This is a genomic window from Colwellia sp. BRX8-9, from assembly GCF_014077245.1.
Taxonomy (GTDB): Bacteria; Pseudomonadota; Gammaproteobacteria; order Enterobacterales; family Alteromonadaceae; genus Colwellia_A.
In genome coordinates this window covers 115343-173013 of record NZ_JACGVN010000008.1, presented here as the reverse complement: position 1 = coordinate 173013, position 57671 = coordinate 115343, and the positions used below count along the sequence as shown (strand labels likewise).

Here is a 57671-nt window from a genome sequence, read left to right as displayed (position 1 = left end):
AAGATTGGCCCGTTGAGCTTGTGGTAATTGCTTGTAAAAAGTTAATGCAAGAGCGCGCTGAAGTTTTAGGTTTACCACTCACATTTATTGATTATGATGTTTCGAAAGCCGCTAAACCTCAAAAAGCCGGGACACTAACGATATTGTCTGTCGATATGGCTGAGGCTTGTATTCCTGGTGAGCTTAATGCTGAAAATGGTAGTTATGTCATTGAAACATTAAGAATTGCCAGTGAAAAAAATATCTCTGGTGAAATCGATGCTATTGTCACTGGCCCCGTGCATAAAGGGTTAATTAATAAAGCGGGTATCGCTTTCAGTGGTCATACAGAATATTTTGCTAGCCAAGCTAACTGTGCCGATGTCGTGATGATGTTGGCGACAGAAGGCTTAAGAGTTGCATTAGTGACAACGCATATTCCTTTAGCTTATGTTTCTAAAGCGATCACCGCAGAACGTTTACAAAAAGTCACTCGTATTTTAAATACCGATCTTATTAATAAATTTGGTATTAAAGAGCCTAAAATCTACGTATGTGGCATAAACCCTCATGCGGGAGAAGATGGGCATCTAGGTCGAGAAGAAATCGATGTGATGATCCCAGCCTTAAATGTACTCAGAGATGAAGGCATCAAGCTTATTGGGCCATTACCTGCTGATACTATCTTCCAGGAGAAGTACTTAAGTGATGCTGATGCCATTTTAACTATGTATCACGATCAAGGCTTGCCAGTCTTGAAATATAAAGGCTTTGGCGCTTCGGTTAATATTACCTTAGGCTTACCTTTTGTTCGAACCTCGGTAGATCACGGTACCGCACTTGAATTAGCGGGTACCAACTTAGCTGACCCAGGAAGCTTTATTGAAGCAATCACCACAGCCATTAAATTAGCAAATAATCAATCATGAATAATAAAACTCATCTAGGCCACCAGGCCAAAAAACGCTTTGGACAAAACTTTTTACATGACGAAGGTGTGATCAGTAAAATTGTTGATGCTATCGACCCTGAGCCGGGAGAAAATCTTATCGAGATTGGTCCTGGATTAGGCGCATTAACCGAACCGGTTATTGACCGAGCGGGTGCCATTTCTGTTGTCGAACTTGATAGAGATCTTGCCCATCGTTTACGCCATCATCCTTTTATTGCTGATAAAATTACTATTTATGAAGCGGATGCCCTTAAATTTGATTTTAGTGAAATAGCGACCGCAGAACGACCTTTAAGAATTTTTGGCAACTTACCTTACAACATTTCTACGCCACTTATTTTTCATCTTTTAACGTTTAAAGATAGCGTGAAAGATATGCACTTTATGCTGCAAAAAGAAGTTGTTCAACGCATGGCTGCTAGTGAAAATTGTAAAGCCTACGGTAGGCTTTCAATCATGACGCAATATCAGTGTCAGGTTATCCCTGTTATGCAAATAGGCCCAGAAGCTTTTAAGCCAGCGCCTAAGGTTGATTCTGCTATCGTGAGATTAATCCCTCATGGTGAGATTAAAAATCCAGTAAAAGATATTAAATCGCTTAACCAAGTTTGTTTGGCGGCATTTAACCAACGTAGAAAAACGATACGCAATAGTTTTAAAAAATTGTTTACGGTTGAACAATTAGCGGCTTTAGGTATCGATGCAAGACTTCGTGCAGAGAACTTACCGATCACAGATTATATCAAACTGGCAAATTTCTTAACTGATAACCCGGTTGAGTTATGAAGGACGATTCAACATTAACTACAGTCGAATCGATTTCTATGGGATATGATATTTCGGTCAGTGTTAAAACTGAGTATATTGCCTCACAATTGATTGAAAACGAAAAGAACTATGTATTTAGTTATACGATTAGTATTGCCAATAATAGTAATAAACCGGTTAAATTATTGTCTCGTTATTGGTTGATTACCGATGGCGACAATAAGACCTCTACCGTTGCCGGTGAAGGTGTTATCGGTAAGCAGCCTATCATAGCGCCAGACAACACGTACACTTATACCAGCGGTTGTATCTTAAAAACCCCGGTCGGTACTATGCAGGGCCATTACCAAATGCTAAGTGATGATAATGACTTGCAACAAGTTGAGATACCTGTTTTTGGTTTAGCTCAGCCACACATTCTTAACTAACTGCGACGCTTCGTTTATGGCTATCTATTTTGTCGGAGATATTCAAGGCTGTTACCACGAACTACGCGCCTTACTAGACCAAGTTGCCTTTTCGCCTGAAACTGACCAGCTTTGGCTAGCGGGTGATCTGGTTGCTAGAGGTCCAGACTCCTTAAAAACGCTGAGATATATAAAAGCACTGGGTAATAGTGCTCGAGTGGTTTTAGGTAATCATGACCTGCACTTATTAGCTATTTATGGTGGCTTGAAAAAAGCAAAAGCTAGCGATTGTTTCGATGAATTATTAGCTGCTGCAGACGTTGATGAGTTAATGGATTGGCTTGCTAGTCAACCGCTTATCCAAAAGTTACCCAATGAAAATGTTTATATGAGTCATGCAGGTTTGCCACCCTTTTGGACACCTGCAGAAGCTATGGAACAAGCAAACGATGTTAATATCAAGCTAGCATCAGCGCTAAGAAATGATTGGTTAGCCATAATGTATGGTGAAGAACCTAATCTATGGTCTTTGGCAAAATCTGCTGATGAAAAATTTCGAGTGACCGTTAACTCACTGACCAGAATGCGTTATTGCCAACTCGATTATGGCTTAGAATTTTCATGTAAGCTTGCAGTTGAGCAAGCACCTGCCCATATAAAACCTTGGTTTGAGTTTACACAAAAACAAACAAATTATAGTTGGATATTTGGTCATTGGGCTTCATTAATGGGGCACTGTCCTGTTGACAATATTTATGCATTAGATACAGGGTGCGTCTGGGGCGGACATCTAACGTTATTACGATGGTCTGACAAGCAGTTGTTTACTGAGCCTTGCCACAGTGCAAAACAAAAATAAAAAAACTTATGATAAAGCAATAACTAAAGGTGAAAAATAGCTTAAGCTTGTTATAATAAAATTAATGGTTAAGTTTTTAACAATATTAACCGATAATCTAATCGACAATAATGACAAATAAGCTATGATTATTGGCTTTGAAAATATAGGCCTGCATTCAAGGAAGTAGCAATTAATTTAGTTTACACTCGTACTCAATACTATCTATTTACACGGTGACATTTATGAATTTAACGGTAGCAATGAAAATAATGGGTGGTTTTGCCATTATTGCAGTTTTACTAGTAATAACTAGTGCTATATCTTTATGGAATTTGAACATAATTAAAGGCTCTACTGTACAACAAAGTGAGTTAGCGATCCCGACATTAAAAGGGAGTAACAAGCTTGCTAATACCTTAACGCAAATAGGTAACCTTACTTTACGTGCTTACTATCAAACCGAATTAACGCCACTTAATAATAATCTTACGGCATATAATCAAGATAAAGATGACTTTTCTACTGAGCTGAAAAAATTAAAGCAAGTGGTGCGAAATGAAAACTCTTTATTAACTAATCTAGGTCAAGTCGATTCAGTTTATGCCGAACTCGAAAAAGAAATAGGATTGGTTTTTAGTAATAGGCAAGCCAGTATTAACCAAGCGCTTATTTTAAGAGAAAAAATAGCCAACCTTGAAGAAAAAGCTGATGATGCAGCTACGATGTTATTAGACCTTGCCGACCATGATTTAGCTGACACTAAGCTTCAGCGAGCGGTTAGCTTAGGTGAAAGTATTGAAACCTTACTTAATGGGCTAGTAAGCTCAGCACTTGAATATCGAGGTTTAATCGATAGGTCGTCAACAGATTTAGTGGGTAACCAAATATCCAATAGCTTTGTTGATGTAAATAAATCATTTACCGATATTATATCCGAGTTATCTAATCAAGGCGCCGAAGATGTAGCTGATGATTTGTCTGTTGCTTTGAGTGAATTAACTGAATTAATTAACTCTAACAATGATATTTTTTCTCACAAAGATAAACAACTGATTGCCCTTAAAGTCGCAACAGAAAACTTAGATGCTGCAGAACGCGACATTAAAAAAGCCAATGCTATTTTAGAAAAACAAGTCGATTTAGCGAATCAAACTGCGATGACGGCGGGTAAACTTGTTCAAGAAAAAGTGGCCGATGGTAATTCACAAACCATAGGTATTATGATTTTTTCAATTGTTGCCGCAATTGGTATTGCTTGGTTTACACTGCTTAGTATCACCCGACCACTGTCTTTGGTTAATAAAATGCTTAACATCGTTGCTTCTGGTGATTTATCTCATAAGTTAGATGAAACGGGTAAAGATGAATTTGCTGAATTATCACGTAACTGTAATTTATTAATTGATAGTTTGCGTACGCTTATTCAAGGTATTGTTAGTCGCTCTACACAACTAGCAACTGCCGCAGAAGAAACTTCAGCGGTAACCGCACAAGGTACCATTGCTATTGCAGAGCAACGTTCACAAGTTGAACAAGCCGCTTCTGCGACTACGCAAATGAGCAGTACTTCTCAAAGTGTACTATCTAGTGCTAATGATACACTAGGTGAAATAAAGCAAGCTGATGACGAAGCCAAGCGTATAAAAATTATTTCTGAACGTAATCGCCAAACTATCGGCTTACTTGCTGACGAAGTTGAAGAAGCAGCACAAGTTATCAATAAACTACAGCAAGACAGTGCTTCTATCGGTGGTATTCTTGATGTCATTCGCGGCATAGCTGAGCAAACTAACTTACTGGCATTAAACGCAGCTATTGAAGCCGCTCGTGCCGGAGAGCAAGGTCGTGGTTTTGCCGTAGTTGCTGATGAAGTAAGAACGCTAGCTAGTAGAACACAAGTATCTACACAAGAAATACAAAACATGATTGAGGTATTGCAAACCGGTGCTCAACGAGCTGTTGGCGTTATGGATACGGGTAAGAAGCAAGCCGCAAATTGTGTAGAGCAGAGCGAAGAAGCTGAGAAAGCGTTGCAAACTATTACTCATTCGGTTCACGAGGCATTTGATAAAAGTACTCAAATTGCCGCGGCTGCTGAAGAACAAAGTGTCGTCGCTCATGAGATTAGCGTTAATTTAGAATCTATTGTTGCCATTGCTGAACAAACAACGGCAGGTGCACAGCAAACGGCACAATCAAGTAATGAAGTCGCTAAGTTAGCTGAAGAATTACAACAGTCAGTGCAAGAGTTTAAGCTATAAGTGCTAATCGCTCTGCTGATAATGGTTAGCTAATGAATTAACTTGTATTAACGATTAAAAAGCCCCCGCTGAGGATAACTTCAGCGGGGGCTTTTTGTTGATTGTAGCTAACGGGGTAGTAACTTATTGAGATCAGCGTTTGAGTTTATAGCAGATGTTACCAACCAATAGATTTAAGCCAGCCATTTATTGACCTTAACAACGCTTTTTCAGGGTAATAGCCAATTTGATTATTGTGCAGTTCAGTTTGTCGATAATAGACTTTCATTTCTTTAACTGCTTGTGCTTTACGAATTTTAGCGGCAGAGGTCGCTAATTGCTGCTCTCTTGACAGATAGATATCTAAGAGAGGAAACTCACTGGTCGCCAGTACTTTAGCAAATGAGAGGCTTTGCTCTGTAGTATTCATATAACCACTAAGCATGACCATAGCACTTGGCGATTGTAGTTTACCGGTACTGTATAAATTGGCCAGTAATATGGCATGACTGCCTTTTGATACCACGACAAATATACCAGGATAATCTTTAGCTTTTTCCATCACCGCCGTCATTAGTTCGGTCAAATGTTCTTTGTGTGCCAGTAAGGTTTTATCATCGTCTTCGAGTTGAATCGATCGCTTTAATGCGCGAGAAGGGTAACCTAAAGGGATACTTGGTGGCTGAATAGCTATGGTTGTCCAACCTTGGCTAGGCAGTACTTTTTGTAGATAATTTAAAGCGTTGCTACTTTTTGCACTCATTCCCCAGTCAGGGAGCAATATCATTACCCCTTTTTGATTACTGGCGGTATTTTCATTGATAATGGTAATAAAGTCTTGAGCGCCAGCTAACATAGGCGTTATTTTTTCAGCCGTTAGGTAATGAGTCAGATCTTGTTCTTGTTGCAGTAGCGAATTAATAGGGGCGAAAATTTCTGGACGTTTATTAGGAGCTACTTTGCTGGCATCTCCGGATTCATCCGCTGTTTTTGTCGCCTCTTGCTGCTCTGGAACTTTTGGCTTTTCGGTTTTATTTTCTTCTTGGTATAACAATGCATAACTGTTAATAGTAACAAGGCTAAATAGACAGAAAATGATTAATGAAGCTAAAACACGTAAAGACATATGTTCCTTAAAATTATAGGCGGTGAGTACTTACCGAAAATTGTTTAATGGACGTATGATCAATTATCGGCAAATACTTTATTTTCTTAACCAGAAAAAATGCTTATCAAAGAAACGGGCAAGGAACTTTGAAAGTGAGTGTCTTTTCTATACATGGATGTGCGAGCTCTAACATTTGCGCATGCAATAATAACCGTGCACTTGCCGTAACCGCTGACTCATGTGAGTATAATCTGTCACCCAAAATAGGGTGGCCTAAAAATAACATATGGACACGTAGTTGATGAGAACGCCCTGTTATCGGGGTTAATTCAACTAAGGTACTTGGCACCGAGTTAGCATCAGTATCGCGTGATAATACTCGGTAATGGGTCAACGACTGTTTACCACGTTCATGGTCAACCATTTGTCGTGGACGATTTGGCCAGTCACAAATAAGCGGTTGATCGACCGAACCATTATCATCTTTCATATGACCATAGACACGGGCAATATAGCTTTTTTTCGTTTCGCGTTGCTGAAACATTCGACTAATTGCGACATGTGCAGGTTTATGTAACGCCATGATCAATATACCAGATGTTGCCATATCTAATCGATGAACTACCGTTGCGGTTGGCAGCACTTTATTCACTCGACTTTGTAAACAATCTTTATGAGCGGGTAAGCGACCTGACACGGTTAATAAACCACTTTGCTTGTTGAGCACCACAATATCATTATCGCGATAAATTATATCAAGGTAAGGCGACATAGGCGGGCAATAAACAAACTCTGGGTTTGGCGCCATAGGCACAACTTTTTGTTGTGCCTGCTGATCGTTTGGACTTTCGTGTTGGCTTGACATCGTTAGTTACTCACCACTATTAAACGTATCGCTTCAAATTTCAACTGTGCTTTACCTATGTAGTGGCTTAATTCACTTTGCTGTACTTTGATAAAGTCGAGCTCTTGCTGGCGAACACTTGGGTTGATAGTTTTTAGTGCTGTTAAGCGTTGAAATTCTGCATCTAGCGTTTTATGCATATTGGCTAGGGCTTTTTCTTGAATGCTCAAAACTTGGGGCTTAGCATGTGCTTCAGCTTTTGCTACTAACGGTGTTACTTGATCTTTCAAGGCTTTAACCAATTGTAGCGCTACTTGTTTTTTAACTGGTGCAAGCTGTTGATCTAGAACATTTTCACCCACTTTATCTGCCAAGTCAGTGCCATTCTTATCAACCAAAACACGTATGGGTGTCGTCGGTAAATAACGACCCAGCTGTAAGTGATTGGGAGCGGTTGCTTCGATAGTAAAAATACATTCAATAAAAAATGTTCCTGCCGGCAATGCTGGGTTTTTCAATAAACCTATGCTCGAGTTACCCGTTTGATCACTGAGCACTAAATCCATTGCGCCGCGCACCATAGGGTGGTCCCAAGTTAATAAGTGATAATCTTCACAAGCTAGCGCAGTATCTCGGTTAAAAGTAATGGTTGTACCATCATCAGGCAGGCAAGGGAAATTACCACAAAGCATGTGCTCACTGGGCTGTAAAGCGATGGCATTATCTGACTTGTCGTCTTGAGTGATACCAAAAACATCAAGTACTTGAAACATAAATTGTGGTAATTCAATTTGTTGGTCCAGTGCTGAAATTTCTTTAACTAGTTGGTGAGAGCGGCCTTGACCAGAAGAACGTAATTCTAGTAATTTATCCCGTCCTGACTCTAATTCCGCTTTAAGGGTTAAGTGCTCTTCATGGCTTTCATTGATTAACTTTTCTGCGGCTGTCGACTGCCACTGCGCCGTTAAGGCTAAATCAAACAGTTTATCACCAAACTTATCAAAAATTGCTCGGCCAGTGATACAAGTATGTTCAAAAGCGTTTAAACCATTTTGATACCAGTCAAAAAGTAATCCTTGTGCAGAGTCAGTAAAATAGGGGACATGCAAACGAATGGTTTGTGTTTGTCCAATACGGTCTAAACGACCAATACGCTGTTCTAAAAGATCAGGGTTGCTCGGTAAGTCAAATAACACTAGGTGATGGGCGAATTGGAAGTTTCGACCTTCACTGCCTATTTCAGAACAGAGTAAACATTGTGCACTGTCTTCGTCTTGGGCAAAATAAGCAGCGGCTTTGTCGCGTTCGAATATACTCAAACCTTCATGAAAGACCGCTGCACGAATACCTTCTTTTACGCGTAACGCCGCTTCTAAGTCAATCGCAGTTTGTGCATGCGCACAAATGACCAATAACTTTTCTTTTTTCAATGTTTGTAAAAGTTCGATTAAGTAGTCAACACGAGGGTCGATATCAGTCCAATTTTCATGGCTGTTTAACGAAAACAAAATTTCAGGCGTAAAAACTTGTTTAGCTTGAGCCAAGGTTTTTAAATTTTCACTAGTGTCCGATAATAAAAACTCATTGATTTGCTCTTGATAAGCCTCTGGTAAAGCTAAAGGCGTAGAATGCAATTCACGCTCAGGGAAACCTTTTATGGTATTTCTGCTGTTTCTAAAAAGAATACGGCCAGTGCCATGACGGTCGAGTAGTTGTGTTAGCACTTGTTCTCGTGATGCATCTTGCGCGAGTATTTCATTATCGCTGGGCAATGCTATATTGATGTTTATTAAATGTTGACTGATATCAGTTTCTTTTAATAGCTTAGTCAATGTTGCTTGTTGTGCTGGCGACAAAGCATCTTTAGCAACCAAAGCATTGGCGGCATTGGCGACTTCAGTATAATGGCTTTCTTCTTCTGTAAATTTTTGATAATCAAAGAAACGGTCAGGGTCAAGCAAGCGTAAACGTGCAAAGTGGCTTTCATGACCAAGTTGATCTGGTGTTGCTGTTAATAACAAAACCCCAGGGATAGTCTGGGCTAGTTGCTCAATACATAAATATTCAATGCTAGGGTTGTCTTGATGCCAATTTAAGTGGTGAGCTTCATCAACTACCATTAAATCCCAGTCCTCAGCAATGAGCTCTTCATACCACTCTGGATTTTTGGTAACAAAATCTAGATTAACCAAAACAAGTTGTTCAGTACTAAATGGATTTTCTTGTTCACCTGAGTTTTTTATTTCTTGGCAACGTTCACTATCAAAAATACTAAAATGTAAGTTAAAACGGCGTAACATTTCTACCAACCACTGATGCATAAGTGATTCAGGCACAATAATTAAAATACGTTGTGCACGACCGGTAACAAGCTGCTGGTGAATAATGAGGCCAGCTTCAATGGTTTTACCTAAACCAACTTCATCGGCAAGTAACACGCGAGGTGCAAATCTACAGCCAACTTCTTCAGCGATATAAAGTTGATGGGGAATTAAACTGACTCTGCCACCACTTAAACCCATTAATGGCGATTGCTGCTGAGTATGCTGGTGTTTTAAGCTATCTTTGCGTAAACGAAACCAGTCGAGACGGTCAACTTGACCATTAAGCAATCGATCGTGCGGTTTATTAAATTTGATAAAGTGGTCAATCATCACTTCTTTTAGTGACGTTTCTTCACCGGTATCTTGGCGCTTACCATGGTAAGTGAGTAAGTTGTCAATATCTTCAACCTCTTCAACGATAAGCATCCAGCCTTCGTGGCTAGGAATACTATCCCCTTGGTTGAAAATAACACGTGTTAATGGTGCATTTGCTATGGCATATTGGCGCGATTCACCGGTAGCGGTAAATAAAATAGAAACAAAACGGTGTTCAACCGTTAGTACCGTGCCTAATCCTTGATCCGACTCTCCGTCACTTATCCATCGTTGACCAGGGTAAAAAACCATATAAAAACTCCAAAAATTAAAACCTTGCACGATTTTTAAAAACTTGTGCAACAGAACACGCCAATACGGCATTAAAAAAGGGCGCTATAGTAACGTTAATCATAGTTAGGATCACCAAAAAATGCCGAGAATTTACAAAAGGCGGCAATAAAGTTTGTCTGAGGACAAATAATCTTTCGATGCCACTTGCCAGTGATAAATTTAGCTGGCAAAGTAAAGTTATCATTCACGTAATAAGGTGATCGGTAAAGGTATAGTTACTGTTTTTGATTTTTTAGTCGCAGTTGAAGACTAAGTGATTAAGCTTACTTAACGATTCTTCTGTGTCACGTTAACTTAGATAGGAGATCTTTGTATGAATGATGAAAAAATTCTTTACGTATTAGACACAAATATTTTATTACACGAACCTTTCGCTTTTCTCTCTTTTAAAGAGCACGACGTGGTCGTCCCCATGACTGTGCTTGAAGAATTAGACTCCATTAAAGACCGCCGCAAAGATGTTAGTCGAGATGCCCGTGTTGCGATACGTGCACTTGAAGATATGCTTGTCGATGCCACTCCTGAAGAAGTACTTGCGGGTGTTAAATTACCTCAAAATGATGACGAACATCCCAGTGGTTGTTTATCAATCTTTAATGATTATACCTTAGAGCAAAAAGCTGGCCGGTTATCTTTTAATGAAAATGACAATCGTATTATTAACGCGGCTTTATACCTACAGGAAAAAAAGGCGCCCAATAAAGTTGTCTTGGTCACTAAAGATATTAATATGCGCTTAAAAGCTAAAGGCGCAGGTTTGGCTTATGTTGAGGATTACCGTACAGATCAGCTTATCGATGATATTAAATTTTTAACGAAAGGCTATCACAAGTTTGAAGGTGACTTTTGGCAACATGTTAATGAGTGTGAAAGTGAAACTGAAGGCCGAAATACCACCCACTATGTTAAGCGTGATGTCCTTCCTAATACTTACATGAATGAATATCTTATTGATGATAGTGAGAACTTTGCCGGCAAAGTTACTGGTTGGGATGACGAAAAATTGTCGATAATGGATTTAAGCCGAGACCGTTTAATGGCAAAACAAGCGTGGGGGATCCATCCAAAAAACATTTACCAGGGGATGGCATTGGATGCTTTACTTGACCCAAGCATAGATTTAGTGATTCTTACTGGGCCAGCAGGTTGTGGGAAAACACTGCTAGCGCTGGCGTCAGCGCTTGAACAAGTAATAGAACGTGGCCTCTATGATAAAGTCATCGTTACGCGCAGTACTCCAGAAATTGCTGAGTCTATTGGCTTTTTACCCGGAACAGAAGAAGAAAAAATGGCGCCTTGGCTCGCGGCTATTACCGATTCATTAGAAGTGTTGCATAAACAAGATGAAAATATGAATGGTAGCCTTGATTACATAATGGAAAAAGCCAATATTCAGTTTAAGTCAGTGAATTTTATGCGCGGCAGAAGTATTCAAAACTCTTTGGTTTTGCTCGACGAATGTCAAAACTTAACGGCATCGCAATTAAAAACAATTATCACTCGTTGCGGTGAGGGTACTAAGCTGGTTTGTTCAGGTAATCTTGCTCAAATTGATAGTAATTATTTAACGGCGGTTACGTCAGGGCTAACCTATATTGTTGAACGTTTTAAAGACTTTTCAGGTAGCTCAACTATTAATCTAAATGGTGTGGTGAGAAGTCGATTAGCCTCTTTCGCCGAGGAAAACTTATAGGGTCAGCTGATTTTATAGGTAATATTTAAAGGCTCATTTTTGAGCCTTTAGTTTTGATAATTGACCGACTTAGCCGTGCGACTAGTTATCAAAGACTATTTTAAGTAAGATGTATTAATTGTTATAAATTAAAATTATCTGAATAAATATAAGGTTGCAACAGTGTTTGATAAGTCCTCCAAAGAACAGGTGTTTAGTCGTTACAATCGTTCTGTTTTGGCTGTGTTTATCGTAATAACATTGATTGCTATGTCGATAGCGTCTTACCGATATTTTATTGAGTTAGATTCATATCAGGCACGAGAACTTCGCACCTTAACTACACGTGCTAAGCAGTTAGAAAACACCTTGGTTTTGGGGTTAAAAAGTATTGCTGGCATTAAAAAATTTGCTAATTATCATCTTTCTTTCCCCGAAGAGTTACTTGCTACAACCCCGCCACTTGAACAAGACGGTAATGAATTCTATTTAAAGAAAAATAGCCGAGATTCTTTTGCTCATCGAAAAAATTACCGAGGAAGTATAACGGGTATCGGGCAGGTTGCTGATTTTGATGAGTTACAAAAGCAAGAGCTGGCAATGGCAAATGCGTTAACGCCAGCATTTATTATTGCCAAAAATTCAATTAAAGAATCTAATTGGTTTTATTACATCTCTTTAAATCAATTTGTTAGCCTATATCCTTGGATAGGGCGTGATAGTTGGCGGTTCTCAGAACATAACTTAAATAATGACAATATCAATAGCATTAAAACGCTATTGCCTGGCGACGACAATTTCTTTTGGTCACCACCTTATTTAGATTCAGCAGGTAAAGGCTTGAGTGCTTCGTTAGGCACAGCTGTCTATCGTAATCGATCACTCGCTGGCGCGGTGCTAATGGACTTTAGTTTATCAAGTTTGAGTGATGGTTTGCCTGATATTAGTAAACCTAATCAAGCGTTAATATTGCTTGATGAAAAGAACAATATTCTCATCCACAAAACGGCTGATAATCAAGCCTTATCAACCAAGCTGACTTGGCAAGATATTGCACCAAAGCAATTAGCAAGTTATTCCTATCAGCGCATTAATCAATTACCCGACAGTCACAAAGAGGGCACTTGGCTCATTCAAAAATATCAACTACCTATTAATGGTTGGGTTCTCCTTAAGTACCAACCTTATCAAGAATTTACTGCCTCTATTTTTAATCGATTTATCTTGATGCTGGTTTTGTTTTTTGTCGGGCTATTTGCCTTTATGAGTATCATCTATATCGTAACGCGCAAAACCTTTATGAAGCCCACTAAAGAATTTATTAATCATATTGAACATTGCTCACATGGTGATCCAGGTAAAGTAAAACCTCCAGCGGACTGGTCATATTGGTTTAAAATTGTTGAAGATATTTTTGGACAAAATCGTACTTTATTGCAGCAAATGAAAGATCAAAATGTGATTCTTGATACGCGTGTTAACGAAAAAACCCAAGCGTTACGCCTTAAGAGTGAACAACACCAACGTGACTATGCTTTGCTGCGTTCGGTGATGGATGCTATTCCTGATTACATCATTTTTAACGACTTAGATGGCACCATGATGGGGTATAACAAAGCGTTTGAAAACTTTGTTCAAGCAGGCTCACTAGATTTAATTGGTAAGTGTAGTAATGAAGTAGTCAGTGTCGAGTTAGGTCAGTCATTAGTCGCTATGTCTGAAGCGTCATTAACACGGTCAACAGAACAAGGATTAGCACAGGTTGTTGAAACACCGGCTAATACTTATGAGGTGTTTAGTAACCAGTTATATAGTCAAACCGCTGAAATTGTTGGCACTATCAATTTAGTACGTGATGTTACCGCGCAGTATTCGGCGAATGTCGCTTTGGAACAAGCAAAAAACCAAGCTGAATATGCTAACCAAGCAAAAAGTCAGTTTTTAGCTAATATGAGCCATGAAATACGCACGCCGATTAATGCGATTAAAGGTATGCTATTTTTATTAGCGAGAACACGTTTAACGAATGAACAGCAGCAACATATATTAAATGCTGAAGGTGCCTCTGTGTCCCTTTTACATTTGGTTGATGAAGTGCTTGATTTAGCCAAAATAGAATCTGGCAATATGTCTGTTATAAAAATGCCCGCCAGTATTGACAAAATAGTCGATCAAGCCGTTAAACTTAATATCGGTATGATCAGTGAAAAACAATTATCTCTAAAGATAAATGTTGCGGTTGATGTGCCAGATATTGTCTTAACTGATGATATGAGATTGGTGCAAGTACTAACAAACTTACTTAATAATGCAATGAAGTTCACCCACCAAGGTGAAATTTCACTAACAGTTGAAAAAGTTAATACGGGCAATGATGCTGCAGGCACCACCTTTGATGACTCACAGGTTTTAGTACGCTTTATCGTTGCTGATACAGGTATAGGTATAGCTCAAGAAAAACAAGGTCACTTATTCGAAGCATTTCGTCAAGCAGATGAATCGATGACCCGCGAATATGGTGGTTCAGGATTAGGATTATCTATTTGTCAGCAAATTATCAATCTTTTATCGGGTGACATTTCCTTGAAAAGTGACTTAGGTAAAGGCACTAGCTTTACTTTTGTTTTACCTTTTAACGTTGTTGAAAATAAAGCATCAAGCAAAAAATCAGCACTGACCTTGTGCAGTTATTCTCAAGAATTATCTGAATCGTTAATAGGTCATCTAGCGGGTTCTCAAATAAGCCATGTTAATATCACGGCGTTATCGGAACTCGACAAATATAAGAACAATGAAAATGTAGTGCTGATTATTGACGAACAAAGCATTAATAAATATCCAGAAAAAATATATCAAAGCTGTCTTGATAACCAGATTTTATTAGCGATAAGTCATCCAATGGCTAAAGGTATTTCCAGTGAAATCATTGAACGTATTGAGGCATTAAAACTTTCTTATATCTTGCTAGAAAAACCACTTTATCGAAGCTTTATCAGTAAGCTATTTTCAGTCATAACAGCTAGAGAGCTTGCGGCTGAAGCAGCCATTAACGAATCGATTCCTTTGCAAAGCCAGTCGCAAGACATTGATAATTTAAAAGGTATTAATGTTTTATTGGTTGAGGATAATTTAGTTAATCAGTTGGTGGCAAAAGAGCTATTAAAAACGATGCAAGCCAATGTCATTATTGCGGGTCATGGTAAAGAAGCGTTGGAAATATTGACCGATAAGCAGCACTATATTGATGTTGTGCTTATGGATATTCAAATGCCGATCATGGATGGTTTAACAGCGACTAGACAAATACGCCAACAAAAAGAATTTCATAACTTACCCATTATCGCGATGACGGCGCACGCCCGTGAAGAAGACAAGCAGAGAAGCTTAGCAGCGGGTATGAATAAGCATATGGCAAAACCTATCAGTGCTGAATTACTACTTTCGAGTATTTTAGACGTGCTTAATTAATTGCAACAACTCATAGTTATTCACATTAATAACAGCTCGGTGTTATGGTTCCTTACCCACTACAGTCGTATTATTAAGGTCTGTTTTTAATGCTCGCTTTACCTTTTTATGGAACCGCTCTGCTGTGTAATGCCCGTTACCTACCGCTAACTCTGAAGCGGGAGCTATTTTCCCTAAAGGTAAAAGCCTAGGCCCTGTTGGCTCTGCTAGCACATACGATATGCCATCAATAACAACTGTTTGATCATTTGCTTGCACAGGCATTTGAATACCGAGTAAAGCGTGATTATCAATAAAGACTAGAATCATTTTTATACGTGGCATTAGGCTACGTAAAATTGCCGCTGTTAACGTGACTTTACTGTCGCAATCACCTTGGTTTTCCCATAATAACTTTAATGGTGGATTAAAACCTGTTCCAGAGGCGGTTACTCTTGATTCTAAAGTTGCATAGGGAATACTTTGTATAAATCCTAAAACATAGTCGGTAACTTTTCGAATGTTTTTTATTGAAAACTTTTTAAGAATAATAGGCTTTACCGGCTTTAAATCAATGCTGGCAATATTTGCAAATCGTCCATGGTCTGGTTTTACCGCGTTAATTTGATCATGAGTTATAAATTGATGATAGTAATTATCTGCTAAATATTGATCACTTAACGCTTGCTTTAACTCATAAACTCTAGCGTAGGCGGCATTGATTGTTTGGTTGTTTCGTCCTTTTATGACAATTTCATCATTTGTGGAATTTTTATTAAAATCAATCATTACACCGCGGATAGGCTCTGCACGTAACTTCTTTTGTAGGGCATTATTAATTGAATATTTTGCCATATCAGCTTTAAATACTTTGAAGTTTCTAAAACGATCGAATATTGCTTTTTTAGCCAGTAAAAATTGTAGGCTTTGTGTTTCACCCTGATAATCAAGCCATTGATAATTAAATTGGTAATTATCTCCTTTTTCTACTTTTGAAAAGGCGAGTTGTTCGGCTAAGGCCAAAGAGGGCATTAAACAGCAAAGCGTTATGCATAAAAATTTAGTTAACATAGGAGAAGTCATCGAAAATAATCAAACCACTAGCAAAGATATTACCTATGCTAACATTAACGCATTTTTACTTTTCATACCAATCAACAAAAGATGACTTAATATTTATCGTTGACGCTTTACTTTTAAGCAGATTTTGCTATATTCAAACGCATGTTTGAAATGATTGTTTCAAAAGTTAAATTACAATGTTATTTGTCGTAACATTTAAAAATATTAGGGGAATACCGTGGCTGATTATCAAGCACCATTAAAAGATATGAATTTTTTGTTATATGATGTTTTTTCAATGGAAGCAATGTGGCAGTCAATGCCTACCTTATCAGAGCATGTCGATCGCGAGACCGCGCAAGCCATCTTACAAGAATGTGCAAAAATAGCTGAGCAAGAAATTGCCCCGCTTTCACGCCAAGGTGATGAAATTGGTGTAAGTTTCAATGAAGGTAAAGTAACAACCGCTCCAGGTTATAAAGAAGCATTTAAAACTTACGCTGATGGTGGTTGGACAGGCTTAGGTGGCGAACCTGACTTTGGTGGTATGGGTATGCCTAAAGTGATCACGGCATTACACGAAGAAATGCTCTGTTCAGCAGATATCGCCTTTTCATTATATCCAGGGCTAACCGCTGGCGCTGGCTTGTCGATTGCTAAGCATGCGACAGACGAATTGAAAGAGCGCTATTTAACACGTTTGTATGCAGGCGACTGGATGGCAACCATGTGTTTAACTGAGCCTCATTCTGGTACTGATTTAGGATTGATTTACACTAAAGCTGTTCCTGAAGACGATGGTAGCTTTGCCATTAGTGGTACAAAAATATTTATTACTGCTGGCGAACACGATATCACTGAAAATATTGTCCATTTAGTATTGGCGAAATTACCCGGTGCGCCAGCCGGCCCTCGTGGTATTTCATTATTTTTAGTCCCTAAATATCAAGTCAATGACGATGAGTCATTAGGTGATTTTAATAATGTGAGCTGTGGTTCCATTGAACATAAAATGGGTATTCACGCTTCAGCAACTTGTGTAATGAATTTTGATAGCTCAAAAGGTTACTTAGTTGGCGAAGAGAATAAAGGCTTAGCCTGCATGTTCACTATGATGAATTTTGAACGTATTGGTGTTGGTATTCAAGGTATTGGTGCGGCAGAACGTTCTTACCAGAATGCTTTAGAATATGCAAAAGAACGCTTACAAGGTCGTTCATTGTCAGGCGCTAAGTATCCAGAGAAAGCAGCTGATCCTATCATTGTTCATGGTGATGTACGTCGTATGTTACTTAACATGAAGGCATTAACTGAAGGTTCACGCGCATTGTCTACGTACATTTCAATGACACTGGATATGGCAACCTATGGCGAAGGCGAATTAAAAACTAAGGGTGAGAGTTTATCAGCTTTAATGACTCCTTTAGCGAAAGCCTTTTTTACCGATTTAGGTCTTGATAATACCGTTGCAGGTCAACAAGTCTTAGGTGGTCATGGTTATATCCGTGAATGGGGACAAGAGCAGCTGGTTCGTGATGTTCGTATCGCGCAAATATACGAAGGCACTAATGGCATTCAAGCGATGGACTTATTAGCAAGAAAAGTAGCCGCTAGTAAGGGCGAGTTAATGCAGACTTTTATCAATGAAGTGAACACTTACATTGAACAAACTTCTGCCGATAACATGCAAGAATTTATTCAACCTTTAAAAGATGCCAATATTGATTTAGCTGAATTAACTCAGCATATCCTTAAAGCAGCGCAAGGGAATATTGAAGAGTTAGGTACATCGGCTAACGATTACCTGCATGTATTTGGTTACACAGCAATGGCATTTGTTTGGGCTAAAATGGCTGAATCCGCTTTGGCTAAAGAAAGTTCAAGCGATGAATTTTATGAAAGTAAAATAAAAACAGCACGCTACTACTTCGCACGTTTGTTACCACGTCGTTTGTCATTGACTGCGTCGATAAAAGCTGGTTGTGATACTTTGTTTGATATTGATGAAAGCTTATTCTAGTCAGCTAAAGTAACATTAAATAGCATGATAAAAAAAGCGCTACCATTTTATGGTAGCGCTTTTTTATTGATCTCACAGCGACCCTTTTTGATTACGTCATTCTATTGATCTTATAGTGACCTTTGCCATTCTAATGATGTTTTAGCGCCTCTTTTGTGGTGACGAAATTCTATTGATCTTACTGCGACCAAAGATTAAAAAATATAGGTGGTACCAAATATCGCTACTTGTTCTTTTTGAATATTATTAATAGGTAAATTGTTTGTAGAATCTTCATGAGCTGTTGATGTTAACCCTCCGCTCACATACCAGTTATTGTTTATTGAATATTGACCTAGAATACCAAACCTAGCATAGGATTTTGCGCCGTTAATATCTCTGGAAGATACTTCGCTTGAAACAAAGTCATTACTGTAAAACTGGTAGATTGAGTGATCACTTAAAGACTCTATTTTTGCAGTAACAAGTAAGGCAAAATTTTCTTGTTGTAGTACTCGGTAACTGCCTTGAATAAAAAAAGTCTGTTCATTAATTTGATCAAGCCCCTGGTGTGAAAAACCACTTTGGGCACTAAAAGCTTTATTATCAAAAACGATCGCTATTTGGTGAGTTTCAGATTTGTTGATTAATCGTGTCTCAGATGGGGCAGTGGCTTTGCTTGTCAGAGGGAACCCTATGGCTTCTAAATCATAACCTTTATCTAAAGCCTCAAAAATTACCGCCGAATTGGCCCAGTCACTAATTAAGGATCCCTCTATAGGGCTTGGTACTATTTTTTCATCGTCGTAGGCTTGTGCATTAGGTAATACACTTAAGGTAAATAGTAGTGATAGCATCCATTTTATCAATATTTTCATGAGATAACCTATTCCAAAAAATTAATGTTTTTATTATTTTAATTAACTTTTACTAGATGTTAACTATAGGCAAGTATTGAAAAAAAGGCGTTATATTTAGCTTAATAAAATATTGAGTGTGAAATAATTGGCTTTAATGACCCTATTTATTTGTCTTTTATTGAAGGTAATGTCGAAGCGCCTCGAGTGAAGTTGTCTTTAGCCTATCAAAAAATAGCGGTTACTAATCGATATGACGATCCTTGGCAAGGGTTCAATCGACGTATGTATGACTTTATGCAAAAACAGACGAATACATACTTTACCTGTTGTTGCTGGTTATAAAGCGATAACACCTGACTTTGTTGAAAGAGCGGTTAGTATTTTTTTACAAACGTAGGAGAGCTTTCTGTTTTTATCAACGCACTTTTACAAGTAAACCTAGTGTTGGCGTTGAAACTCTTGGTCGTTTTGCGGTAAATACCACTCTTGGTATTTTTGGTGTATTTGATGTAGTAACGAAAATAGGTCTAGATAAACAAAATGAAGACTTTGGTCAAACACTGGGTTTATGGGGCATTGCCCCAGGACCTTATTTAGTTTTGCCTATACTAGGCCCATCTTCGTTACGTGATGCTTTTGGGGTAGGAATTGATATGCTTGCCTTGCAAATCGTTATTGATGAATTAGATGCCAGTGGTGATAAAGAGATATTACTGACTTTTTTACGCAGTATTGATATGAGCGTTTAAAAGTTCTTTATATGAAATATAGAGAAATTCAAATAGCCCGATAATTTCCATTAGATAAATAATAGCTGTTTACCCCCATTTTAGTTAATAAAAAGGAATTTTGTTGTCGAACATCTATAAGGTATACTGCGCCGATATATAATAATTAGGATGTAAATTTGTTAGCCATAATTCGCTTTATTGTCATGACACTAGCTTTAGTCTTTATTTGTTGTGCTGCTTGTATTTATAGTATTTTACGACCCTTTCATCGTAATAATGTCTATCATACCTCACATTATCTGAGTAAGGTCTCTACACTTTTAGGCCTAACTATTGAGGTTAGAATACCAGAAAGTATTAAAGATATTGGACCAGCAGTTTATATATGTAACCACCAAAATAGCTACGATATTTTTACTGTTAGTGCAGCTGTTCAGCCTTCTACTGTTAGTGTTGGCAAAAAAAGTTTAAAGTGGATCCCTTTTTTCGGCCAAATGTATTGGTTAACGGGTAACATTTTAATTGATCGTTCAAATTCAAGTAAAGCCATTAATACCATAGCGTTAACTGCAAAAAAGATTACTGAAAAAGAGTTGTCTGTGTGGTTATTTCCAGAAGGAACTAGAAGTAATGGTAAAGGTTTACTGCCTTTTAAAACTGGCGCATTTCGAACAGCGCAACAAGCAAATGTACCTATTATTCCTGTTTGTGTTAGTAATTTACACGGCAAGATAAAATTAGGTCGTTGGAACAACGGTAAATTGATTATTGAGCTATTAGAGCCTATATATTTTAATAACCAAGCTAAAGAAAGTATTAGAGAAGTCGCTAACACCGCCCATAAAAGTATGCTTGTGAAAATTGCTGAGCTCAGTAAAGAGTCTGGAAACGAGCTAATCCTAAAAAATAAAGTTTAAAAATAGAGATCATGATGATAGATGAAGATTTGCAACAATGGCAAGATCACACCAATAATTTAGTGAATGCCCTTATCGAAGATGGTACCAACGAAGAGGTACATCACACTATTGAGCATCATTTTTCTAGTACAGATTTTGATCTGCTAGAAAAAGCGGCTATTACCGCTTTTAAAATGGGTTTAGAAATAGAAGACCCTGAAGAAGCCGAGCTAGAAAATGGTGATAAAGTTTTTGCTTTTGATATTATTACTGAACAACCGCTCGATGAAGAGATTATTTTCGAAGAGACTAAAAAAATGTTTGAGTTAGCCAGCCTTTGTAAAGTTGATTATGATGGTTGGGGGACTTATTTCGAAGAATAACCGTTAAAGCTTAATTAATAATTTTAAAGGACTTACTGATGGGATGGTTAGAAACACTACTTAATCCGGCAACACTCGCATTATTAATACCCATTATTGCTATTGTTGGCGCCTTTTCTGTTAATGCATTGAAAGCGCATCATAGGCACCAAGAGCGAATAGAAAAAATTAAGCAGGGTCTTGACCCTGATAGCTAATATTAATAATTTAATATGCTCAACCTTAAAACCTAAAAAAGCAAAGTCTTAGCACTTTGCTTTTTTAGTAAATGAGATAATACTTTTAAAAACGGTATTCGGCGCCAGCTTAGCAATAAATGCTTTAGTGATTTTCTTCGGTGTTTAGGCTTAAGCGAATGATGTTATTATTTACTTTTTCGAATTGAACATTAAAGTTGTTTTTTAAAGATTCAAGTAGCCCATCGATATCGTTAGCTTTAAAGTAGCCTGATACTTTTGTTTGGTTGAGTTTACTATCAATGATTTCAAACTTTATGGTGGTATAGCGACTAACTTCAGTTAAAGCTTCATCTAAGGGTTGACCATTAAAAACTAACATACCTTGTTGCCAAGCGAGTACTCGCTGAATTTGTTCAAAAGACGTGCTTTTATTTGCAGTGAAGGCACTATTTTCTATGGTGGCAATTTCACCTGACGCAATCACTACCCCAGGCAAATTTTCTGTTGTTAACCTTGTTTGTTGTTTAACTAATTTATCGATGGGCTGGTATGACTCGGTAATTAAAACACGGCCTTTGGTCACAACAAGCTCGATATTTTTGTTTGATTTTTTTTCTATATTAAAAATGGTCCCTAAGGCGGTAAATGATCTTTCACCCACCATGACCATAAAGGGTCGACTTTTATCTTTAGTAACATCAAAGCTCGCTTCGCCTTTTATAAGCGTTAATAAGCGCATTTTTTTTGAAAAATTGACTTCGATTAGGCTATTGGTGTTGAGCTTAACTCTTGAACCATCAGAGAGCGAGAATCGAGTCTGCTGACCAATGCCAGTTTGCAATGTGCTTACTTCCACAAATTGTTGTTCATTATCGTTTTTAGTAAATGTTGTGATGTTATTAACTAAGTTACTGGCAATTATCAATATAAATGCAATGCTTGCTAACATGGCGTATTTAACAAACCTTGGGGTGACGTTATTATAGCGAGCCATTATTATTCTTATTATTATATTTTGAAAATAATATAGGTTAAAAAACAAACAATAACAACAAGGTCAAACTCGTCAAATATAAGATACTTTATTGGATTCTTCACTCATTATAACTTGTGTCTCTAATCGCAAAAGTGGCAAAGTAACACTCAATAAAGAAGGTAGAATTGATTGATTAGCAGGTCGTGTCGCCTTTAATATAACTTTACCCCGTTTATAAGTCTGAACAAAGGCAACAGCAGGGGTTAACTTATGGCGAGGGCACAATCAGTGGTTATTTTATTCAATTTTTCACGATCCTTATGTAACAACTGATAAAGGTTAAGCTGATTTTTAGCACGTTCTACATTATGACTTCGATGCTTAACATGAAAGTAATTATCTCCATCTAGATAATCAGTTAAGAATCGAACGCCGAGCATAAAAGGTAATAATTGTGCGCCAATTGTTAAGCTTTGTCGTTCAAGTGCCGACATTTTGTCACCAAAAGCTTCTATGTAGCCTTGCGCTAGCGCGCTGTAAATATCAAATCTAACGGCCATCTTTGTTAAATTTTTGCCATCTTCAGGTAAATTTGAACAGCAAGTTCTTACCATGTCACCAAAGTCATGCATAAGATATCCTTGCATGCAGGTATCTAAATCAATGACAGCAAGTGGTTGGTTGGATTTAGTACAAAATAATAAATTATTAATTTTAGTATCGTTATGGGTAACTTGCAGCGGAAGTTGTTGGGTAAGGCTAGCGACTTCATCAATAAAAACTTGCTGTGCAAAACAAAAATCAACGAGTGCTTGGCATGAAGATAAACGCTGCTTAGCATTGGTATTGACTACCGTTTTTAAATCATCCATTCGTTTAGATAAATTATGAAAGTCAGGAATGGTTTCGGTTAATGATGTTGCAGAAAAATCACTTAATGCTGCTGTAAATTGCGCAAAAGCTGAGCCAACCTGCCGTGCTTGTACGGGGTTTTCAACTTCTTCAACAGTAAAACAGTTCGGTATGTAGCCAATAGCACGCCAGTACTCTTTGTGTTCATCAATAACAAAAGGTTGTTTATCGATAGTTGGTATTTGCCATATTGGCGATAGCGAATATAAATTCTGCTGCTTTTTTGCTAATAAATGTTGGTTAATCAATTCCGCATTATTAATGACGTCTTCTGGCTTTTTGAAAACGTTTTTGTTTATTCGTTGTAAAACAAAATTATCGTTAATATTCCGCACTAAGTAAGTGCTATTAATTAAGCCATTCCCTAAAGGAGATACGCTACATTGATCAACAGAACATCGATAGTTCGTTAGCACTTGTTTTAGGGAGGTGTTATTAACAACTTTACTCATAGTTATTTACTGCTAGTGTTTAGTTTTGAAAAATAAAAAACAAAATAGTCCTTTATTTTAAAAGGCTTTAGTTAATTTTATCAAGATGAAATCAGGCGGTATACTAATAGAAAGTTATAAATATGGGAAGTTAAAGCTTTAGCATTACTCATATTTACCGTAAGTAGGGGGTGGCAACTAACTTAATAGGGTACTAATGCAAAATAGCAGTCACCAATTGGCCATTCTTTCTGTAAATGATAACGATAATAGCACACTTATCTTATTATCATCACAAGTTGTCTTGGTAGCAAACTATTGTAAATGTTTATTATTTTTCAATTTGACTCTGCGCTGGAAAGAGTAAAATAAATCGTGCACCTGATAAATGAAGACCTGCAATGACTTTAATGGTGCCTTGATGCCAGTCCATCACTTTAGCGCTAATAGCAAGCCCTAAACCAAAGTGTCCTTGCTCTCGTGAACGTGAACTATCAAGTTTTATAAAAGGTGAAAAAATGACGTCTCGTTTATCTTTTGGAATACCCTTTCCGTCATCTTCTACCGCAATGAAAAACCCTTGCTGGGTTAGCTCTACCGATAATATGACTTGTGAATTGGCATGCTGAATAGCATTACTCACTAAGTTTAATGCGGCGCGATAACACCAATGAAAGTCTAAAGAATAGAATTTCTCTATGTTTAATGACTTGCAAGTTAATTTAATATTATGTTGTTCTGCTAATGATTGACAGTCGCTGGTCACCAGTTCAATGAGATTATTGACATCAATTAATTCGGTATTTAAATGAAAGCTTTGTCGTTCCATACCCGCATAGTCAAGAAAAGCAGTTGTCATATCTTCCATGCGGGTCAATTCGTTTTCCATACGCAAAAGATAGTTGTTTTTTTTGTTTAAATCATCACAGTCTAATGCGGCTTCAACGCCAAATCGCAGGCATGACATAGGTGTGCGAATATCATGGGAAATACTGCGGGCAAGAATTTTATTGTCAGCAACCAATTTCTCTATGCGCGCCGCCATATTATTAAAGCTGCTTTCTAAGGTATTTATATAAGATAAACGGTTATAAGGAACACGTATTGATAGATCGCCAGCGCCAATTTTAGCAGCGGCAAATGTCAGTAAATAAAGGCGACGAGTTAATGGCAACAGCCAGAGCAGTAAAATACCACAAATGCCTAGATAGAGGATCAAGGTGAAAAGTAGATTTTCTTGTTCATTTTCTGGCACCATCGGTGGTAATTGTAAATGTATCAGCGTTTGTGGATACAAGGATATCTTTCTTAATAAATAAGCATCATCTTGAGAAGCGAGTAATAAACCACCTGATTCTGAGAGTTGTGCCAGTAAAGAGGGTGGCAGAGCAATGTTATCGGTACTTTCAAGTGAAACATTGACTTTAAAGTTCTTTGCTAATTGATTGGTTTTTTCTAATAATTCATCAGCTTTTATGCTTGATAACTGTTGCTCAAAACCATCAATGAGTTTCTGGTAAACCACTAACTCTGTATTTTCATGTTCATTACCTTGTTTAGCGACCAGTTTATCTAGTCCCCAACTTATAATGAATAATGCCCCCAACACGGCAACTACCATACTGATATACAAGCGTTTCATTTTTTATTCAGCCCACGCATCGGCCACAAATAAATAGCCTTTACCCCAAACAGTTTTAAATTTTTGTGGTTTTTGTGGATCGTCTTTAAATATTTTCCGTAGTGTTGAAAGCATCACATCAAAACGGCGATCTTGTCCGTCATATTCGCGACTTTTTAACGCTTTAAATACGGTGTCTCTGTCAACAACTTCGCCAGCATGGCTAGCAAGAAAAGTTAAAAAGGCAAATAAACTGGTCGATAATTCCACCTCTTCATTTTTATAGGTGACTCGCTTAGCTTCACCATTAATAATGAGTGAACCGAAGGTTATTATTTGCGTAGATGATTCGGTTGGAGCGCTATGCTTAAGCGCACCCGTTATTCTCGCTAGTAGGGCACGTGGACGAACAGGTTTTATTACGTAGTCATTAGCGCCGGCCTCTAAGCCTATAACTTCATCAAACTCATCCGCTCTAGCGGTGAGCATTATTATCGGTAACTGACTTTCCTGGCGAATCAATCGGCATACTTCAATACCATTCAAGCCAGGTAACATAATATCGAGCAATACCAATTGTGGTTGAAATTTTGCCATGGCGGCCATGACTAAGTCACCACGAGCGACATGATCAACAATAAAGTTTTGTTCGCGAAGATACTCACAAACCCAATCAGCTAAGGTTAAATCATCTTCTACTAATAAGATTCGACTGGTCATTTTTTTATCCTTATTACATCTGACGTTAGCATTAAAATATACGCCAGCGACGTTTTCTTGGGGTTGCTTCGTGCACCCAGCTTACTTCTACTGCGGTTTCTGCAATAACTTGCTTGTCTTTAGAGGACATCAGCTGGAATTCAATTTTCTTATTTGATTCAAAATTAAAAATAATTTCGTTGCCATTGCTACTTTTCCAGCATTTTATGTTTTGCTGAACTGTTCGTGCTGTTTTTTCTTGTTTAATCAATAGACAATAATCTTGCTTAATATCGCTAGTCCAATTTATTTTTACGTTAGCGTAGCAGGTTCTACCATATCGCAAAGCAATACAGTTAGCTGGCTGTGCTGAAAAGCTTACGTGATTTTCTGGCGATTTTTCCAGCTGTTGATCTTGTTTCTCCTGCGTTATTTCTGCGGCGACACTAGACGTCAAACCCGCGAATAAACAGCTTAATAATAACCACTTTTTAGCATGTCCTTTGCTAAATTTAAAAGACATAAAGTACCCCTAACATCACTTGTGTTAAGTGTTGCTGGCCAATCAGAGGGCTGTCATTATAAGAAGCAGAATAATAACTTTGAGTTACACCGCCATTAAACGACCACTTTTGAGATATAGGGTAGCGAGCAAATACTTCTAATTGTGCTTTATAACTGCTACCGGGTTTATAAAAAGAACGCATATCTGAAACTTCATTTTTATTAACACCGACAAAGTAATCAGTCACTTGTGCTGAATAGTGGGTAAGACCTGCGCCAAGATAAATGTCCCAATTTCTATAGGGAAGCAACTTGCTATAAAAGATATCAGCCACCCAGCCATCGGTGATAAGTGCGGCGACATCGACCGATAAAATAGCATCGTCATAAAAGTGGGAATAACGAAAGCCTAACCCTTCACCCGAGTCTCTTTCTTGTAAACCGAGTAAGGTGGCGATACCAGAGTCGCTATTTTTTATTAATTCTTTAGGCTGATAACCCTGTACATAAGTTTTGGTGATAATATCGAGTTCCCAATTGTCTTCAACAATGAGTTCGTAGCCTATTTCACCTCCTAGCGTGACAGCATCAGAGCGACGATGATTTGATTGGATAAAAAAACCTTTGTAATAAACATCAAGTAACAGTGAAATATTAAGGTAATCTTCAAATTCTGATGGCTCAACCCCCATTAATTGACTCTGTTGGTAAATACCTGAGATCCCACCCATAGCTTGCCAGCTGAATGTTTTATCAAAGACCGTAGTTTCATTTTCATGTTGTGGATCAGCAGCTAAAGCGGGTACTGATATAAATGTCAGTAATAAAAAAAAAAGTTGATAGGTACTTTTTATTAAGTTTTTACTCAACATAATTTACAGCCTATTAAGCGATCTGTCTTTGGAAGATGATTGTTCATGATTCTTCGATAAATTCTTATTATTTTTTATATAACTAAATGTTAACAAATGTAAGCAAATTTTGTCAGACATATGCGTTTGAAAAATGTTTAAAAATTGTAAGCAAGTAAATATGTATAACTATCGAGTAAAGTAAAATTGCTGCTTAGCGTCTCAGCAGTAAATCAAAAGCAACGAAGGGTAAATCCGTATACTAATGGAATGAAAGAACGGTACATCCTCGCGCAGAACTGTCATAAAAGTCTTTATATTCAGATGTTTATTACCCACTTTTTACTTTTTTTTGTTTTAGGCTAAGGCTTTATTTATGTAGCCTTGTATCCTAAGGTGTTATTTCTTTAGTGAAAATACAAAGTTAACACTACTTTTTATAAATTTGTCTAGGTGAATATAGTGTTAATCGCTTAAAATAAAAAATAATATAACCACTGTACCAGCGAAGATATGATTTCTAGCCGTAAAAAAAATGAAGCAGAATTAGTTTTAGCATTCAAATCCTTATTAAAAGATCAATGCTACGGTTCACAAAGTCAGCTCGCTGAAGCTTTAGATAAGCAAGGTTTTAAAAACATGTCACAAGCGAAAATATCTCGTTTGTTGTCAAAACTTGGCGCAGTTAAAATGCGTAACGCCAATACTGAAGTTGTTTATATTTTACCTGATGAGCTTGCAGTACCTAAATCAAAGCAATCTATTCAGTCAGTTGTGGTCAGTGTTAAGCATAATAATATGCAAATAATTTTGAAAACCGGTATTGGTGGTGCGCCATTGATTTCGAGAATGCTAGACAGTTTAGGTGAACCCGCCGGAATTTTAGGCACATTAGCTGGCGATGATACTATCTTTATTGCCCCGATAGATATTAATAGAATCGATGAAATCACCCAACAAATTAAAGATTTATTAGATGTATAGTTAACTAGGTTGACTTAGCATAAAAGAGGGCAACAATTATGTTGCCCTCTTTTATTTTGTGTTGTTTAATATTTTCAATACGTTAGTTTATGTGACACTGATGTTGTCATATGACATTTAGGGGTACTGTCACCTCAATGACGCAGACGTTATTACCGAAAAAAGTTTTACTGGCCTCACACCAATAAGACTAACTAAGGCAACATCATGGAAAATAATGCAGAAAACACGACAAAGAAAAACTCAGAAAAAAATATACCACCGAATATGACAACGGCTAAACGAGATTTGGAAGGTACGATAAGTTTTCGCAAGGGTTTCAACTATAGCTTTATTGAAGGTGACCATACGGTTTACTTAAATTGCTCAGCGGTTAATGGTAAAGAGCGACTTTATGTTGATGATGTATTAGTCTCTGGAAAATGGTCGTTTAGACGTAAATCAATTCATTATTTTTCTATTGGTGGAGACTCTTATGAAGTTGAATTACATGTTGTTAATATGTTTACCGGTGAAACTCACTGTACGTTAATCAAAAATGATGTCCATGTAAAAACACTTAAAAAAGCACTAAAGAAAAGTCTTCAACTCAGTAAAGATAAACTCTGGTGGTTCATCCCAAGTTGCTTTGTAGCCGGTGCACTTTGTGGTTTTTTAGCCGTTAACGTTTTATTTATGTTGTTTGGTGAATAAGATGGATGTTAATGCCAAAAAAATTAAAGAGCTTCGCACGGCCAATGGCTGGACCCAACAACATTTAGCTGATGCCTGCGCTATTAGCTTAAGAACGGTGCAACGCGTAGAACGTTACGGTAATGCTTCTCAAGATACCGTACTTGGACTCGCGTCGGTTTTTGAAATAGCACAAACTGAGATAGTTTTACTTGAAGCGCTTGATGAAGCGTTTTCAGATGAAGAAGACAATAGTTTTAACCCAAATATGCAAATATTATTTGCGGCGTTATTTGGCGCAATGGCTGGTGCACTCATCATGTTTTTTGTTAAGTAATTACCAGCAGATAAAAAGGATCACCGATCCTTTTTATCTGTGATCTTCATTTTAAAGACAAGAAAAAATCCAGCGAGTCTTACTATAAAAATCTGCTTCAGGGGTCAATAGTACATTGTCGATAGAGCAGCCCTTGTGAAAACTATTAGCGCGTTGGGTTTCTAAACAAAGTGCAGCGCGTGACTGGTAACGGCAATGGTCTTTACCTATTTGGCTACCGTCAATATAATTGGCGGTATATAAAATTAAGCTAGGTTGGTCTGAATAAATACTTAGGCAACGGCCAGAGGATTTTTCGACAGCTTGTGCTGCAAGCACTTCTCCCCCTAAAGACTCTTTATTTAAAAGCCAATAATTGTCATAACCCAAGCCAATTTTTATTTGTTCATCTTCACCGTTAATTTCATCTCCCAAAGTGCGTAGGTCTGCAGCGTTGGTAAAATCATGAACCGTTCCAGCAACGGGGCTTTTTTCACCTGTCGGATAGACACGTTCACACATAGGTAAAAAATGGTTAGCATTAATATAAACTTGATGATCTAAAATATTACCACTGTCATGGCCAGCCAAGTTGAAATAACTGTGTTGCGTTAAATTGACTATAGTAGTTTTATCGGTGTGGGCAAAATATTCAAGGGTGAATTGGTTATCGTCATCTAAAGTATAAATTACTTTAAAAGTAACGGTGCCGGGAAAACCTTCTTCGCCATCGGGGCTAGTATAAGTGAGCACTACACTTGCCGAGCTGTTATTTTGAAATGTATTGGCTTGCCATAATTGCTTGTTAAGGGCTTTTTTTCCTCCATGAAGTTGGCTGTCAGGAGCATTTAAGGTCAGCTGAAAAGTTTCATCAGCAATACTGAAAGTCCCTTGCTCAATTCTACCGGCGTAGCGACCAATAATGGCACCTAGATAATAAGGGTCGTGTTCGTAGCTTTCAATGTTATCGTAACCTAAAACGATATCAGCAAAAATACCTTTGCTATCTTGGGTGTTAATGGCGGTGATTATGCCGCCAAAGTTAGTGATACTGATCTGAGTCCCACGGTTGTTTTGCAGGGTAAAAAGTTGTGTCGATTCACCACTTGATAATTGACCGAAATCAGCGCTTGTTAGTCGCCTAACGTTACTTTTATTGACTAAATGTTCTTTCACCAAAAATCTCCCTGCATATACCGCTATATTCTCATCAATAGATCATATTGAAGCTAAGTGTTTAAGCAAATAAAAATTGTAATGTTTTTAGTTCGCGGTTTGGCGGTTAAATAAAAATATATCAGTATTGCATAAATTTTTATTTATAATTTATTTTTCAATAGCTGGTTTTATTATTAAAGATAACTTCATTAATAGCAGCCAATTTTGGCTGCGTTGAAAAGGTAAGTCATGTCACATAGTCAAATTAAGTTAGCGTGTTTGTTCAAGCCACTGCTTTGGGGATATTCCCAATTTTTTTCTAAACACCCGTGCTAATGCCGAGCCATTTTCATAACCAACTGCATTAGCCACTAATGCCACAGATTTATCTTGTTTTAATAAGCCTTTAGCCACAACAATACGCCAATCAATTAAATAATCTCCAGGGCTTTGACCAACAGTACATTTAAAAATATCTGCAAATTTTGAACGGGACATCATTGCAAGCTCAGACATTTCTTCTAAGCTCCACTGATGCTGTGGCGCATCATGAACAGCTAATAATACCTTGGAGACTTGAGGGTGGGCTAATCCTGCGAGTAATCCGTGCTGCATAATATTGTTATCGAGTACATGGCGAAGTACATGAATAAGAAAGATATTGGTTAACGAATTAATCATAGGAAGTCGTCCACATCGTTCGTGAAACGCTTCTTCGAATAACCAATCTGCAGTTTGTTTCAGTTTTTCGTCTTCGCCAAGTGTAAAGGACATTCTCGTAGGCAAAGCATTAGCAATGGGATTAGAGGAGCTTTCGTTATAGATGATGTTAGCGCAAACTAATTCAGGAGGATTATGCTCACTACCAATAATACGATGAGCATGAGGTGTTGGGAAAAATAACACGGTCGGTTCATTAATTAATTGAGGTTTACCCCGCTCATCAATCAGCGTTAACTCTCCACTGCGAAGTAAGTGCAAGTGTCCCTGATTTTGCTCGCGATTAAAATTACTAATACCACATAAATTTCCGGTAAAGAAAACCTCAGTATTCATCGAAAAGCGTTGCAAGATGACTGAAAGTTGATCCATTTTATCTCTCTTTATACCTATTCTGGACGATAGGGTTCAAAGTTAGGACTATCTCATTCCTTTTAGGTAATTGAAAGGCCTATATTATCAACCAAGGAAACATCCTTATTAATAAACAAACTTTGAACATGACAGAGTAAAAATTAATTACTGGAGCAACAAAATGAAAATTTCAACATTGATAAAATCTACCTTTGCGACTTCTGCCTTATTAGTTAGCAGTTTAAGTTTTGCAGCGAATATTGAAGTAAATGCCAATGGCAATGATTTAGCGATTAAAGGCTATGATGCGGTATCTTATTTTACTAAAGGCTCACCAACGAAAGGCTCAGATCAATTCACTGCAGCTTACAACGGCGCTATTTACCAGTTTTCTACGGCAGATAACCGTGACCTTTTTAAATCTGAGCCAAGTAAATATGCACCACAGTACGGTGGTTTCTGTGCCTTTGGCGTTACGATGAATAAAAAATTTGATACCGATCCGATGGCCTGGCATATCCGTGGTGACAAATTATATTTAAACCTCAATAAAGACGTGCAAAAAAAATGGGTAACAGATATTCCGGGTTATATTGAAACCGCTCAGACTAATTGGACCGATATTAAAGGGTTAACAGAAGCGCAAATTGAAAAAATTTACGACTAATACTCACCCATTAGGTAAGGCTTGATGATGAAAAAACTAACATTAGATGACTCAATTGATGATTTATTATCTCAGCATCAATATTCACTGTTATATTTTACTGCTTCATGGTGTGGACCTTGTAAAACAATGTCTCCTATTGTTGAAGGAGCCTCTGATCTGATGAAGAATAGATTTAACACGATTAAAATTGATGTCGATAGTATGGCAAGTGTAGCTGCTGATTATGGTATACGTAGTGTACCCACGCTGATGTTGGTGAATGATAGTGTGATTATTGACCAACGTGTAGGTGGCTTACCACAACAACAATTAATACAATGGTTAGAGCAACAGACCTAGTTGCTCATTTAAACAATAGTAGGATAAATGATGAATAATAAATTATTAGTAAGTGCAGCACTAGCTGCAGTAATTTCGACAGGTATTGTTGCACCAGCAGAAGCAGCAGATAAGAAAGAAAAATGTTATGGCGTAGCAAAAGCGGCACAAAACGATTGTGCAAATTTAGCGGGTACCCATTCATGTGCCGGTCAGTCAAAGGTTGATAACGATAAAGGTGAATGGAAGCTAGTAACTAAAGGTACTTGCTCAACACTTGGCGGACTATCAAAAGCAGATGCTAAAAAACTTTATAAAGCAACGAAAGGCGCTTAAATAATGAGTATGTCGGTATTAAACAGTAATGTAATGATAGGCGTTGGTCTAAGGCACCCTCATTTTACCGACATACTAACTCAGCCTAAACAGGTTGATTTTATTGAAGTACATTCGGAGAACTTTTTTGGTCAAGGCGGCGCTGCGTTATCTGTACTTAAACAAGTTAGAGAGAAATACCCAGTCAGTTTGCATTCAACGTCAATGGGGCTTGGCTCTGTACAGAATATTCCGCAGCATTACTTGGATCGTTTGAAAAAATTAACGGAAAATATTGACCCATTTCTTATGTCTGAACATGCCTGTTTTACTTGGGGACAGCAACAAGGGCAAGTTATTCACAGTGGTGATCTGTTACCGATTGCCCATACTCAGCAGACGTTAGCCTCGATGTGTGAACAAGTTGAAAAAGTACAAGATTTTTTAGGGCGAGAACTTATCATTGAAAATGTTTCTGCTTATATAAAGTTTGATGAAAGCCATCTTTCAGAGGCTGAATTTTTAACACAGCTCTATCAACGTACGGGGGCAAAAATATTATTAGATATTAATAATATTGCCGTTAATAGTGTAAATTTTGATAACGGCGATATTCAGCAATCTATAGCTGATTATATTAATGAATTACCCGTGGCGAGTGTGGCACAAATTCACTTAGCCGGTTGTAGCATACCTTTGGTGGGAGAGTTAACCATTGATGATCATGCTTGCCCCGTTTCTGATGAAGTTTGGTTAGGCTATAAAAAAGCGCTAACCCGTTTTGGGGCACTGCCAACACTCATTGAATGGGACAGCGATTTGCCCGAGTGGTCAGTACTGGTTGCTGAAGCTAAAAAAGCGCGTGATATTGCCCATGCGGTATTAGTGAGAAAGAGCACATGAGTGAACAACCTGAAACTGAGCTAAGCATTAATGAACCAGGTAGAAAGGAACCCAATAAAAGTCTCCAGCAAACATTGCTAGACGTTATTTGGAATGAAGGTTCAACCGTTTTAGAACAATGTGGTTTTGACGCTAAAGGTATTACTGTTTATCGACGAAACCTACTGGCTAACGCTCAACGAGCATTGACGATTAGTTTTCCAACAGTATTTGAATTGTTAGATAGTGATATTGGCGAAGACCTAGTTTATCAATTTTTAAGGAGATCGCCACCAGACCAAGGTGACTGGGCTCTATGGGGAGAAAATTTTTCTCACTTTTTAGAAACAACAAAAATAGCTATGATTTATCCTTATATTTCTGATTGTTCTGCTCTAGATTGGCACATTCATTGTGCATTAAATGGTCGTGATCAGACCTTGGTACAAACGTCATTGCAAGTGCTTGGTGAAAGTGAACCTAAGGATATTTTTATTGAATTTAATCAGAATGTGCGCGTGTTGAAAACAGCATTTCCATTAGAAGATATTTTTTATGCACACCATCATGAAGATGAACTTCAACGAAAAATGGCAATGAATAATGCAAGGCAAGCACTATCAGTAAAACCTTTAGAACAATTTGTGATGGTTTACCGTCCTGAATATCAGCCAAAAGTAACAACATTAACTATAAATGAAGGTCTTTTTATCAATGACTTACTGGCTGGTAAATCATTAGAACAAGCCCTTAATGCAGTAAATCATGACAACGAATTTTCATTTGAACAATGGCTGATTAGTGCTATTGAACGTAACTTAATTTATTATTTTAAAGAGAAATAACCATGGATACTTTACAAAATCTATTCTTACAAACCAGCCTTTTTTATCGTAATGTTGCCAGTAAAATTAGTATGTTAGAACCCGTCGCATTGTTAGCTGCGCGTTTTTATGTTGCTTGGGCCTTTTTTGCCTCTGGACTAACGAAGCTCAGAGATTGGGAGAGTACACTGATGTTATTTGAATATGAATATCAAGTACCTGTATTACCGTTTGAATTAGCCGCTTATTTAGGTACAGGTGCAGAAATTATTTTACCCTTGTTATTAATGGCTGGATTAGCGAGTCGATTTTCTGCTTTAGGTTTGTTTTTTGTTAATATTGTTGCTGTGATAAGTTTAGAAGATATTGCGCCAGTCGCCTATGCTGAACATGTATTATGGGGAGTATTACTCGCATTGGTTGTTATCTTTAATGGTGGGCGCTTTGCATTAGACCGACTTGTTGAAAAACAGTTATTCAATGGCAAAGTTTCAACAGTCTCATAGGTAATTTATTTAGCTATAATCATCAATGATAAGTAATACAGGGAAATATTTGTAATGACTATACCTATTCCTCATCGCCCGAGCGGTTTCCTTCTTGGTGATGCAGCGGCACTTATTACTCTTGATGCTTTTATTGATATTCAATGCCCACATTCTCGCACTATCTGGCCAACGTTACTGGCAGTGTCTAAACATTATAAAGATAAGCCTGTCAGTCTTAGAGTGCATTTAATCACCCTAAGCAATCACCGACAGGCTTGGGATATGAGTTTAGGGCTATTTGCGTTAGCACAGGGTGACGCCAGTAAATTTTATGATTTCACAACATTTATATTTGAACGACAAGCACAATTTTGTAATGATAAGTTTTTACATAAGTCTCACTATGATTTAATTCAATTGATAGCCGATTTTTCTGAAGAGCATGCCAGTGTAGACCGCGAAAAATTTATTAACAGCATGAATAATAACGATACTTACATCCAGGCTCGTACTCCTATTCGTTATGCTGCCACCAAGGCTGTATGGGCAACACCAACATTATTTATAAATAATGCTGGTAAAGTACCGTTAGATCACCAATCAAGGTTAACCGACTGGCAAGCGGTTATCGACCCACTGTTGCTTACTTAACGTCATCTACGTATAGCACGTAAGTTAACGTCGTTAATTAACACACCGGAGAGAACCGATGAGAAAAAAAGTAGAATTTCCTAGCCAAGGTCAATATCTAGCAGGTTTGTTAGAAACACCTGATCAAAAAACTCGAGCCTATGTACTTTTTGCCCACTGTTTTACTTGTGGTAAAGATATAGCGGCAGCATCGCGTATCAGTCGATTTTTGGTGCAACATGGTTTTGCCGTTTTTCGTTTTGACTTCACTGGCTTAGGAAATAGTGACGGTGATTTTGCCAATACTAATTTTTCATCCAATACTGAAGATTTACTGTCAGCCGCTCACTTCCTTGAAAAAAATTATCAAGCTCCTCAACTTTTAATAGGTCATAGTCTTGGTGGCGCGGCTGTTTTAGCTATGGCTTCACAACTTCCAAAAGTTAAAGCCGTAGTAACGATTGGTGCCCCATATGAGGTAAGCCATGTTATACATAACTTTGATGCACACCTTGATAAAATTGAACAAAGCGGTTCGGCGAAAGTGAGTTTAGGTTCTCGTGAATTTACAATTAAGAAGCAATTTTTGGATGATTTACGTAATCAAACGACAGAACATATACAACACTTGAATAAAGCTTTATTGGTCTTACATTCTCCGATTGACTTAACCGTAGATATCGCAGATGCAGAGAAAATCTACAAAGCGGCAAAACACCCTAAAAGTTTTGTTAGCCTAGATACCGCTGATCACCTTTTATCCAAATCAATTGATAGTGAATATGTTGCTCAAACAATTTCAGGGTGGGCGAGTCGTTATCTTCCCGCGCCTGAAATCTCGACTGTTAACATTACAAAGGGACATGTTTTGGTTGCTGAGCTTGATCACAAATTTCAGCAGGAAGTTTTTAGTGATAGCCATCACTGGTATGCGGATGAACCGACTCAGTCAGGCGGGAAGAATTCAGGTCCAGATCCCTATGAACATTTACTTGCTGCTCTAGGTACTTGCACGGCAATGACCATCCGTATGTATGCCGACCACAAAAAAATTCCGCTTCAGCACGTTGAAGTTTCTTTATCCCACGAGCGTAATTATTTAAATGATGCAGACAAAGCGTCAGAGCATGATGAAAAGAGAGAATCATTACTTCGCAAAGTTCAGTTGTTTGGGCCGTTAAGTGATAATGAAAAAAAACGATTAATGGAAATAGCTGACCGTTGTCCTGTGCATCGAACATTGCACAATAATCCGCAAATATTAACGGTATTGATTGATGGTTAGGCTAATGTATCTAAGTTCATGTACCTAAGTTTATCTACCTAAGATTAATGCCATTAAATGGTCACACCGATGACTCATAACTTGTTACCGAGTAATTAGTCATGAGTCAGGCACCAAAAGCTAAAGGTGTTATCTTGTGTCTCTTCAGGCTGACTTATTTGATTGGTGTTATATTTACCAATAAAAAAATCATAAGGTATATAGCAATAGCCTTTGTCGCCAAATTCTTCACCCCATGAATTTCTAACAATAAAGTGCTGCGCGGCATCATTATATCCAACCGCTAGTAAGGCATGACCACCGAGCCTAATTTCATTTTGGGAAGGCATAGTAAAAATACCACTCGCCGGTGTTAAATAAAAACTTCTCGGTACCATCATGCCAAAAATAACAGGAAAGCCTTTCGACAAAGACATTTTTAGGTCTAGCAAACCGTTATCTAGGGTTAATTTGCAATAACGGTTGATTATATGTTTTTTTGCTTGTGTGAGAGCCTGCATAGAGGGGCTTTGTGAAATAGCAGCATGTAATTCGGTTTCATTGTCTTTTAGTGCTTTTGCTATCGCTGCTGTAATTTCTGTAACGCTGCCTGTCCTAATAATATTTTTAATGCTTTTGGGTAATGTTGTTTCAGGATAAGGCCAAGAGACTTCTGAACAAATGCCGTTTTTAAACAAAGATTTAATTCCGTTACGAATAAAAACAGGGGCATTTAAATCAACTTTACCTTCTATTACGCGCTCATTGTAGTAAATGAACATTTGTGAAGCATCGATATTACTGATGTTCTCATTAATAAAAGGCTGATTATCTTTGACTAAATAAAGTTCAGCCGCTACTGCAATAGCACAGGCTGAACATGAATTAAGTAAGCCTTGGTTAATTATCTCAGAGGTAAGACTCTTGCGTAAATCTACCATAGGGAGAATATCTTCAGCCATTTGCTCTTTTAATTTAATTGGGCAAGTTATATGGCTGTACTGGGGCGATTTGTCACCGTGATGCAGACAAAATTGGTGATCACGATGATCATGGATATCAGGTTGTATGGTTCTTTTATGCAAGGCTTCCATGTCTTTTTTAACTTTATAAACAATAACAATGACTAAAGATACAATATTTGTTTTGTTAGGTCGATAAAAGTGTACAAACTTTGTCTCTTTATACAAAAGAGATTAAAGGAAGCGAAAAATAATTTTAGTTGTTAATATATCGTTTAATTAAATTTAATAAGACTTGTCTCTTTCATGCTTTCAACTATCTACTTGATCAATATGCCGTATTCTTCAATTACTCGGCCTTCTCTAGCACTGGGGCTTATTGAAAATTATATTAATAAATATGGTTACCAAGTAGAAACAATATATGGCAATGTTGAATTCTCGACAAAAATTGGCCTTGAACTTTATGATCAAATAGACAACTCTTTTTTTGAACATCTCATTGGCGAATGGACATTTTCTCGTGGTGCTTTTCCGGACAAAAAACGTGATGACGACGGTTTCTTTGGGCTATTCACTGATTTGACCGACATCATAAAACAGCAACTTTTATCCACTAGAAATAAAGCGGAACAATATATTGCTGAATTAGCTGATCGCATCCTAGCAGACTCACCCAAAGTCGTAGCCTGTACTTCTACCTTCCAACAAAATTGTGCCTCTTTGGCGTTACTACGCATGATCAAAGAAAAAAATAGCAATGTAGTAACAATGATGGGAGGGGCAAATTGTGAAAGTATTATGGGGCAAACCATCAGTGAGTCTTTTCCGTGGGTTGATTACGTTTTTTCAGGTGAGTGTGACGACGTTATCGGTAAGTTCATTGATAAGCTGATGCGTAATGAATTTATTGGCACGCATAACTTACCGCATGGTTTTATTTGCCAAAAAAATAATGACTTATTGCTCTCACAAAACAAGGTGTCAACCAAGCCACCACGTGGTTATATTGAAGATATGGCTCAGGTAGGTATCCCCATTTACGACAGTTATTTTAGTACGTTAAATCATTTAGATTTAACGGCAAGTATTCATCCGGGGTTGTTAGCTGAAACCTCGAGAGGATGCTGGTGGGGAGCCAAAAAGCATTGCACCTTTTGTGGCTTAAACGGTGTTAGCATGACGCATCGCTCAAAGTCTTCGTCAGCAGTATTAGCTGAATTTGAGGAGCTTCATCAAAAATACAACATTAATAAATTAGAAATTGTTGATAATATTTTACCGATGGAATACATGAAAACAGTGCTACCTGCATTAAGTAAGGAACAAAAATATAATATTTTTTATGAAACAAAGTCTAACCTGAAAAAAGAGCATGTCGCTCAACTAGCTGATGCTGGGGTAAAATGGATACAACCTGGCTTTGAAAGTTTACACGACGATTTTTTAAAGCTCGTTGCTAAAGGTGCTACAGGTATTCAAAATGTTTCTGCACTTAAATGGAGCTTAAATTTTGGTGTGAGGGTTTCATGGAATTTGTTATGTGGAGCGCCAAATGAAAAAGACCATTGGTATGATGAAATGGCAGAAATACTGCCGCTTATTATGCACTTACAACCACCTTATCATGAACTGATTAAAATACGCTATCCGCGCTTTAGCCCTTATTTTAAAGACCCTAAAAAGTACGGCCTAACGCTTGAACCATTACAAAGTTATCAGTATATTTATCCTTTAACAGAGAATGAACTTGCTAATATCGCCTATTTTTTTGATGAGAAATCAACAAAAGATCAAGCTGTTTTTAGTTTAACTGTTGGTAATGTTCACAATGTAGCGGGTCATAAGTTACTACAAGAGCAAGTTACGCTATGGTCACAGCAGTGGAGTGGTAGCTCAGTACCCTTACTTTATATGAGCGACCAAGGCGAAAATATTGTTGTTATTGACACCCGTAAAGTGGCTACTAACGTTACCCATCAATTATCAGGTTTAACAGCATGTATTTACAGATTATGTGAAGAGCCAGTGTCAAAAAGTCGTTTGATCAGTAAGTTAGCCGAGTTAGCACTCCCTAATGATGACATCAACGTGAATAAAGCATTAGCAATACTGATAAAAAATAAATTGTTGCTATCATTAAGTCACTGTTATTTAGCACTTGCATTAAAAGGGAAAACGCCAAAATTACCCGATGTAAAAGATTATCCTTCAGGATATTTGAATTTAGATAAAGCAGCAAAGGCGGTTGCCATCGAGTGAGTGGATATAAAAAACAGTTACCAAATTATGTGAAAAATAATCAGATAAATACTTTTCTTACCACAAAGAATAATAACGAACCTTGATATTAAGTACTCGTTTTTTGTTGAACGGGTGCTACCCGACAAACATCTTCCATCACTAAAGCGACATAGCGATAAGTCTGAAAAGCACTTAGTTCCATCAATTTATATTGCTCTTGCGTTAATGGTAAAGCGTTTATCGTATCGATAATATCTTGCTTATGATGTGAATCAACTTTGGCATGATGCATTAAACTGTTAAAGCCTGCTGCCGGTAGACCTGAAGTTTCAATTAATGTTTCAACATATTCTACGGTAGGGTGGTTCACCTCTAAACAGGCCAAGTATCCCATAAAGGCAATCGGGTCAGCATGGCGGATCCAGTAATATTGTGAACCAATTAAGGCGGCTAAATTGGTTGAAGGTATTTTATTGATAACAGACTCTCTGGGCACCCCAAGTACTTCTAAGTCTTCTAAGCACCACTCGTCGTGATTAAGCTCTTCAGGAATATGTTGTTCCATGTAAGCAATCAGGGGTTTTGATATAGGGTCTTCAGGTCGTAATTTAGCGCAACGAATAACTTCTTTCATCAACTCTGTAGATGTCGTTGATATTTTATAATTTACGATGGCTTGTTCTATACAAACATCAGGGTAACAAGCAAGTTGAGTAAAAGTACTATTTACAGCCCCTGCTCGCATTTTCATTAACAAAAGGTTTGTATTTAAACGTTGATAATGAGTTAACGTATTCTTTTTTTCCATTAAACAATAACGCCAACAGGCTTATCATTGCCTTTGTTCGCACTTTTATGAATAGACTCTAATTGTGCAACTTCTTCTTTTGATAAACTATCGATGGCTTTTAGATGTTCATCACTTAGCTCTGCTTTGTTCACTACTCCAGCGTCATGTAGATGATCTGCGTTACTTTTATTATTAGACATATTTTTATCCTTAGATTAGAGGTATTATTTACCTTACTTTATACCAGTACATTGAAATAAAGCTGCAATAGCATAGTAATTAATTGAATTTCTTGTCAAGTGATAATTTTAATTATAACTTGTTGATGTCAAACTTTATATTTAAGCTACATACCAGCTTCCTTGAATCATTATTTATAAAAAGAAGAAACAAATGCGCTGCTTAATTCAATTACTTTCCCTCATCATATTATGTGCTACGTCGCTACACAGCTATGCAGAAAACTCGAAGTATAGTTTTGATCACTTCTCTCGCGACCAAGGGTTATCACAAGCATCAGTGCAAGCTCTTTATCACGATAAACAAGGCTTTATTTGGGCTGGTACTACTGATGGTCTTAATCGCTTTGATGGTTATCAATTTAAAGTGTACCGCAGCAATAGCGATAAACTTGATAGTTTATCTAATAATAATGTTTTATCGATTACCCAAGACAGCAATGAAAATTTATGGTTTGGAACAGTAAACGGTTTAAATAGGTTTAATAAAAGTACCGAGTTATTTACTACGTTTCTACATGACAACAAACAAAATAATAGTTTGAGTAACAATATTGTTCAAACATTAACTGCTGATAAGTTTGGCAGCGTATGGGTAGGCACCAAAAATGGATTAAATAAATTTAATGGCGAAAGTTTTGTTCTATTCTCCCACCAGAGTGAAGAAAATAATGCCTTACGTAACAATATTCAAGCTATTCTCGAAGATAGCAACAATGATTTATGGCTGGGTACTCAAGGTGGACTTAGTTTTTTTGATGTGAAAGCTAAGACGCTGAACGCTGTGAAAGTAGAGTTGAAAGAGCAAAGTATCACCAGCCTTTTCGAATATGACGATAATACATTATGGTTGGGCACTGAAAATGGTTTGTATTTATACCACAAGAAAAGTGGTTTGCTTAGTGATCACAACACATTAATTAATGAACTTGCTAGTAGCCATATTACCTCATTTTTATTACAGAATAACAAAGACTTATGGATAACGACTAGGAATAAGGGGCTTTATCGCTATAACCTCATCAGCAAAAGTATTGAGCACCTGCAATCAGACAAGAAAAACCCTGATAGCTTAATCGACAATGATATCAGAGCCATTATTAATGATAATGCAAATAACCTATGGATAGGTACATATATCAATGGTATTGATAAATATGACGTATCTAGAGAACAATTTAACCATACAGTACAAGATGTTACAAAAAATAATAACTTACAAGGTGGTGCTTTTTTTCACTTTTTGGAACACTCTACCGATAAATTATTAATTTCAACCTATCAATCAGGGTTAAATGAATATGACAAAACGACAGGCGAATATCATCAATATTTACATGATCCGACCAATAATAATAGCATAGGATCGAATACGGTTACTTGGTTAATCAATGATGAAAAACAAGGTGTTTGGGTGGGTACCGTTGGTGGTGGTTTAAATCTTTTTGATGTTAAAACAAAAGTTTTTACCCGCTTTATGCATAATCCTGATGATCCAAACAGTATTAGCCATAATAAAATACTACCTATTTTTCAAGAGAATGAGCATACTTTATGGATAGGTACTTGGGGGGGCGGTCTCAATAAATTTGATACGCGCACTAAAAAGTTTACTCGCTTTATGCACGATCCTAACAATATAAATTCTTTGTCAGGAAATAATATATGGGCGATACATAAAGACGATAAAGGCTTTCTTTGGCTCGGCACCATGTTTAGTGGCTTGAATAAGTTTGATCCTAAAACGAATACTTTTACGCACTTTAAGCACGACCCCAAAAATGACAATAGCCTTAGTAATCAATTTGTTGATGCAATTCATCAAACGAGTGACGGTATTTTATGGTTGGGGACTTCAAATGGTTTAAATAAATTTGACCCATTAACAGAAAAGTTCACCCATTATAAAGAAAAACATGGTCTTGCCAGTTCTACTATTTATGGCATCTTAGAAGATGAACAAGGTCACTTATGGTTGAGTACGACTAATGGCTTGTCACACTTTAATCCAGAAACAGAAAATTTTAAAAACTATGATGTTACCGATGGACTTCAATCAAAGGAGTTTGCCACACTTTCATATTATAAAAGCAAATCGGGTGAGTTGTTTTTTGGTGGTGTTAATGGTTATAACCATTTTTATCCACAAGATATTAAAGACGACACCAGATTACCCAACATTGTCCTAACCAATTTTTTGGTACATAACGAAACGGTTAAAGTGGGCTCATATGAAGAAAGTGGCAATAAAACTGAACAGCCATTTATGCTTGATGCCGTCATCAATGAATTAACACAACTAACGTTAACTCACCTTGAAAAACTGATCACTTTTGAATTTTCAGCTCTCCACTTTTCTGAGCCAATGAGTAATAAATATGCTTACACACTTGAAGGCTTTGATGAAAAATGGGTTTATACCGATGCAAAAAATCGCCGAGCCACTTACACCAATTTACCCGCAGGCGATTATGTCTTTCGGGTAAAAGCCAGTAATGGTGACGGCTACTGGAACGAACAAGGGAAGTCATTAAACGTTACGGTATTACCAGCGCCATGGCTTTCTTGGTGGGCGTTTACTTTTTATTTTATTGTCGGTATTGGCGCGCTAATCTCTTATATATATCGTTTGAATTACCAACGTTTAAAAGAGCAAGCCATTAATTTACGTTTAACCCGTGTTGATAAATTAAAAGATGAATTTTTAGCTAATACTTCCCATGAATTACGTACTCCTTTAAACGGTATTATTGGTTTAGCCGAGTCATTAATTGACGGTGTTGCTGGGCAGTTGCCGGAAAAAGCGAATCATGACCTATCCATGGTGGTGGCGAGTGGTCGACGGTTATCAAACTTAGTGAATGATATCTTAGATTTTTCAAAATTAAAAAATCATGGTTTACAAATACAGACCTCTGCAATTGATATTAACAGTATGGTTGATGTGGTCTTTACTTTATCTCGAGCCACATTAAAAACAAAAGACATTGAACTAATTAATAATATTGCTAAAGATTTCCCTGCGGTCAAAGCTGATGAGGACCGTTTGCAGCAAATTCTTTTTAATTTAGTTGGCAATGCCATTAAGTTTACCCCATCAGGTACAGTGACTATTTCTGCGCAATTAGTGGGCAATAGCCGTACTGATGAACAGCAATTTGTTTGTATTGATATCAGTGATACTGGGATTGGGATTGCAACAGAAAATTTGGCGACTATTTTTAAATCATTTGAACAAGTTACGGGTAACGAGACGCGTGCCGCAAGTGGCACAGGTTTAGGCTTAGCGGTTTCTAAACAGCTTGTTGAGTTACATGGCGGTACTATAACGGTAAGCTCGACACAGAATAAAGGCAGCATATTTAGCTTCACGCTTCCGATTTACGATATAAGTGATAGTGAATTAAGTGAACTTATCGCCGTGGGGGATGTAAACCATGAGCAAACTAAGCAACAGTTATCACGATTACAGGCCCTAGATGACACTATTGACTACTTTCCTGTTGATATTTTATCACCGAAAAATAGTACGACCAATAAGGAGAATAATGATTTTCGAGTATTAATCGTTGATGACGATCCGATTAACCGTCAAGTCTTAAATAACTATTTATTGCCACTGGATTATCAGCTTTTTCAAGCCCACGGTGGTGAGCAAGCTTTAGCGCTTATTGAACAAGCGAGTGAAGGCTTGTTGGCGGGGGAACGTCCGTTTGATTTAATTTTACTTGATATTATGATGCCAAAAATTTCAGGTTATGAAGTCTGTCGAAAACTTCGAGAAAAATATTCAGTTAATGAGTTACCGGTGATCTTTTTAACGGCTAAAAATCAAGTCGTTGACTTAGTTGAAAGTTTTTCTGCTGGCGGTAATGATTATTTAACTAAACCTATCTCAAAATACGAACTATTATCGCGTGTTGAAACGCATTTAACCTTGCTAGATATTAACCGCAGTTTAGAGACGAAAGTCGCTGAGCGTACCGTTGAACTCGAATATGCGATGCAAGCAAAAGGTGAGTTTTTGGCTAAAATGAGTCATGAAATTCGCACACCGATGAATGCTATTATCGGTTTAGGTTATTTAACGCTGAAAACGGATTTAAATCCCCATCAAAAAGACTTAATTAGCAAAACCCAAGACGCTTCTCAAGCGCTTTTAGGGCTAATTAACGATATTCTAGATTTCTCCAAAATTGAAGCCGGTAAAATGTCAGTAGAGTCGGTAACAATGAATATGGGTGGCTTAATTAAGAAAACCAATAATATTTGTGCGTTGCGTGCTCATGCTAAAGATTTAGAGCTTATTGTTAAAGTACATAGTGATGTGCCAAAGCATATCAAGTCTGATCCGGTTCGCCTGCAGCAAATTTTAGTTAACTTAGTGAGTAATGCTATTAAGTTTACCGAACAAGGACATATCCTTATTGAAGTCGGTCTGGCTAAACAGTCATTAATGGCAGATGATAGTAATCAGCTTACGCTTGAATTTAGTGTGAGTGATACGGGTATCGGTCTCGAACAATCAACAATGAATAACCTCTTTCAGTCGTTCACCCAAGCAGACAGTTCAATTACCCGAAAATTTGGTGGCACAGGTTTAGGCTTATCCATTTGTAAAGAGTTAAGTGGTTTGATGGGTGGTGAGATTTGGGTTGAGAGTACGTTAGGAAAAGGCAGTAAATTTAGCTTTAATATTGTCTGTGAAAAAAGCGATTTACCGGGCAATGAGCTGATAAATATTGACGCTATTAAAGGACTTAATATTTTAGTGGTGGATGATAATGAGCTTTGCTTGAATGTTATTACTGAGTTGTTACAAGAGTTTCATTGTGAAATTACCGCCGTAGCCAGCGCAGAAACAGCATTAGCATTGTTAGCAACGGCAAAAAGTAATCATAAATCTTATGACTTGGTTATTACTGATTGGCGTATGCCCAAAATGGACGGTATTGCTTTTGCTAAAGCGATACAAGATGATAAAAATCAATATAACGTTCGAGCGGTGTTAATGGTGACGGCATTTGATAAAAGTGATGCCATGCCGTTAGCACATTCATCGGGTATTGATGGCTTCTTAGAGAAACCTGTTAATGCCAGCTTGCTATTAGAGGCGATGATGGATGTATTGAAAATTTCCCCTGATGAAGACTTTTACAGCATAAAAAATGCAAGTTTAATGGATTTTTCAACAACCGACATATTATTAGTTGAAGATAATGAGTTAAACCAACAGGTTGTTTTAGGGTTTTTAGAAGATACCCAAGCGAATGTTGATGTTGCAGAAAATGGCCTTGTCGCTTTAGAGAAATTAGCCAATAAAAGTTATGACTTAGTTTTGATGGACATTCAAATGCCTGAAATGGATGGGGTAACGGCCACACAAGAAATTAGAAAACAAGCCCAATTTAAAAAGCTGCCTATTATTGCCATGACAGCTCACGCGATGCCAGATGAGCTCAATAAATGTTTGGCAGCCGGTATGAATGAATATTTTACTAAACCGATTGACCCTAACGCGTTATTTAGTTTAATGGCAAAATACTTAAGTGATAAAATTAATGCCGTGGTAAACAAATCTGTCGATATTAAAGAGCAAAATATTGATATTACTGAGTTGATTTCGGATAACCCCGAAAAAACATTAATGGATCGCATTGCACAACTGAGTTGCTTAAACAGTAAGAAAGCCTTGCAGGCGATGGGTGGCAGACAGCATATTTATCAAAAACTCGTTATCGACTTTCATAAAAGTACCCTAAAAATTCCTCAAAAAATAGAGCAAGCTTACCAAGATAAAGACGTTGAAAGTTTATATCGCATGGTTCATTCTTTGAAATCTAATGCCGCTTACATTGGTGCCTTCTGTTTAGCTGAGTTATCAGCAGAGCTAGAAGGAAAAATAAAAGAGCAACCTGAGAACTGTTTATCACTCATGAGACAACTGATAACAGAACACCAGAAGATATTATCAGCCTTAGCGACCTTGACTAATAGCAATACAGATTTATTAAGTGATGAGCCTAAAAAGGCCATTAACATAGAGTTACTACTCGTACTGTTAAATTCTATTGTCGACTTACTTAAAAAAGAAGATGCAGAAGTCGAAGACTTATTACCGCAGTTACTCGAATATACCCGAGGAAGTGATCTCGTTGAACTTGTTGATAATATTGTCGAATTAGTTGAAGATATCGAATACGCTAGCGCATTAAACCGTATCGAAGCATTAAGGAATAAACTTGTCTATTAGTCGGCTCAAGAGCAAGTGAGTATTAGTGGGTCAAGTTTGGCTTGATTATTATCTGTTTTAAAAGAAAAAAGTTGATAGCGGAAAATGAAAACTTTAGAGCAAATCATTTTAATTGTTGATGACGATAAAGCAAACCGTAAAATGCTAAAAGAGTTGTTGCAGGAACAAGCAAAAATTATTTTTGCGAAAAATGGTAAACAAGCCAGAGAACTTGCTAGAAAACATCTTCCTGATCTTATCTTATTAGATGTGATTATGCCTGATATTTCTGGTTTTGAGGTCATCGACTCTTTGAAAGATGACCCTAAGACAATCAATATTTCGGTCATTTTTATCACAGGTTTAGCTAATGATGATGATGAAGAGCGTGGTTTTAATTTAGGCGGCTGTGATTATATCTATAAGCCCTTTAAACCCAACATTGTTATTGCTCGCGTGATGATGCATTTAGAATTAATTCGTCAACGTAAAATGTTAGATGAAATTGCTCATATTGACGCCTTAACAGGGGTTAATAACCGGCGTAAGATGGATCTTGTTTTAAAAGATGAAGTTGCAGCAAATAAATATGAGCATACCAATTTACTCGTGGCAATTCTCGATATAGATTACTTTAAACAATATAATGATGGCTACGGTCATGGCGCTGGCGATGTTGCTTTAAGGCAAGTCGGACAGGCGCTTCGTGAAATCTGTGTAAGACCACGAGACTTTATCGCACGCTATGGTGGTGAAGAATTTGTGCTCATCTTACCTGATTGTGATAAAGCGGGCGCTGAAATTATGCTCAGTAATATTGCTCAAGCGATCAAAGATAAAAAAATCAAACATCAGTATTCTAGTGTGTCGCCACAATTAACAGTCAGTGTTGGTGCTGTGGTGGTTAAGTCATCTCAGTCTGTTGTTGTCGCGAATGTTATGAAAAAAGCGGACAGTTTACTCTATCAGGCGAAAAACAATGGCCGTAATCAATACTGTCTTGCTGAGCTGAGCTGAGCTGAACGAACTAGGCAAATTATTTATCAACAGCGCCGGATGTTAGTTAATTTTTAGCGCAAGTGATAAAACACCCATGGCGTTATAATTTAATCACTGTCTTGCTGAGCTGAACGAGCTAGGCAAATTGTTTATCAACAGCGCCAAATTTTTGTTAACTTTTGGCGCAAGAGATAAAAAACATTTGGCATTATCATTTAATCACTGGCTAATCTTTTGCCTTTTCAGAAATAGTGACAGATACTTCTATTAACTGTTTCTTTCGTATTAATTTAAAAGGTAATACGGTGCCAGGTTGAGTTTCAGCCACAATATCTTGTGCTTGTATAAATGAACTAATGGCGACATTATTAATCTGGTAAACGATATCACCCGGTTGTAAGCCAGCTCTAAAGGCAGGGCTGTTCTTTTCAACGCCAGCAATAGTAAAACCTTTAAAATTGTTTGGTAGCGAGTTGATACTTACGCCTAAGTAGCCACGTATTACCCGACCATTAGCAATTATTTTTCTCATCACTTTATGGGCGAGTGAATAAGGAACGGCGAAAAATATTCCCTGAATATTCCTTTCTGTATCAATGAACTTTCTTGAATTAATACCTACCAGCTCGCCATTAGTATTGATAAGCGCGCCGCCGGAATTACCATCATTAATGGCCGCGTCCATCTGTAATAATTCTAAATAATTAATGACACTTAAACCGCTACGACCTGTGGCACTTATCACGCCTTGAGTCACTGTTTGTCCTAAATTTAGTGGATTACCTATCGCTAAAACCACATCACCAGCAAGTGATTGTAAATCAGCTCTTTGTGGAATAACCGGTAGGTTCGCTGTGTCTACTTTAAGGACGGCTAAATCAGTATAAGTATCATAACCAATAAGTTCTGCAGGAAAACGTTGGCCATTTTGCAGATCAACATTAATTAAATCAGCATTTTGTACGACGTGAAAATTAGTTAATATATATCCGTTAGAATCCATAATAACCCCTGAACCTAAGCGGGTAGATCTTCTCGCTTTTGCACCATAGACAGGGCTAGTGCTTATATCTTCTGAATAGATGTTAACAACAGCAGGACTGGCGGTACTTACTGCTTTTGCATAAGATAATGGTTGTTGTTGTGGTTGATTGTTTTGTAGTACTTGCAAAGTGTTGTTGCGTAACTCTGGCACTAATAGAAGTAAAGTGACAGCTAACATCACGCCATAACTGGCTGGACGAACAATGTATTTTATTAGGTTTATTATGTTCAAAATTAATTTTTATGATGAGTGTTTAATATCGCTAGCATAGCATAGGTCTGCTTTAATCTTATAGTTTGAAAAATAAAAAAGGCTCATAAAGAGCCTTTAGATAAGTCCATTATCACCCTTGCGGTGTTAGCGGATCATTAAAAATAATGTGCTATTACCCCTGACAATATTGAGCGCAAAAACCCCTTTGTTATCATTTAAGTAACTGCGTAATTCACCTATAGACTTTATACGCGTGCGGTTTATTCCGCTGATCACGTCACCTCTTTGTAAGCCAATAGCGGCGGCGGGACTTTCTTCTTCGACTGACTTAATATCAATACCTTGATCATTCGTACTATTTTCAAGTTCAGCGCCATCTAACATTCTGTGAATGCTTGCGGCCTCTACTTTTGCTGTTTCCTGTTTTTTAAGCGTAACGTCATAAGTCTTTTCTGAGCCGTCTTTTTTGATGACCGTTAACTCAACAGACTTGCCTGCGCCAATTGAGCCAATCTTTCCTCGAATGGCGGCAAACGTTTTTACCACTTTTCCGTTCACTTTGGTAATAACATCACCGGACTCAATGCCGGCATCGGCAGCAGCAGAATCAGCAACGACTTGCTCGATAAAGCCACCTTGGCTCGACTCGAGTTCTAGTGCCTTGGCGATTTCACCATTGACACTTCGGCCTAACACGCCAAGTACACCACGGCGAACTTCGCCGAACTCAATCAATTGTCTAACAATGTTATCGACCATATTACTGGGTATGGCAAAGCCAATACCCACATTGCCACCATTAGGGCCTAATATTGCCGTATTAATGCCAACAAGTTTACCGTGTAAGTTAATGAGTGCACCACCTGAATTACCGCTGTTGATAGCAGCATCAGTTTGAATAAAGTCTTCGTAATTCTGCGCGTTTAATCCGCTACGTCCTAAAGCACTTATAATACCTGAAGTGACGGTTTGACCTAAACCAAAAGGGCTACCAATGGCAACAGCAAAGTCTCCAACTCGTATATCATCTGAGTCAGCTAATTTTACTTCAATTAAATCTTCAGCGTCTATTTGTAGTAAAGCGATATCACTACTGGCATCGGAGCCAATTCTCTTGGCGGTGATTTGACGACCGTCTTTTAACGTTATTTGAATTTCATCAGCTTCATTGATGACATGATTATTAGTAACTATGTAGCCTTGTGCAGCATCAATAATGACCCCTGAGCCTAAACCTCGAAATTCACGTTTTCTTGCTTGGTTTTGTTGAGGATTACCAAAGAAAAACTTTAAAGCATCTGGTACTTTAGATTTATCTTCGTGGGTACCGGTAACCGAAATTAGCACGACACCCGGAGTAACCTTCTCTAGCATCGGCGCTAAACTTGGCAACTGTTGACCACTAACGGAAAAAGGTAAATTGGCTTGGACGGGCAAACTTGCCACGGCAATAGAGCCGGAAAGAAGAATACTTGTTGCTAAAACAGACAGTTTTTTCATAAAAGAGACAACCTTCTTATAAACATAAATGATTAATGTAATTTTATACTTAACTAAAGACCTATGCTGTGTGCGTTAGTTCCAAAGAACATTAGCCTACATTTGTAACACTTTGTTTCTTGTCGGCAAAAAGTCCACTCGCTTGACCTGAGTAGTCAAGTGGTGGTTCTGTGCTTGTTTCTTCACTCTTACGTTCGGCTCGGCTGTGACGTAATGATACGGTTTGTGCAAGTTGTTCTTGTGTTTCTTTTGAGAAAAAAGGCATGCCATCAACGTCTGAAGGTGTTGCTTGTTTTAATAACTGCGTACTTTTTTCCATTTGCAACATGGCTGTTTGGCAAGTGCTATTCATTTTGTCCAAAAGTATTGTTGAATCATCTAAATGTTCTGCAACATCGAGTTTATATTGCGCTAAAGCGGCTTCACTATTACTAACGCGTTCACTAAGTTTCTGGTTGTCTTGGACTGATGCAGATAAAAAACGACTAGCAACAAAACCTATTGCCGCACCAACTAATAAAAGAAAAATTGCTAAAACTATATCCATAGTGTCAAACCCTCGTTATATTCAATAAAATTAGTAAAAATATGGGAACTTATTTTGTATAATAGCGCTTCTGTTCGCGCTTACCTAATGAATATGATTGCGAATTTGTTAATTTCAAGAAAATATTTCATTAGTCCTGTAAAGACTTTGTGAAACAAAATATAAGTGGCCAATAAATGATCAAGCTTTCACCTCTAGATAAGTATAATGAAGATTTAACTCGTGATGATTTTTTACATGACGATGCGCAGGAAAATGCGGTAAAAAACTTACAGCGTCTCTATGAAGATCTTCAAAATAAACCCTTACCCGTTGAAGGATTTAAGAAGGTGCTTAATCGCTGGAAGCGCATTGTTGCCTCATCTGAAACCAAAACCATACAAGGACTTTATTTTTGGGGTGGCGTTGGTCGAGGGAAAACTTATTTAGTTGATACATTTTATGATTGTTTGCCTTTTGAAAATAAAATGCGTGTTCACTTTCATCGCTTTATGCACCGTGTTCATCAAGAATTAAAAACATTAACCGGGCAAGCTGACCCATTGAAAATAATTGCCAAACGTTTTGCTGATGAAACCTGCATTATTTGTTTTGATGAGTTTTTTGTTTCCGACATTACCGATGCAATGATCCTTGGCGCTTTGTTTGAAGAATTATTTGCACATAATGTTACTTTAGTGGCAACGTCAAATATTATACCTGACGGTCTGTACCGAAATGGTTTGCAACGCGAACGTTTTTTACCAGCCATTAAACTCATCAATAAACATTGTGATGTGGTAAATGTCGATAGCGGTATTGATTACCGTTTGCGAACCCTAGAGCAAGCCGAGATTTACCATGCTCCACTTGATGCAGAGGCAAGTGAAAACCTGGCGCAATATTTTATTCAATTGTCGGTCAAACCAGGTAAGAAAGATGTTGACGTTAAAATAAATAATCGCTCATTATCGGCGATTGAAGAGTCAGACGGTATTGTGCACTTTGACTTTTCGGTGTTGTGTGAATCCGCACGTAGTCAAACTGACTATATGGAGATAAGTCGTTTGTATCACACGGTATTATTAGCAAATGTTAAACAAATGAGTGTCGATCGTGAAGATGCGGCCCGTCGATTTATTGCCTTGGTTGATGAATTTTATGAACGTAATGTAAAATTAATTATTTCTGCTGAAGTCGAAATGGAAAATTTATACAGCCACGGTGGTTTGGAATTTGAGTTCAAACGTTGTTTAAGTCGTTTACAAGAAATGCAGTCACATGATTATTTAGCAAGTAAGCACTTACCTTAGTGAGATAGTAAAACTTACTTAAAGATAATTATAAAAATGCCGATTTAACGATCGGCATTTTTTTATGCCAATTTTAGCGTTATTACGCTAACTAGCTATATGTTGTGTTATTTATTGATCTTGATCGCAATATGTAGTGCTTTGGCTTTTGTCATTTATTTTTATAGGTAATATACACCAAAAATAAAATGATAAAGGAATGCTGATGACAAACGCTTTTTCACCAGGCTTAGCGACAAGTATTAAATTACAAGACGCTTCAGTTGATATTTGGGATAAAAAATACCGCTTAAAAGACAAACATGGCCACCCGCAAGAGAATACTATTTCAGAAACATTTCATCGAGTTGCCTTAGCGCTCGCGGATATAGAAAATAAAGATAAGAAAAAGTGGTACGAGAAATTTGTTTGGGCGATGGAGTGTGGCGCCTATCCTGCGGGACGAATAATATCAAATGCAGGTGCCGAAAAATTTAAGCCCGCCACATCAACAATAAACTGCACGGTTTCAGGCACTATCGACGATTCAATGACGGGTATATTAACTGCGGTGCACCAAGCAGGCCTAACGTTAAAGGCGGGGTGTGGTATTGGTTATGAATTCTCAACTTTAAGACCCAGTGGTGCCTTTGTTGCTGGCGCCGGTGCCACAACTTCAGGTCCACTGTCGTTCATGGATATCTTCGATAAAATGTGTTTTACCATTAGTTCTGCCGGCGGGCGGCGTGGTGCGCAAATGGGGGTTTTTGATATCTCTCACCCTGATGTTAAACGTTTTATTTTAGCGAAGCGCGAGGATGGTCGGTTACGGCAATTTAATTTATCACTACTGATCAGTGATGAATTTATTGCTGCTGTAAAAAATCAACAAGACTGGTTACTCAATTTTCCTATTTCTCACCAAGAGTTACTTGCCGATGATATCGCTATCACCGATCGGGATAAAATACTCTTCAAAGAGAATTATTTTGATAACGCTTATATTAAAAAACATAATTATGTATTGAATCATGAAGGTAAAATCGCCTGTAAAATTTATAGCTCGATACCAGCTGTTAGGCTGTGGGATATGATAATGAGCAATACATTTAACTATGCTGAACCAGGTTTTTTACTCATTGACCATGCTAACGAAATGAATAACAACTGGTTTTGTGAAAAACTACGTGCAAGTAATCCCTGCGGCGAACAAATATTACCACCCAACGGTGCTTGTCTGCTGGGTTCAGTAAATTTAGTTAAATTTGTTGAGCAACCTTTCACTTCTAGTGCGAAATTTAATTGGGATAAATACCGCGAAGTTATTAAAGTTTTTACCCGCATGCTCGACAACGTAGTAGAAATTAATGGCTTACCACTGCCTGAACAACAGCAAGAAATTCAAAGTAAGCGCCGTCATGGTATGGGGTACTTAGGATTAGGCTCAGCTCTGACATTATTAAAAATACCTTATAATAGTCCTGAAGCCCTGGCTTTTACTGATAAAGTATCAAAAGTTTTAGCGATAACGGGGTGGCAAGAAGCGTTAAATTTAGCAAAAGAAAAAGGTCCTGCGCCGATACTTGCACAAACGTTCGTGGTAACTCAGCAAATGCTAGTAAAACGCCCCGAAATGATAAAAGACGGCATAAAAGTGGCGGATAAAATAAAAGGTTCAGTTCTGCACGCAAAATACAGTCGTTATATGCAGCGTATCGCTGAAGAAAATCCTGAACTTGTCGAAGCGTTAGCTGAGGTTGGCGCCCGTTTTACACATCATTCTTCAATAGCACCCACAGGCACTTTAGCGCTCAGTCTAGGTAATAATGTATCTAATGGTATTGAACCAAGCTTTGCACATGAATATCACCGCAATATTATTCGTCAAGGTAAGAAATCAAAAGAATCCGTCGCTGTTTCAAGTTATGAACTGCTGGCATATCGTCATTTTATCAATAAAGATGCTTTGGCATATAGCGAAGATGACAATAAAAAGCTGCCTAACTATTTTGTATCTGCCGATGCCATCGCTCCTAAAGAACATGTTGATATTCAGTCTGCGGCACAATACTGGATAGACTCGTCTATTTCAAAAACAATTAATGTTCCAACTGATATCGATTATGAAAACTTCAAAGATATCTATTTGTATGCATACGACCAGGGCTTGAAAGGCTGTACGACTTTTCGTTTTAACCCAGAAGTCCATCAAGGCGTATTAGTAAAAGACGAAGAACTCGCTAATGTAACGTATCAGTTTACCTTAGCCGATGGCACTGAGATTTTAGCGAAAGGTAATGAAGAGGTGGTTTACGACGGCGAAACGCATACGGCTGCAAATCTTCATGACGCTTTAAAAGAAGGTTACTACGGTAAGCTCTAAAAGCCCTGGCAAAAAATAACGAGGAAACTAATAATGAGAGAAATTAATCAAGCGATCACTGCGGTTAAGGTGTTAGTTGCTGATCAGCTGCCTGTTAAAGAAAAAATAAAAGGCATCGCGGATAAACTCACCGAAAGTACAAAACGTCCTGAAATGTTAATTGGTTCTACTTATAAAATAAAACCGCCAGTATCAGACCATGCTCTTTATATTACTATTAATGATATTTTGCTCAATCAAGAAAGTGACCAAGAAACTCGCCGTCCTTTCGAAATTTTTGTCAATTCAAAAAATATGGAGTTTTATTCTTGGGTAGTGGCGCTAACACGGGTTATTTCAGCGGTATTTCGCAAGGGAGGTGACTGCACCTTTTTAGTCGAAGAGCTAAAAGCAGTATTTGACCCCAAAGGTGGCTATTACCAAAGAGGCACAGGTATATTTATGCCATCGGTGGTCGCTGATATTGGCCATGTTATTGAAACACATTTAAAGGCATTAGATATGTTGCCAAAAAGTGAAAGAGATAACCACCAACAAGCCTACATTGAGGAAAAGCGCCAAACAATAAAAGCTAAAGAGGGAAGTGAGCTATTAGCTTTTCCAACCACAGCAAGCCAATGTGTAAAATGTTATCAAAAGTCGGTAATCTCATTAGACAATTGCGCTACTTGCTTAAATTGCGGCGATTCAAAATGTGGTTAGTTACTAGCTAGCGATTGTATTCGTGATAAAAGTTTAAAAAAAGTGCAATTGATTGTGATTTATAGGTGATCTTAGTAGATAACTTCTGTATAATCCGCGCTCCCTGCGTTACAAATGCCTACTGTTTTTGACTTTTGTGAAAAGTAGTGGCGATGGACTCGATACTCGAAGGGGTAGAGCGTGGTCTTTTTAACCGGTGATGCTAATTCTTAGCATTCATCATTTAAAGTAACATAATAAATATTGGGTTTTTTAATGAAAACTTTTGTAGCAAAACCAGAAAGCGTACAACGCGAATGGTTCTTAGTGGACGCCGAAGATAAGACTTTAGGACGTATCGCTACTGAAATTGCAACCCGTTTACGCGGCAAGCATAAAGCAGAATATACTCCTCACGTAGATACTGGCGATTACATCGTTGTTATTAACGCTGAGAAAGTGAAAGTAACTGGTAATAAAGCGAAAGGTAAAATTTACTACTCGCATACAGAATTCCCAGGCGGTCTTAAGCAAATTAGTTTTGAAAAACTAATTGAAAAAGCTCCAGAGCGTGTTTTAGAATTCGCAGTTAAAGGTATGTTACCTAAAGGTCCTTTAGGTCGTGAAATGTTCCGTAAGCTTAAAGTTTACGCGGGCACTGAACATAAGCATACTGCACAACAACCACAACTTTTGGAGCTTTAAGCAATGGCTGATAATCAATATTACGGTACTGGTCGTCGCAAGAGCTCAACTGCTCGTGTGTTCATGAAAGCTGGTAACGGTGCAATTACAATTAACAAGCGTGACATTTCTGTATACTTTGGTCGTGAAACGGCTCGTATGGTTGTTCGTCAACCATTAGAATTAGTTGAAATGTTAGAAAAGTTTGACTTTAACATCACTGTTGTTGGTGGTGGTATTTCTGGTCAAGCTGGCGCAATTCGTCACGGTATTACTCGTGCATTAATGGAGTTCGATGAAACTTTACGTGGTTCTCTACGTGTAGCTGGTTTCGTAACTCGTGATGCTCGTAAAGTTGAACGTAAGAAAGTTGGTTTACACAAGGCTCGTAAAAAGCCACAATTTTCAAAACGTTAATATTTACCTTATACGTTTTCAAAAAACCGACTTTATGTCGGTTTTTTTATATCTGTCATTTAGAAAAATGAGCATCCGCAGTAAGGTAACTTCGTGGGCTGTTTATTATAAAAGCGACCTTAGGTGATAATAAATAATACAGTGCGAGTTCCAATAAAATGGTAAACTTTAAAGTATCAGTAATAAAAATAATATGCGGGAAAATAGTCGTATTATTGAGCTGTTTACTGAGCACTTTTTCGATGGTTAGCAATTACACTCAACTATATAAGCATTAAAATAATTTATCGGATAGCGAAAGAGAAACTATTCTTTTCTGCGCTTTTTTTGAATAATAATCTTTCGTATTTAGCTGTGTGTTTAAAGTGACAAAGTCAGTGAAATTAAGATATATAACTGATGTTTCGCTTATTTTTACTTGTAAAAAAGTGCTTATTTCTTTATTATCAGAAAAATTTTTTGTCGCAAGTTTGGGCAAACAATTGGAAAGTATTTCCTCTCGCAACTCACT

Annotated in this window: 51 protein-coding genes (1 of these 51 cut by a window edge); 32 read left to right on the top strand and 19 right to left on the bottom strand. The window is 37.6% G+C overall.

What is annotated here, in order from left to right; translation table 11 throughout:
- The 5 genes from pdxA to H4J70_RS09100 all read left to right on the top strand — a co-directional run.
- On the top strand, positions 1-908 hold the 3' portion of the coding sequence (gene pdxA / locus H4J70_RS09120) for a 4-hydroxythreonine-4-phosphate dehydrogenase PdxA (protein WP_220465259.1). 76 nt of this gene lie to the left of the window's left edge; only the last 908 of its 984 coding nucleotides appear in the window; the start codon falls outside the window, past its left edge; it ends in the stop codon at positions 906-908.
- A complete protein-coding gene (gene rsmA / locus H4J70_RS09115) occupies positions 905-1717 on the top strand; it encodes a 16S rRNA (adenine(1518)-N(6)/adenine(1519)-N(6))-dimethyltransferase RsmA (protein ID WP_070375746.1) in 813 nt (270 codons plus the stop codon). Before pdxA ends, rsmA begins: the two co-directional genes overlap by 4 nt.
- Positions 1714-2127 (top strand): Co2+/Mg2+ efflux protein ApaG, encoded by a 414-nt coding sequence (gene apaG, locus H4J70_RS09110; RefSeq protein ID WP_259364818.1) that lies wholly within the window; start codon positions 1714-1716, stop codon positions 2125-2127. Before rsmA ends, apaG begins: the two co-directional genes overlap by 4 nt.
- 16 nt (positions 2128-2143) lie before the next feature.
- The gene (locus H4J70_RS09105; RefSeq protein ID WP_182250968.1) at positions 2144-2965 is read left to right on the top strand and encodes a symmetrical bis(5'-nucleosyl)-tetraphosphatase; all 822 of its coding nucleotides are present in this window, start codon (positions 2144-2146) and stop codon (positions 2963-2965) included.
- Positions 2966-3189: 224 nt separating this feature from the next.
- Positions 3190-5208, top strand: coding sequence for a methyl-accepting chemotaxis protein (locus H4J70_RS09100; RefSeq protein ID WP_182250967.1), 2019 nt, complete (start codon positions 3190-3192; stop codon positions 5206-5208).
- Between the two features lie 157 nt (positions 5209-5365).
- Here the strand turns inward: H4J70_RS09100 and H4J70_RS09095 are convergent, their stop codons facing one another.
- From H4J70_RS09095 to rapA, 3 genes are all read right to left on the bottom strand, one after another.
- Positions 5366-6313, bottom strand: coding sequence for a DUF3530 family protein (locus H4J70_RS09095; RefSeq protein WP_182250966.1), 948 nt, complete (start codon positions 6311-6313; stop codon positions 5366-5368).
- A gap of 106 nt (positions 6314-6419) precedes the next feature.
- Positions 6420-7103 carry a pseudouridine synthase gene (locus tag H4J70_RS09090; protein ID WP_182213885.1) on the bottom strand — a complete coding sequence of 228 codons (684 nt, stop codon included), beginning with the start codon at positions 7101-7103 and terminating at the stop codon, positions 6420-6422.
- Between the two features lie 59 nt (positions 7104-7162).
- The gene (gene rapA, locus H4J70_RS09085; RefSeq protein ID WP_182242300.1) at positions 7163-10090 is read right to left on the bottom strand and encodes an RNA polymerase-associated protein RapA; all 2928 of its coding nucleotides are present in this window, start codon (positions 10088-10090) and stop codon (positions 7163-7165) included.
- A 355-nt stretch (positions 10091-10445) separates the two neighbouring features.
- Here rapA and H4J70_RS09080 point away from each other — a divergent pair, with 355 nt between their 5' ends.
- On the top strand, positions 10446-11825 hold the full coding sequence (locus H4J70_RS09080; protein WP_182221744.1) for a PhoH family protein: 1380 nt from the start codon (positions 10446-10448) through the stop codon (positions 11823-11825).
- 162 nt (positions 11826-11987) lie between these two features.
- Positions 11988-15272: an ATP-binding protein gene (locus tag H4J70_RS20890; RefSeq protein WP_182250965.1), complete on the top strand. Its 3285-nt coding sequence runs from the start codon at positions 11988-11990 to the stop codon at positions 15270-15272.
- Positions 15273-15314: 42 nt separating this feature from the next.
- On the opposite strand, the gene H4J70_RS09070 is transcribed toward H4J70_RS20890, so the two are convergent.
- The gene (locus H4J70_RS09070) at positions 15315-16322 is read right to left on the bottom strand and encodes a hypothetical protein (RefSeq protein WP_259368032.1); all 1008 of its coding nucleotides are present in this window, start codon (positions 16320-16322) and stop codon (positions 15315-15317) included.
- A gap of 229 nt (positions 16323-16551) precedes the next feature.
- Here H4J70_RS09070 and H4J70_RS09065 point away from each other — a divergent pair, with 229 nt between their 5' ends.
- Positions 16552-18333, top strand: a complete 1782-nt coding sequence (locus H4J70_RS09065; RefSeq protein ID WP_182213733.1) for an acyl-CoA dehydrogenase C-terminal domain-containing protein — start codon at positions 16552-16554, stop codon at positions 18331-18333.
- Between the two features lie 194 nt (positions 18334-18527).
- On the opposite strand, the gene H4J70_RS09060 is transcribed toward H4J70_RS09065, so the two are convergent.
- Entirely contained in the window at positions 18528-19190 is a 663-nt protein-coding gene (locus tag H4J70_RS09060) for a hypothetical protein (protein ID WP_182221746.1), read from the bottom strand.
- Positions 19191-19340: 150 nt separating this feature from the next.
- Here H4J70_RS09060 and H4J70_RS09055 point away from each other — a divergent pair, with 150 nt between their 5' ends.
- The 5 genes from H4J70_RS09055 (at position 19341) to H4J70_RS09035 (ending at position 21382) form a co-directional block, all read left to right on the top strand.
- Positions 19341-19514, top strand: a complete 174-nt coding sequence (locus H4J70_RS09055; protein ID WP_182221747.1) for a hypothetical protein — start codon at positions 19341-19343, stop codon at positions 19512-19514.
- Positions 19515-19534: 20 nt separating this feature from the next.
- Complete coding sequence (locus tag H4J70_RS09050) at positions 19535-19921, top strand: MlaA family lipoprotein (RefSeq protein ID WP_220465260.1); 387 nt, start codon at positions 19535-19537, stop codon at positions 19919-19921.
- A 158-nt stretch (positions 19922-20079) separates the two neighbouring features.
- Entirely contained in the window at positions 20080-20820 is a 741-nt protein-coding gene (locus tag H4J70_RS09045; RefSeq protein ID WP_182213730.1) for a 1-acylglycerol-3-phosphate O-acyltransferase, read from the top strand.
- Between the two features lie 11 nt (positions 20821-20831).
- Positions 20832-21185, top strand: coding sequence for a ribonuclease E inhibitor RraB (rraB, locus tag H4J70_RS09040; RefSeq protein WP_259364676.1), 354 nt, complete (start codon positions 20832-20834; stop codon positions 21183-21185).
- A gap of 38 nt (positions 21186-21223) precedes the next feature.
- Positions 21224-21382, top strand: a complete 159-nt coding sequence (locus H4J70_RS09035; protein WP_182213728.1) for a hypothetical protein — start codon at positions 21224-21226, stop codon at positions 21380-21382.
- Positions 21383-21506: 124 nt separating this feature from the next.
- Here the strand turns inward: H4J70_RS09035 and H4J70_RS09030 are convergent, their stop codons facing one another.
- From H4J70_RS09030 to H4J70_RS09005, 6 genes are all read right to left on the bottom strand, one after another.
- Positions 21507-22358, bottom strand: coding sequence for a FecR family protein (locus H4J70_RS09030; RefSeq protein ID WP_182230207.1), 852 nt, complete (start codon positions 22356-22358; stop codon positions 21507-21509).
- Between the two features lie 245 nt (positions 22359-22603).
- The gene (locus H4J70_RS09025) at positions 22604-23704 is read right to left on the bottom strand and encodes a phosphotransferase enzyme family protein (RefSeq protein ID WP_182221750.1); all 1101 of its coding nucleotides are present in this window, start codon (positions 23702-23704) and stop codon (positions 22604-22606) included.
- A gap of 310 nt (positions 23705-24014) precedes the next feature.
- On the bottom strand, positions 24015-25325 hold the full coding sequence (locus H4J70_RS09020) for an ATP-binding protein (protein WP_182221751.1): 1311 nt from the start codon (positions 25323-25325) through the stop codon (positions 24015-24017).
- 3 nt (positions 25326-25328) lie between these two features.
- Positions 25329-26024, bottom strand: coding sequence for a response regulator transcription factor (locus H4J70_RS09015; protein ID WP_182169277.1), 696 nt, complete (start codon positions 26022-26024; stop codon positions 25329-25331).
- Positions 26025-26055: 31 nt separating this feature from the next.
- A complete protein-coding gene (locus H4J70_RS09010) occupies positions 26056-26526 on the bottom strand; it encodes a DUF3019 domain-containing protein (protein ID WP_182213721.1) in 471 nt (156 codons plus the stop codon).
- The gene (locus H4J70_RS09005) at positions 26516-27379 is read right to left on the bottom strand and encodes a MipA/OmpV family protein (protein ID WP_182213719.1); all 864 of its coding nucleotides are present in this window, start codon (positions 27377-27379) and stop codon (positions 26516-26518) included. The genes H4J70_RS09010 and H4J70_RS09005 overlap by 11 nt, the downstream gene beginning before the upstream one ends.
- Positions 27380-27871: 492 nt before the next feature.
- On the opposite strand from H4J70_RS09005, the gene argR reads away from it, so the two are divergent.
- The 3 genes from argR to H4J70_RS08990 all read left to right on the top strand — a co-directional run bounded on the left by argR (position 27872) and on the right by H4J70_RS08990 (position 29351).
- Positions 27872-28342, top strand: a complete 471-nt coding sequence (gene argR / locus H4J70_RS09000) for a transcriptional regulator ArgR (protein ID WP_070375764.1) — start codon at positions 27872-27874, stop codon at positions 28340-28342.
- 207 nt (positions 28343-28549) lie between these two features.
- Positions 28550-29035: a hypothetical protein gene (locus H4J70_RS08995; protein ID WP_182213717.1), complete on the top strand. Its 486-nt coding sequence runs from the start codon at positions 28550-28552 to the stop codon at positions 29033-29035.
- A 1-nt stretch (position 29036) separates the two neighbouring features.
- A complete protein-coding gene (locus tag H4J70_RS08990) occupies positions 29037-29351 on the top strand; it encodes a helix-turn-helix domain-containing protein (protein ID WP_182221753.1) in 315 nt (104 codons plus the stop codon).
- Positions 29352-29402: 51 nt separating this feature from the next.
- On the opposite strand, the gene H4J70_RS08985 is transcribed toward H4J70_RS08990, so the two are convergent.
- Both H4J70_RS08985 and H4J70_RS08980 read right to left on the bottom strand, forming a co-directional pair.
- A complete protein-coding gene (locus H4J70_RS08985) occupies positions 29403-30506 on the bottom strand; it encodes an aldose epimerase family protein (RefSeq protein WP_182250964.1) in 1104 nt (367 codons plus the stop codon).
- A gap of 252 nt (positions 30507-30758) precedes the next feature.
- Entirely contained in the window at positions 30759-31580 is an 822-nt protein-coding gene (locus H4J70_RS08980; RefSeq protein ID WP_182250963.1) for an AraC family transcriptional regulator, read from the bottom strand.
- Between the two features lie 163 nt (positions 31581-31743).
- On the opposite strand from H4J70_RS08980, the gene H4J70_RS08975 reads away from it, so the two are divergent.
- From H4J70_RS08975 to H4J70_RS08940, 8 genes are read left to right on the top strand one after another with little or no spacing between them, the layout of a single operon-like run.
- Complete coding sequence (locus H4J70_RS08975) at positions 31744-32229, top strand: YHS domain-containing (seleno)protein (RefSeq protein ID WP_182250962.1); 486 nt, start codon at positions 31744-31746, stop codon at positions 32227-32229.
- 24 nt (positions 32230-32253) lie between these two features.
- Complete coding sequence (locus H4J70_RS08970) at positions 32254-32571, top strand: co-chaperone YbbN (RefSeq protein ID WP_182250961.1); 318 nt, start codon at positions 32254-32256, stop codon at positions 32569-32571.
- A 30-nt stretch (positions 32572-32601) separates the two neighbouring features.
- A complete protein-coding gene (locus tag H4J70_RS08965) occupies positions 32602-32886 on the top strand; it encodes a DUF2282 domain-containing protein (RefSeq protein WP_070375771.1) in 285 nt (94 codons plus the stop codon).
- A 3-nt stretch (positions 32887-32889) separates the two neighbouring features.
- The gene (locus H4J70_RS08960) at positions 32890-33768 is read left to right on the top strand and encodes a DUF692 domain-containing protein (protein ID WP_259368030.1); all 879 of its coding nucleotides are present in this window, start codon (positions 32890-32892) and stop codon (positions 33766-33768) included.
- Positions 33765-34592, top strand: a complete 828-nt coding sequence (locus H4J70_RS08955) for a putative DNA-binding domain-containing protein (protein ID WP_182250960.1) — start codon at positions 33765-33767, stop codon at positions 34590-34592. The genes H4J70_RS08960 and H4J70_RS08955 overlap by 4 nt, the downstream gene beginning before the upstream one ends.
- Positions 34593-34594: 2 nt before the next feature.
- Positions 34595-35077, top strand: a complete 483-nt coding sequence (locus H4J70_RS08950; protein WP_070375773.1) for a DoxX family protein — start codon at positions 34595-34597, stop codon at positions 35075-35077.
- A gap of 54 nt (positions 35078-35131) precedes the next feature.
- Entirely contained in the window at positions 35132-35710 is a 579-nt protein-coding gene (locus H4J70_RS08945) for a thioredoxin domain-containing protein (RefSeq protein WP_182250959.1), read from the top strand.
- Between the two features lie 58 nt (positions 35711-35768).
- Entirely contained in the window at positions 35769-36974 is a 1206-nt protein-coding gene (locus H4J70_RS08940) for a bifunctional alpha/beta hydrolase/OsmC family protein (protein ID WP_182250958.1), read from the top strand.
- A gap of 95 nt (positions 36975-37069) precedes the next feature.
- Here H4J70_RS08940 and H4J70_RS08935 read toward each other — a convergent pair whose 3' ends face one another.
- Entirely contained in the window at positions 37070-38047 is a 978-nt protein-coding gene (locus tag H4J70_RS08935; RefSeq protein WP_182250957.1) for a C1 family peptidase, read from the bottom strand.
- A gap of 174 nt (positions 38048-38221) precedes the next feature.
- Here H4J70_RS08935 and H4J70_RS08930 point away from each other — a divergent pair, with 174 nt between their 5' ends.
- Entirely contained in the window at positions 38222-40177 is a 1956-nt protein-coding gene (locus H4J70_RS08930; RefSeq protein WP_182250956.1) for a RiPP maturation radical SAM C-methyltransferase, read from the top strand.
- An 88-nt stretch (positions 40178-40265) separates the two neighbouring features.
- Here the strand turns inward: H4J70_RS08930 and H4J70_RS08925 are convergent, their stop codons facing one another.
- Together H4J70_RS08925 and H4J70_RS08920 are read right to left on the bottom strand one after the other, a co-directional pair.
- Positions 40266-40967: an iron-containing redox enzyme family protein gene (locus tag H4J70_RS08925; protein ID WP_182221761.1), complete on the bottom strand. Its 702-nt coding sequence runs from the start codon at positions 40965-40967 to the stop codon at positions 40266-40268.
- Positions 40967-41149, bottom strand: coding sequence for a hypothetical protein (locus tag H4J70_RS08920; RefSeq protein ID WP_182213698.1), 183 nt, complete (start codon positions 41147-41149; stop codon positions 40967-40969). The genes H4J70_RS08925 and H4J70_RS08920 overlap by 1 nt, the downstream gene beginning before the upstream one ends.
- A 193-nt stretch (positions 41150-41342) precedes the next feature.
- On the opposite strand from H4J70_RS08920, the gene H4J70_RS08915 reads away from it, so the two are divergent.
- Both H4J70_RS08915 and H4J70_RS08910 read left to right on the top strand, forming a co-directional pair.
- The gene (locus tag H4J70_RS08915) at positions 41343-47441 is read left to right on the top strand and encodes a response regulator (protein WP_182250955.1); all 6099 of its coding nucleotides are present in this window, start codon (positions 41343-41345) and stop codon (positions 47439-47441) included.
- 84 nt (positions 47442-47525) lie between these two features.
- Complete coding sequence (locus H4J70_RS08910; protein ID WP_182250954.1) at positions 47526-48437, top strand: diguanylate cyclase domain-containing protein; 912 nt, start codon at positions 47526-47528, stop codon at positions 48435-48437.
- 208 nt (positions 48438-48645) lie between these two features.
- Here the strand turns inward: H4J70_RS08910 and H4J70_RS08905 are convergent, their stop codons facing one another.
- The 3 genes from H4J70_RS08905 to H4J70_RS08895 all read right to left on the bottom strand — a co-directional run bounded on the left by H4J70_RS08905 (position 48646) and on the right by H4J70_RS08895 (position 51724).
- The gene (locus tag H4J70_RS08905; RefSeq protein WP_220465261.1) at positions 48646-49695 is read right to left on the bottom strand and encodes a trypsin-like peptidase domain-containing protein; all 1050 of its coding nucleotides are present in this window, start codon (positions 49693-49695) and stop codon (positions 48646-48648) included.
- 126 nt (positions 49696-49821) lie between these two features.
- Positions 49822-51177: a Do family serine endopeptidase gene (locus tag H4J70_RS08900; RefSeq protein WP_182221764.1), complete on the bottom strand. Its 1356-nt coding sequence runs from the start codon at positions 51175-51177 to the stop codon at positions 49822-49824.
- Positions 51178-51268: 91 nt separating this feature from the next.
- A complete protein-coding gene (locus tag H4J70_RS08895) occupies positions 51269-51724 on the bottom strand; it encodes a YhcB family protein (protein ID WP_182213692.1) in 456 nt (151 codons plus the stop codon).
- A gap of 176 nt (positions 51725-51900) precedes the next feature.
- On the opposite strand from H4J70_RS08895, the gene zapE reads away from it, so the two are divergent.
- The 5 genes from zapE to rpsI all read left to right on the top strand — a co-directional run bounded on the left by zapE (position 51901) and on the right by rpsI (position 57160).
- Positions 51901-53016, top strand: a complete 1116-nt coding sequence (gene zapE, locus H4J70_RS08890) for a cell division protein ZapE (protein ID WP_182213690.1) — start codon at positions 51901-51903, stop codon at positions 53014-53016.
- A 205-nt stretch (positions 53017-53221) separates the two neighbouring features.
- Positions 53222-55378, top strand: coding sequence for an adenosylcobalamin-dependent ribonucleoside-diphosphate reductase (locus H4J70_RS08885; RefSeq protein WP_259368029.1), 2157 nt, complete (start codon positions 53222-53224; stop codon positions 55376-55378).
- 33 nt (positions 55379-55411) lie between these two features.
- Positions 55412-56080: an NrdJb gene (locus H4J70_RS08880; RefSeq protein ID WP_182213687.1), complete on the top strand. Its 669-nt coding sequence runs from the start codon at positions 55412-55414 to the stop codon at positions 56078-56080.
- A gap of 255 nt (positions 56081-56335) precedes the next feature.
- Positions 56336-56764, top strand: coding sequence for a 50S ribosomal protein L13 (gene rplM / locus H4J70_RS08875; RefSeq protein WP_070375783.1), 429 nt, complete (start codon positions 56336-56338; stop codon positions 56762-56764).
- Positions 56765-56767: 3 nt separating this feature from the next.
- The gene (gene rpsI, locus H4J70_RS08870) at positions 56768-57160 is read left to right on the top strand and encodes a 30S ribosomal protein S9 (RefSeq protein WP_182169313.1); all 393 of its coding nucleotides are present in this window, start codon (positions 56768-56770) and stop codon (positions 57158-57160) included.
- Positions 57161-57671 lie beyond the last annotated feature (511 nt).

Coding starts and splice junctions, on each gene's coding strand:
- H4J70_RS09105 (WP_182250968.1), top strand. CDS start 2,144: ATGGCTATCTATTTTGTCGGAGATATTCAAGGCTGTTACCACGAACTA.
- zapE (WP_182213690.1), top strand. CDS start 51,901: ATGATCAAGCTTTCACCTCTAGATAAGTATAATGAAGATTTAACTCGT.
- H4J70_RS08980 (WP_182250963.1), bottom strand. CDS start 31,580: ATGGATCAACTTTCAGTCATCTTGCAACGCTTTTCGATGAATACTGAG.
- H4J70_RS08945 (WP_182250959.1), top strand. CDS start 35,132: ATGACTATACCTATTCCTCATCGCCCGAGCGGTTTCCTTCTTGGTGAT.
- H4J70_RS09030 (WP_182230207.1), bottom strand. CDS start 22,358: ATGGCTCGCTATAATAACGTCACCCCAAGGTTTGTTAAATACGCCATG.
- H4J70_RS08915 (WP_182250955.1), top strand. CDS start 41,343: ATGCGCTGCTTAATTCAATTACTTTCCCTCATCATATTATGTGCTACG.
- H4J70_RS09015 (WP_182169277.1), bottom strand. CDS start 26,024: ATGACCAGTCGAATCTTATTAGTAGAAGATGATTTAACCTTAGCTGAT.
- H4J70_RS09070 (WP_259368032.1), bottom strand. CDS start 16,322: ATGTTAACTAAATTTTTATGCATAACGCTTTGCTGTTTAATGCCCTCT.
- H4J70_RS08940 (WP_182250958.1), top strand. CDS start 35,769: ATGAGAAAAAAAGTAGAATTTCCTAGCCAAGGTCAATATCTAGCAGGT.
- H4J70_RS08885 (WP_259368029.1), top strand. CDS start 53,222: ATGACAAACGCTTTTTCACCAGGCTTAGCGACAAGTATTAAATTACAA.
- H4J70_RS08930 (WP_182250956.1), top strand. CDS start 38,222: ATGCTTTCAACTATCTACTTGATCAATATGCCGTATTCTTCAATTACT.
- H4J70_RS09020 (WP_182221751.1), bottom strand. CDS start 25,325: ATGAAACGCTTGTATATCAGTATGGTAGTTGCCGTGTTGGGGGCATTA.
- H4J70_RS08920 (WP_182213698.1), bottom strand. CDS start 41,149: ATGTCTAATAATAAAAGTAACGCAGATCATCTACATGACGCTGGAGTA.
- H4J70_RS09025 (WP_182221750.1), bottom strand. CDS start 23,704: ATGAGTAAAGTTGTTAATAACACCTCCCTAAAACAAGTGCTAACGAAC.
- rpsI (WP_182169313.1), top strand. CDS start 56,768: ATGGCTGATAATCAATATTACGGTACTGGTCGTCGCAAGAGCTCAACT.
- H4J70_RS08925 (WP_182221761.1), bottom strand. CDS start 40,967: ATGGAAAAAAAGAATACGTTAACTCATTATCAACGTTTAAATACAAAC.
- H4J70_RS08950 (WP_070375773.1), top strand. CDS start 34,595: ATGGATACTTTACAAAATCTATTCTTACAAACCAGCCTTTTTTATCGT.
- H4J70_RS08975 (WP_182250962.1), top strand. CDS start 31,744: ATGAAAATTTCAACATTGATAAAATCTACCTTTGCGACTTCTGCCTTA.
- H4J70_RS09095 (WP_182250966.1), bottom strand. CDS start 6,313: ATGTCTTTACGTGTTTTAGCTTCATTAATCATTTTCTGTCTATTTAGC.
- H4J70_RS09010 (WP_182213721.1), bottom strand. CDS start 26,526: ATGTCTTTTAAATTTAGCAAAGGACATGCTAAAAAGTGGTTATTATTA.
- H4J70_RS08955 (WP_182250960.1), top strand. CDS start 33,765: ATGAGTGAACAACCTGAAACTGAGCTAAGCATTAATGAACCAGGTAGA.
- rsmA (WP_070375746.1), top strand. CDS start 905: ATGAATAATAAAACTCATCTAGGCCACCAGGCCAAAAAACGCTTTGGA.
- H4J70_RS09005 (WP_182213719.1), bottom strand. CDS start 27,379: ATGTTGAGTAAAAACTTAATAAAAAGTACCTATCAACTTTTTTTTTTA.
- H4J70_RS08960 (WP_259368030.1), top strand. CDS start 32,890: ATGAGTATGTCGGTATTAAACAGTAATGTAATGATAGGCGTTGGTCTA.
- H4J70_RS08965 (WP_070375771.1), top strand. CDS start 32,602: ATGAATAATAAATTATTAGTAAGTGCAGCACTAGCTGCAGTAATTTCG.
- H4J70_RS08895 (WP_182213692.1), bottom strand. CDS start 51,724: ATGGATATAGTTTTAGCAATTTTTCTTTTATTAGTTGGTGCGGCAATA.
- H4J70_RS09060 (WP_182221746.1), bottom strand. CDS start 19,190: ATGAAAATATTGATAAAATGGATGCTATCACTACTATTTACCTTAAGT.
- H4J70_RS09080 (WP_182221744.1), top strand. CDS start 10,446: ATGAATGATGAAAAAATTCTTTACGTATTAGACACAAATATTTTATTA.
- H4J70_RS09035 (WP_182213728.1), top strand. CDS start 21,224: ATGGGATGGTTAGAAACACTACTTAATCCGGCAACACTCGCATTATTA.
- H4J70_RS08995 (WP_182213717.1), top strand. CDS start 28,550: ATGGAAAATAATGCAGAAAACACGACAAAGAAAAACTCAGAAAAAAAT.
- argR (WP_070375764.1), top strand. CDS start 27,872: ATGATTTCTAGCCGTAAAAAAAATGAAGCAGAATTAGTTTTAGCATTC.
- H4J70_RS09090 (WP_182213885.1), bottom strand. CDS start 7,103: ATGGCGCCAAACCCAGAGTTTGTTTATTGCCCGCCTATGTCGCCTTAC.
- rplM (WP_070375783.1), top strand. CDS start 56,336: ATGAAAACTTTTGTAGCAAAACCAGAAAGCGTACAACGCGAATGGTTC.
- H4J70_RS08935 (WP_182250957.1), bottom strand. CDS start 38,047: ATGGAAGCCTTGCATAAAAGAACCATACAACCTGATATCCATGATCAT.
- apaG (WP_259364818.1), top strand. CDS start 1,714: ATGAAGGACGATTCAACATTAACTACAGTCGAATCGATTTCTATGGGA.
- H4J70_RS09100 (WP_182250967.1), top strand. CDS start 3,190: ATGAATTTAACGGTAGCAATGAAAATAATGGGTGGTTTTGCCATTATT.
- H4J70_RS08900 (WP_182221764.1), bottom strand. CDS start 51,177: ATGAAAAAACTGTCTGTTTTAGCAACAAGTATTCTTCTTTCCGGCTCT.
- H4J70_RS08990 (WP_182221753.1), top strand. CDS start 29,037: ATGGATGTTAATGCCAAAAAAATTAAAGAGCTTCGCACGGCCAATGGC.
- rapA (WP_182242300.1), bottom strand. CDS start 10,090: ATGGTTTTTTACCCTGGTCAACGATGGATAAGTGACGGAGAGTCGGAT.
- H4J70_RS08910 (WP_182250954.1), top strand. CDS start 47,526: ATGAAAACTTTAGAGCAAATCATTTTAATTGTTGATGACGATAAAGCA.
- rraB (WP_259364676.1), top strand. CDS start 20,832: ATGATGATAGATGAAGATTTGCAACAATGGCAAGATCACACCAATAAT.
- H4J70_RS08880 (WP_182213687.1), top strand. CDS start 55,412: ATGAGAGAAATTAATCAAGCGATCACTGCGGTTAAGGTGTTAGTTGCT.
- H4J70_RS08970 (WP_182250961.1), top strand. CDS start 32,254: ATGATGAAAAAACTAACATTAGATGACTCAATTGATGATTTATTATCT.